58 protein-coding genes (1 of these 58 cut by a window edge) are annotated in these 55,927 nt (G+C 73.2%); 45 read left to right on the top strand and 13 right to left on the bottom strand.

What is annotated here, in order from left to right; genetic code table 11:
* Positions 1 to 201 precede the first annotated feature (201 nt).
* Positions 202 to 1,269, bottom strand: coding sequence for a polyprenyl synthetase family protein (locus tag BLT76_RS09790; protein WP_090854584.1), 1,068 nt, complete (start codon positions 1,267 to 1,269; stop codon positions 202 to 204).
* A gap of 77 nt (positions 1,270 to 1,346) precedes the next feature.
* Between BLT76_RS09790 and metF the strand changes: the two genes are divergently transcribed.
* Entirely contained in the window at positions 1,347 to 2,237 is an 891-nt protein-coding gene (metF, locus tag BLT76_RS09795) for a methylenetetrahydrofolate reductase [NAD(P)H] (protein WP_090854589.1), read from the top strand.
* Here the strand turns inward: metF and BLT76_RS09800 are convergent.
* From BLT76_RS09800 to BLT76_RS09810, 3 genes are read right to left on the bottom strand one after another with little or no spacing between them, the layout of a single operon-like run.
* Positions 2,234 to 3,544: a phytoene desaturase family protein gene (locus tag BLT76_RS09800; RefSeq protein ID WP_090854592.1), complete on the bottom strand. Its 1,311-nt coding sequence runs from the start codon at positions 3,542 to 3,544 to the stop codon at positions 2,234 to 2,236. The two genes, metF and BLT76_RS09800, sit on opposite strands and share 4 nt — an antisense overlap.
* 10 nt (positions 3,545 to 3,554) lie before the next feature.
* A complete protein-coding gene (locus tag BLT76_RS09805) occupies positions 3,555 to 4,817 on the bottom strand; it encodes a hypothetical protein (protein WP_090854595.1) in 1,263 nt (420 codons plus the stop codon).
* 3 nt (positions 4,818 to 4,820) lie between these two features.
* The gene (locus BLT76_RS09810; RefSeq protein WP_090854598.1) at positions 4,821 to 5,294 is read right to left on the bottom strand and encodes a YbaK/EbsC family protein; all 474 of its coding nucleotides are present in this window, start codon (positions 5,292 to 5,294) and stop codon (positions 4,821 to 4,823) included.
* 46 nt (positions 5,295 to 5,340) lie between these two features.
* On the opposite strand from BLT76_RS09810, the gene BLT76_RS09815 reads away from it, so the two are divergent.
* From BLT76_RS09815 to BLT76_RS09840, 6 genes are all read left to right on the top strand, one after another.
* Positions 5,341 to 5,835, top strand: coding sequence for a hypothetical protein (locus BLT76_RS09815; RefSeq protein ID WP_090854603.1), 495 nt, complete (start codon positions 5,341 to 5,343; stop codon positions 5,833 to 5,835).
* A gap of 155 nt (positions 5,836 to 5,990) precedes the next feature.
* On the top strand, positions 5,991 to 6,449 hold the full coding sequence (locus BLT76_RS09820) for an SAV_6107 family HEPN domain-containing protein (RefSeq protein ID WP_170866999.1): 459 nt from the start codon (positions 5,991 to 5,993) through the stop codon (positions 6,447 to 6,449).
* Positions 6,450 to 6,559: 110 nt separating this feature from the next.
* A complete protein-coding gene (locus tag BLT76_RS09825) occupies positions 6,560 to 7,750 on the top strand; it encodes an endonuclease (RefSeq protein WP_090854606.1) in 1,191 nt (396 codons plus the stop codon).
* Between the two features lie 135 nt (positions 7,751 to 7,885).
* Entirely contained in the window at positions 7,886 to 8,614 is a 729-nt protein-coding gene (locus BLT76_RS09830) for a methyltransferase (protein WP_090855576.1), read from the top strand.
* A gap of 24 nt (positions 8,615 to 8,638) precedes the next feature.
* Positions 8,639 to 9,862, top strand: coding sequence for a DNA polymerase IV (gene dinB / locus BLT76_RS09835; protein WP_244509350.1), 1,224 nt, complete (start codon positions 8,639 to 8,641; stop codon positions 9,860 to 9,862).
* A 129-nt stretch (positions 9,863 to 9,991) separates the two neighbouring features.
* Complete coding sequence (locus tag BLT76_RS09840) at positions 9,992 to 10,435, top strand: DUF3040 domain-containing protein (RefSeq protein WP_090854609.1); 444 nt, start codon at positions 9,992 to 9,994, stop codon at positions 10,433 to 10,435.
* A 301-nt stretch (positions 10,436 to 10,736) separates the two neighbouring features.
* Here the strand turns inward: BLT76_RS09840 and BLT76_RS09845 are convergent, their stop codons facing one another.
* From BLT76_RS09845 to BLT76_RS09855, 3 genes are read right to left on the bottom strand one after another with little or no spacing between them, the layout of a single operon-like run.
* Positions 10,737 to 13,136, bottom strand: coding sequence for a transglutaminase TgpA family protein (locus BLT76_RS09845; protein WP_090854612.1), 2,400 nt, complete (start codon positions 13,134 to 13,136; stop codon positions 10,737 to 10,739).
* Positions 13,133 to 14,392, bottom strand: coding sequence for a DUF58 domain-containing protein (locus tag BLT76_RS09850; protein WP_090854614.1), 1,260 nt, complete (start codon positions 14,390 to 14,392; stop codon positions 13,133 to 13,135). The genes BLT76_RS09845 and BLT76_RS09850 overlap by 4 nt, the downstream gene beginning before the upstream one ends.
* A 3-nt stretch (positions 14,393 to 14,395) precedes the next feature.
* The gene (locus tag BLT76_RS09855) at positions 14,396 to 15,379 is read right to left on the bottom strand and encodes an AAA family ATPase (RefSeq protein WP_090854618.1); all 984 of its coding nucleotides are present in this window, start codon (positions 15,377 to 15,379) and stop codon (positions 14,396 to 14,398) included.
* A gap of 381 nt (positions 15,380 to 15,760) precedes the next feature.
* On the opposite strand from BLT76_RS09855, the gene mraZ reads away from it, so the two are divergent.
* From mraZ to BLT76_RS25365, 21 genes are all read left to right on the top strand, one after another.
* Positions 15,761 to 16,186 carry a division/cell wall cluster transcriptional repressor MraZ gene (gene mraZ, locus BLT76_RS09860; RefSeq protein ID WP_090854621.1) on the top strand — a complete coding sequence of 142 codons (426 nt, stop codon included), beginning with the start codon at positions 15,761 to 15,763 and terminating at the stop codon, positions 16,184 to 16,186.
* Positions 16,187 to 16,368: 182 nt separating this feature from the next.
* On the top strand, positions 16,369 to 16,506 hold the full coding sequence (locus tag BLT76_RS25665; protein WP_170867000.1) for a hypothetical protein: 138 nt from the start codon (positions 16,369 to 16,371) through the stop codon (positions 16,504 to 16,506).
* A gap of 7 nt (positions 16,507 to 16,513) precedes the next feature.
* On the top strand, positions 16,514 to 17,479 hold the full coding sequence (rsmH, locus tag BLT76_RS09865) for a 16S rRNA (cytosine(1402)-N(4))-methyltransferase RsmH (RefSeq protein WP_090854623.1): 966 nt from the start codon (positions 16,514 to 16,516) through the stop codon (positions 17,477 to 17,479).
* A 10-nt stretch (positions 17,480 to 17,489) separates the two neighbouring features.
* Complete coding sequence (ftsL, locus tag BLT76_RS09870) at positions 17,490 to 18,044, top strand: cell division protein FtsL (RefSeq protein WP_090854626.1); 555 nt, start codon at positions 17,490 to 17,492, stop codon at positions 18,042 to 18,044.
* Between the two features lie 17 nt (positions 18,045 to 18,061).
* Positions 18,062 to 19,858: a peptidoglycan D,D-transpeptidase FtsI family protein gene (locus BLT76_RS09875; protein WP_244509351.1), complete on the top strand. Its 1,797-nt coding sequence runs from the start codon at positions 18,062 to 18,064 to the stop codon at positions 19,856 to 19,858.
* Positions 19,859 to 19,895: 37 nt separating this feature from the next.
* Positions 19,896 to 21,458 (top strand): UDP-N-acetylmuramoyl-L-alanyl-D-glutamate--2,6-diaminopimelate ligase, encoded by a 1,563-nt coding sequence (locus BLT76_RS09880; RefSeq protein ID WP_090854634.1) that lies wholly within the window; start codon positions 19,896 to 19,898, stop codon positions 21,456 to 21,458.
* Positions 21,455 to 22,546, top strand: a complete 1,092-nt coding sequence (mraY, locus tag BLT76_RS09885; RefSeq protein ID WP_090854638.1) for a phospho-N-acetylmuramoyl-pentapeptide-transferase — start codon at positions 21,455 to 21,457, stop codon at positions 22,544 to 22,546. The genes BLT76_RS09880 and mraY overlap by 4 nt, the downstream gene beginning before the upstream one ends.
* Positions 22,543 to 23,499: a Mur ligase family protein gene (locus BLT76_RS09890; protein WP_090854641.1), complete on the top strand. Its 957-nt coding sequence runs from the start codon at positions 22,543 to 22,545 to the stop codon at positions 23,497 to 23,499. The genes mraY and BLT76_RS09890 overlap by 4 nt, the downstream gene beginning before the upstream one ends.
* Positions 23,500 to 23,539: 40 nt before the next feature.
* Entirely contained in the window at positions 23,540 to 24,772 is a 1,233-nt protein-coding gene (gene ftsW, locus BLT76_RS09895) for a putative lipid II flippase FtsW (RefSeq protein WP_090854644.1), read from the top strand.
* Between the two features lie 13 nt (positions 24,773 to 24,785).
* Complete coding sequence (locus BLT76_RS09900; protein WP_090854646.1) at positions 24,786 to 25,871, top strand: UDP-N-acetylglucosamine--N-acetylmuramyl-(pentapeptide) pyrophosphoryl-undecaprenol N-acetylglucosamine transferase; 1,086 nt, start codon at positions 24,786 to 24,788, stop codon at positions 25,869 to 25,871.
* Positions 25,868 to 27,217 carry a UDP-N-acetylmuramate--L-alanine ligase gene (gene murC / locus BLT76_RS09905; RefSeq protein WP_090854649.1) on the top strand — a complete coding sequence of 450 codons (1,350 nt, stop codon included), beginning with the start codon at positions 25,868 to 25,870 and terminating at the stop codon, positions 27,215 to 27,217. The genes BLT76_RS09900 and murC overlap by 4 nt, the downstream gene beginning before the upstream one ends.
* On the top strand, positions 27,210 to 27,971 hold the full coding sequence (locus tag BLT76_RS09910; protein WP_090854652.1) for a cell division protein FtsQ/DivIB: 762 nt from the start codon (positions 27,210 to 27,212) through the stop codon (positions 27,969 to 27,971). The genes murC and BLT76_RS09910 overlap by 8 nt, the downstream gene beginning before the upstream one ends.
* A gap of 129 nt (positions 27,972 to 28,100) precedes the next feature.
* Complete coding sequence (gene ftsZ, locus BLT76_RS09915) at positions 28,101 to 29,282, top strand: cell division protein FtsZ (RefSeq protein ID WP_090854655.1); 1,182 nt, start codon at positions 28,101 to 28,103, stop codon at positions 29,280 to 29,282.
* Entirely contained in the window at positions 29,279 to 29,977 is a 699-nt protein-coding gene (locus tag BLT76_RS09920; RefSeq protein WP_090854659.1) for a YggS family pyridoxal phosphate-dependent enzyme, read from the top strand. Before ftsZ ends, BLT76_RS09920 begins: the two co-directional genes overlap by 4 nt.
* A gap of 61 nt (positions 29,978 to 30,038) precedes the next feature.
* Entirely contained in the window at positions 30,039 to 30,569 is a 531-nt protein-coding gene (locus BLT76_RS09925) for a cell division protein SepF (protein ID WP_090854662.1), read from the top strand.
* A 42-nt stretch (positions 30,570 to 30,611) separates the two neighbouring features.
* Positions 30,612 to 30,905 (top strand): YggT family protein, encoded by a 294-nt coding sequence (locus BLT76_RS09930; protein ID WP_090854665.1) that lies wholly within the window; start codon positions 30,612 to 30,614, stop codon positions 30,903 to 30,905.
* A 116-nt stretch (positions 30,906 to 31,021) separates the two neighbouring features.
* Positions 31,022 to 31,780: a DivIVA domain-containing protein gene (locus BLT76_RS09935; RefSeq protein WP_090855581.1), complete on the top strand. Its 759-nt coding sequence runs from the start codon at positions 31,022 to 31,024 to the stop codon at positions 31,778 to 31,780.
* Positions 31,781 to 31,946: 166 nt separating this feature from the next.
* Positions 31,947 to 32,744, top strand: a complete 798-nt coding sequence (locus BLT76_RS25670; RefSeq protein WP_170867002.1) for a TraR/DksA family transcriptional regulator — start codon at positions 31,947 to 31,949, stop codon at positions 32,742 to 32,744.
* The gene (gene lspA / locus BLT76_RS09950) at positions 32,717 to 33,277 is read left to right on the top strand and encodes a signal peptidase II (protein ID WP_090854667.1); all 561 of its coding nucleotides are present in this window, start codon (positions 32,717 to 32,719) and stop codon (positions 33,275 to 33,277) included. The genes BLT76_RS25670 and lspA overlap by 28 nt, the downstream gene beginning before the upstream one ends.
* Entirely contained in the window at positions 33,274 to 34,209 is a 936-nt protein-coding gene (locus tag BLT76_RS09955) for an RluA family pseudouridine synthase (RefSeq protein ID WP_280139634.1), read from the top strand. Before lspA ends, BLT76_RS09955 begins: the two co-directional genes overlap by 4 nt.
* Entirely contained in the window at positions 34,199 to 34,906 is a 708-nt protein-coding gene (locus tag BLT76_RS25365) for a GNAT family N-acetyltransferase (RefSeq protein ID WP_139175468.1), read from the top strand. Before BLT76_RS09955 ends, BLT76_RS25365 begins: the two co-directional genes overlap by 11 nt.
* Before the next feature lie 13 nt (positions 34,907 to 34,919).
* On the opposite strand, the gene BLT76_RS09965 is transcribed toward BLT76_RS25365, so the two are convergent.
* Complete coding sequence (locus tag BLT76_RS09965) at positions 34,920 to 35,483, bottom strand: DUF6891 domain-containing protein (protein WP_090854670.1); 564 nt, start codon at positions 35,481 to 35,483, stop codon at positions 34,920 to 34,922.
* Positions 35,480 to 35,623, bottom strand: a complete 144-nt coding sequence (locus BLT76_RS25675; RefSeq protein ID WP_170867003.1) for a hypothetical protein — start codon at positions 35,621 to 35,623, stop codon at positions 35,480 to 35,482. The genes BLT76_RS09965 and BLT76_RS25675 overlap by 4 nt, the downstream gene beginning before the upstream one ends.
* Positions 35,624 to 35,782: 159 nt before the next feature.
* Between BLT76_RS25675 and dnaE the strand changes: the two genes are divergently transcribed.
* The 3 genes from dnaE to BLT76_RS09985 are packed head-to-tail and all read left to right on the top strand — an operon-like array spanning position 35,783 to position 41,847.
* A complete protein-coding gene (dnaE, locus tag BLT76_RS09975; protein WP_090854676.1) occupies positions 35,783 to 39,337 on the top strand; it encodes a DNA polymerase III subunit alpha in 3,555 nt (1,184 codons plus the stop codon).
* A gap of 41 nt (positions 39,338 to 39,378) precedes the next feature.
* On the top strand, positions 39,379 to 39,894 hold the full coding sequence (locus tag BLT76_RS09980) for a hypothetical protein (RefSeq protein ID WP_139175469.1): 516 nt from the start codon (positions 39,379 to 39,381) through the stop codon (positions 39,892 to 39,894).
* A gap of 9 nt (positions 39,895 to 39,903) precedes the next feature.
* On the top strand, positions 39,904 to 41,847 hold the full coding sequence (locus BLT76_RS09985; protein ID WP_090854682.1) for a DUF3352 domain-containing protein: 1,944 nt from the start codon (positions 39,904 to 39,906) through the stop codon (positions 41,845 to 41,847).
* A 7-nt stretch (positions 41,848 to 41,854) separates the two neighbouring features.
* On the opposite strand, the gene ybaK is transcribed toward BLT76_RS09985, so the two are convergent.
* Together ybaK and BLT76_RS09995 are read right to left on the bottom strand one after the other, a co-directional pair.
* Complete coding sequence (gene ybaK, locus BLT76_RS09990; protein WP_090854687.1) at positions 41,855 to 42,349, bottom strand: Cys-tRNA(Pro) deacylase; 495 nt, start codon at positions 42,347 to 42,349, stop codon at positions 41,855 to 41,857.
* Positions 42,349 to 43,014: an LON peptidase substrate-binding domain-containing protein gene (locus BLT76_RS09995; RefSeq protein WP_090854690.1), complete on the bottom strand. Its 666-nt coding sequence runs from the start codon at positions 43,012 to 43,014 to the stop codon at positions 42,349 to 42,351. Before BLT76_RS09995 ends, ybaK begins: the two co-directional genes overlap by 1 nt.
* Positions 43,015 to 43,083: 69 nt before the next feature.
* On the opposite strand from BLT76_RS09995, the gene hisD reads away from it, so the two are divergent.
* The 9 genes from hisD (at position 43,084) to BLT76_RS10040 (ending at position 49,546) form a co-directional block, all read left to right on the top strand.
* Positions 43,084 to 44,388 carry a histidinol dehydrogenase gene (hisD, locus tag BLT76_RS10000; RefSeq protein ID WP_090854693.1) on the top strand — a complete coding sequence of 435 codons (1,305 nt, stop codon included), beginning with the start codon at positions 43,084 to 43,086 and terminating at the stop codon, positions 44,386 to 44,388.
* A complete protein-coding gene (locus BLT76_RS10005; RefSeq protein WP_373366997.1) occupies positions 44,379 to 45,476 on the top strand; it encodes a histidinol-phosphate transaminase in 1,098 nt (365 codons plus the stop codon). Before hisD ends, BLT76_RS10005 begins: the two co-directional genes overlap by 10 nt.
* On the top strand, positions 45,473 to 46,081 hold the full coding sequence (hisB, locus tag BLT76_RS10010) for an imidazoleglycerol-phosphate dehydratase HisB (RefSeq protein WP_090854699.1): 609 nt from the start codon (positions 45,473 to 45,475) through the stop codon (positions 46,079 to 46,081). Before BLT76_RS10005 ends, hisB begins: the two co-directional genes overlap by 4 nt.
* Positions 46,082 to 46,163: 82 nt before the next feature.
* A complete protein-coding gene (hisH, locus tag BLT76_RS10015) occupies positions 46,164 to 46,799 on the top strand; it encodes an imidazole glycerol phosphate synthase subunit HisH (RefSeq protein ID WP_090854702.1) in 636 nt (211 codons plus the stop codon).
* 7 nt (positions 46,800 to 46,806) lie between these two features.
* Positions 46,807 to 47,139, top strand: a complete 333-nt coding sequence (locus BLT76_RS10020) for a hypothetical protein (RefSeq protein WP_090854706.1) — start codon at positions 46,807 to 46,809, stop codon at positions 47,137 to 47,139.
* A 13-nt stretch (positions 47,140 to 47,152) separates the two neighbouring features.
* Complete coding sequence (gene priA, locus BLT76_RS10025; protein ID WP_090854709.1) at positions 47,153 to 47,887, top strand: bifunctional 1-(5-phosphoribosyl)-5-((5-phosphoribosylamino)methylideneamino)imidazole-4-carboxamide isomerase/phosphoribosylanthranilate isomerase PriA; 735 nt, start codon at positions 47,153 to 47,155, stop codon at positions 47,885 to 47,887.
* A complete protein-coding gene (hisF, locus tag BLT76_RS10030) occupies positions 47,884 to 48,645 on the top strand; it encodes an imidazole glycerol phosphate synthase subunit HisF (RefSeq protein ID WP_090854713.1) in 762 nt (253 codons plus the stop codon). The genes priA and hisF overlap by 4 nt, the downstream gene beginning before the upstream one ends.
* The gene (locus BLT76_RS10035) at positions 48,642 to 49,181 is read left to right on the top strand and encodes an MOSC domain-containing protein (protein WP_179714431.1); all 540 of its coding nucleotides are present in this window, start codon (positions 48,642 to 48,644) and stop codon (positions 49,179 to 49,181) included. The genes hisF and BLT76_RS10035 overlap by 4 nt, the downstream gene beginning before the upstream one ends.
* A complete protein-coding gene (locus tag BLT76_RS10040; protein ID WP_090854716.1) occupies positions 49,178 to 49,546 on the top strand; it encodes a hypothetical protein in 369 nt (122 codons plus the stop codon). Before BLT76_RS10035 ends, BLT76_RS10040 begins: the two co-directional genes overlap by 4 nt.
* Before the next feature lie 7 nt (positions 49,547 to 49,553).
* Here BLT76_RS10040 and BLT76_RS10045 read toward each other — a convergent pair whose 3' ends face one another.
* Positions 49,554 to 50,000 carry an SRPBCC family protein gene (locus BLT76_RS10045; protein WP_090854719.1) on the bottom strand — a complete coding sequence of 149 codons (447 nt, stop codon included), beginning with the start codon at positions 49,998 to 50,000 and terminating at the stop codon, positions 49,554 to 49,556.
* A gap of 241 nt (positions 50,001 to 50,241) precedes the next feature.
* Here BLT76_RS10045 and BLT76_RS10050 point away from each other — a divergent pair, with 241 nt between their 5' ends.
* Positions 50,242 to 51,129: a hypothetical protein gene (locus BLT76_RS10050; RefSeq protein WP_090854722.1), complete on the top strand. Its 888-nt coding sequence runs from the start codon at positions 50,242 to 50,244 to the stop codon at positions 51,127 to 51,129.
* Positions 51,130 to 51,140: 11 nt separating this feature from the next.
* Here the strand turns inward: BLT76_RS10050 and BLT76_RS10055 are convergent, their stop codons facing one another.
* Positions 51,141 to 51,767: a TIGR03085 family metal-binding protein gene (locus BLT76_RS10055; RefSeq protein WP_170867004.1), complete on the bottom strand. Its 627-nt coding sequence runs from the start codon at positions 51,765 to 51,767 to the stop codon at positions 51,141 to 51,143.
* A 110-nt stretch (positions 51,768 to 51,877) separates the two neighbouring features.
* Between BLT76_RS10055 and BLT76_RS10060 the strand changes: the two genes are divergently transcribed.
* The 4 genes in view from BLT76_RS10060 to BLT76_RS10075 are tightly spaced (at most 4 nt apart) and all read left to right on the top strand, a layout consistent with a single transcriptional unit that may run on beyond the window.
* Complete coding sequence (locus tag BLT76_RS10060; protein WP_090855590.1) at positions 51,878 to 53,674, top strand: ABC transporter ATP-binding protein; 1,797 nt, start codon at positions 51,878 to 51,880, stop codon at positions 53,672 to 53,674.
* Positions 53,671 to 55,470, top strand: coding sequence for an ABC transporter ATP-binding protein (locus BLT76_RS10065; RefSeq protein WP_090854727.1), 1,800 nt, complete (start codon positions 53,671 to 53,673; stop codon positions 55,468 to 55,470). Before BLT76_RS10060 ends, BLT76_RS10065 begins: the two co-directional genes overlap by 4 nt.
* Positions 55,471 to 55,474: 4 nt before the next feature.
* Positions 55,475 to 55,810 carry a phosphoribosyl-AMP cyclohydrolase gene (hisI, locus tag BLT76_RS10070; RefSeq protein ID WP_090854730.1) on the top strand — a complete coding sequence of 112 codons (336 nt, stop codon included), beginning with the start codon at positions 55,475 to 55,477 and terminating at the stop codon, positions 55,808 to 55,810.
* Positions 55,807 to 55,927: the start of a Trp biosynthesis-associated membrane protein gene (locus BLT76_RS10075; RefSeq protein ID WP_170867005.1), read on the top strand. Its footprint extends 503 nt past the window's final position; 121 of the gene's 624 nt are visible here — the first part of the coding sequence; the start codon lies at positions 55,807 to 55,809; its stop codon lies off the right edge, out of view. The genes hisI and BLT76_RS10075 overlap by 4 nt, the downstream gene beginning before the upstream one ends.

The raw sequence follows: 55,927 nt of genomic DNA on the forward strand, positions 1-55,927 counted from the left end.
ACGGCGCCCGCGAGAGCTGATCGAGCCCTCGACACGCCGGCGTACGACGCTGCGGACGGCGCCCGCGAGAGCTGATCGAGCCCTCGACACGCCGGTCACGACCTCGCAAGCTCGGTCGTGCGGCTCGCTCGACCACCATCAGCGGATCCGCTGGCGCGGCTCCGCTCGACCACCATCAGCGGACCCACTGGCGCGGCTCCGCTAGACGACCCGCTGCGTGGCGGCGGAGGCCAGCTCCTCCAGCACCTGGGTGGCCGCGGGGTCGAACGAGCCGCTGCGCAGCGAGCCGACGGCGAGCTCGGCGAGCTGTGCGATGACCGCCTCGACCTGCTCCTGGGCGCCGGAGTCGACGATGATCCGGCGCAGCACCGCGACCTCGTCCTCGTCGAGCGGGGTGCCGAGGGACCCGTCCAGGAGCGCGGCGTCAGCCTCGGACGCACCGTCGAGGGCCAGGGCGACCAGCACGGTCCGCTTGCCCTCGACGAGGTCGTCGCCGGCGGGCTTGCCCGTCGTCGCCGGGTCGCCGAACACGCCGAGCAGGTCGTCGCGCAGCTGGAACGCCTCGCCCAGCGGCAGCCCGAAGGCCGAGAGCCGCGCCAGCGCCTGCGGTCCGGCGCCGGCGAGCGCGGCCCCGACGTGGATCGGGCGCTCGATGGAGTACTTGGCGGACTTGTAGCGCAGCACGGTCATCGCGGTCTCGACGTCGGCGTGGCCGCGGGCCTGCACCGACACGTCCAGGAACTGCCCGGCGATCACCTCGGTCCGGCACTGGTCGAACACGGCGAGGGCCGGCGCCACCTGCTCCAGCGGCAGCCCGCAGCGGCGCAGCAGCTCCTCCGACCAGGACAGCAGCAGGTCGCCGAGCAGGATCGCGGCGGCGGCGCCGTACTGCTCGGGGTCGCCGCGCCAGCGCGAGCGCTGGTGGGCGGTGGCGAATCCGCGGTGCGTCGCCGGGCGGCCGCGCCGAGTGTCGGAGGCGTCCATCAGGTCGTCGTGGACCAGCGCGCTCGCGTGCAGCAGCTCCAGGGCGGCGCACGCCCGCACCAGCGCCTTCTCGTCGCTCGGTGCCGCGATCGCGTGGTGGCCCCACCAGCAGAACGCCGCGCGGAACCGCTTGCCCCCGCTGATCACGCCGCGGGCCTCGGCCAACAGCCGTCCGGCGTCGTCGCCCAATGGTGCGAGGCGGGCGGTCTGCTCGTCGAGGAAGTCGTCGAGCGCCGCCTGGACCTGGTCGCGGAAGCCGGCGCCGTCCCATCCACTGCCCGTCACGCCGACGAGCGTAGGTCAGGCGCCCGGAGGTCGGACGATGCGGTCCCTCGGCCGGGTCCGAACCTAGACTTCGTGCCATGAGCATCGAGCACGGACGCAGCCTGGCCGACCTGATCGCCGAGGGTGGCCGCTCCTTCTCGTTCGAGTTCTTCCCGCCCAAGGACGAGGCCGGCGAGGAGCAGCTCTGGCGCGCGATCAGCGACCTGGAGCCCTACCGCCCCACCTTCGTCTCCGTCACGTACGGCGCCGGCGGCGCCACCCGGGGCACCACGGTGCGGATCACCGGCCGGATCGCCCGCGAGACCTCGATGCTGCCGGTCGCCCACCTGACCTGCGTCGGCCACACCGAGGCCGAGATCGAGCACATCCTCGACACCTACTCCGCGGCCGGCGTCACCCACGTGATGGCGCTGCGTGGCGACCCGAGCGAGGGTCCCCGAGCGCCGTGGACGCCCACCGAGGGCGGGCTGACCTACGCCAGCGAGCTGGTCGAGCTGGTCCGGCGTCGCGGCGACTTCCGGGTCGCGGTGGCCGCCTTCCCCGAGGGTCACCCGACCGCCGAGTCGCTCGACCACGACGCCGACGTGCTGGTCGCCAAGGCCCGGGCGGGTGCGGAGTTCGCGGTCACCCAGATGTTCTTCCGGGCCAGTGACTACTTCGCCCTCGTCGAGCGGGTCCGCGCCCGCGGGGTCGACCTGCCGATCCTGCCCGGCATCATGCCGATCCTGAACCTCAACGCCATCCGCCGCCAGGGCGAGCTGATCGGCGCCGACGTCCCCGCCGAGGTCGTCGAGCGGATCTCCGCGTACGACGGCGACCCGGTCGCCCTGCGGGCCGAGGGCATCAAGGTCGCGGCGGAGCTGTGCGAGGACCTGCTGGCCGGCGGCGCGCCGGGCCTGCACTTCTACACGCTGAACCGGTCCAAGGCGACGCTCGAGATCTTCGAGGCGCTCAACGTCGGGGTCTAGGCCTCGCCCACGGCCTGCGCCACCAGCGCGGCCGACAACCCCACGAACGGCAGCCCCGAGCCCGGGGTGGCCGACGCGCCGGCGGCGTAGACGCCCGGGATCGGCGTGTGCGGTCCCAGCCGCTGCCGCACGGTGCCGCGGCCCTGCCAGAGCACCCCGAGCGGGGATCCACCCCACTGCTCGACCAGGTCACGGGGCGAGCGGTCCACGCGGGTGACCAGGCCGGGGCGCAGGTCGATGCCGTGCCGGGCGAGCGCACGCAGCAGGTCCTCGGCGATCTGGCCGCGCCCGTGCACGGTGACCGCGCGGGCGCCGTCGGGTGCCGTACCGCCGGTCCGGACGACGAGCAGCGGGTCGCCGTGCAGCACCAGCTCGGCCGGTGCGTCGTCGAGCGCGGGCAGGTCGCCCTCGACGCCGACGTGGCAGACCACCGGTGGGATGGCCGGCATGGTGCGGTCGACGTACGACGCCAGCGCCGGCAGGCGGCGCGGGTCGACGGCGCAGACGACGACGTCGGCGTCGATCTCGCCGGAGGCGGTCGCGACCCCCGCGGCCCGGCCGGACCGCACGAGCACGTCGAACGCGGTCGTCGAGGTCAGCACCTCCACCTTCCGGGTCGCGAGCCGGGACTCCAGCACCCCCGCGAGCGCGCCCATCCCGCCCGGGACGGTCCAGGCGCCGAAGCGCTGCTCGACGTACGCCTGGAGGCCGGCCCAGGCCGGCACGTTGCGCAGGTCGTGGCCGTCCGCGACGAAGGGGTGGGCGGCGACCATCCGCAGACGCTCGTCCTTGAAGACCTTCCGCAGGCGCTTGTGGAGCGTCTCGCGACCGTCCAGGCGAGCCGCCACATCGCGGGGCAGCGACCCCGGCGTCCAGGGGACCTCCAGGTAGCCGCGTCGCAGCACCTCCCAGTCCTCCGTGTACGACGCCACATGGTCCACCCAGCGCTGGCCCAGCCCCGGGTCGAGCTCGTCGAAGGCCGTCAGCTGAGCGCCGCGCGGCCCGGCCGGCACCCGGACCCGGGTGTCGTCCTCGAACCGGTGCTCGCGTGCCACCTCGAGCTGCTCCAGCTCCAGCTCGCGCTCGAGGGGCCGCCCGGACTTGCGGAACAGGTCGCGCAGCACCGCCGGGAGCAGCGTGTACGTCGGCCCTGCGTCCCAGGCGAACCCGTCCGCCTCGACCCGGCCCAGCGCGCCGCCGAGGGTCGGCGCCGCCTCCACCAGGGTGACCTGGTGACCGAGCTTGGCGAGCCGGGCCGCCGAGGCCAGTCCGCCGTACCCGCCGCCCACGACCACGACCCGCGCCATGGCCGTGACCCTAGGGCACCGCCCCGCGTCGTACGTCGGGAGCCGCCGCGAGGTCGGGCCGAAGCGCGGCGAGGACGTCGGCCAGCCGCCCGCCGGGGCCGGGTGCGGGGACGTCGACCGGGACGAACGAGCCGGGGTCGAGGTCGACGGCGTGGGAGTGGCGCTGCGCGTCGAGCAGGGGCAGCAGGGTCTCCACGTCGGCGACGCCCAGCCCGGTGGCGACGCCGTCGACCAGCGCGGGCTGCAGCAGGGCGAACAGGTCGGGGTCGGCGCGCGCGAGGAGGGTCAGGCCGGCCGACATCCGCGAGTTCAGCTCGGTGGGCCGGAAGCCGTCGGCGGTCAGCACGCCGTCGACGCCGAAGGCGCCCCGGTAGCCGTGCGCAGCGGCCAGGTGGGCGCCGACCCGGCGCACGAGGTCGCGCATCCGCTCCCGGTCGTTCGCGGGCGGGTCCCAGTGGGTGGCGAGCCCGCCGTACACGAAGGCCTGCGCGGCGGGGTCGCGCAGCACGGCGATCTCGACCGGGCGGAACGCGGCCGTGCCGTCGGGCAGCACCAGGCCGTGGATCGAGCACGGGACCCCGTCGAGGAACGGCAGGACCCGCACCCGCGTGCAGTGCTGGGCGAAGAACGCCCGGGCCGTGCGCTGGTCGTCGGCGTCGCGCACCCAGCGCACGTAGTCGCCGCCGCCGCTGAACCCGTCACCCGACCAGACCGTGCCGAGCGGGCCGGCGAGCTCCGCGGTCGCGTCGGCCAGACCCGCCTCGTCGTCGACGGGGAGCAGACGGGACGGGGAGTGGGGGACGCCGGCAGCGAACCAGACCGCGTCGGCTCGGGACTTGTCCTCCAGGGCGAGGTACGACGCGGGCCGCCCGCCGGTCACCGGACGGCCGTCGATGGGCTCGTCGGTCGTGACGAACGGCGAGGTGACCCAGCAGCCCCGCCGGTCCGGGTCGACGGCGTCGATCGCGGCCCGGGCCGAGGCCGGCAGGGTCCGGACCAGCCGGTCGTGGAGCCGGAGCCCGTCGGTGGTCCACCGGGTCGGCGGCGCCTCCACCTCGACCACCGTGCACGACCCCGCGGGAGGGGGGTCGCCGACGCCGGGGCCGGTCGAGACGACCACCACCCGGCAGCCGAGCCGCCGCAGCCGGGCGACCCAGGGGGTCCAACCGGCCAGGGTCCCCGGACCGAGCACGACCGGGCGTCCGGCGTACCGCTCGCCGAGCCGGGCCGCCAGGGCGGCGCGCACCGCCGGGTCGGCCAGGTCGGTGCGCACCTCCTAGGCCACGTCGATCTCGGTGGCCTCGGTCAGCGCGAGGAGCTCGTCCACGGTGGTCGAGAAGACCGCCGCGGGATGACCCGCGGCCGCCCAGACCACCTCGTGGCGTCGCAGCCACGGGTCGAGGTACGTCGGGACGGGCGCCGGGTGGCCGATGGGGGAGACCCCGCCGATGACCTGGCCGGTGTGCTCGCGCACGAACTCGGGTGTGGCCCGCTTCAGCCGCTCCACCCCGATGTCCGCGGCGACCTTCGCGGTGTCGACCCGGTGGGCGCCGGAGGTGAGGATCAGCACCGGCCGACCGCCGGCGTCGAAGAGCAGGCTGTTGGCGATCGCGCCCACCTCGCAGCCGAGCGCCTCGGCGGCGAGTGCCGCGGTGTGGACCGAGTCCGGCAGAATGACGACCTCGCCGGTGCCCCCGCGTCGTGCATGCTCGTCGCGAAAGCGCGTGATCGTGGGGTGCTCCGTGGTCATACTGCGGACTCTAGGTCCTCGCCGGACCTCCTTCGAAAGGAAATACATGGCCGGGAACCATCCGACCACCGTCACCCGCACGACCCAGGTGCTGGGCGTGCTGCTGGCCCTGGGGGCCGTCGCCGCGGTGCTGTCGGTGTTCCTGGAGGACTCGCTCATCCGGTCCTGGGCCGAGCACAACCCGTCGGTGCGCGAGACCTTCGAGCAGGGGGGTCTCGACGCCGTCAAGGACAGCCCCGTGCAGATCCCGGCGTTCGCGCCGGTCGCCGTGGTGCTGTTCGTCGTGATCGCCGGCCTGGCCCTCGTCCTGCTGGCGTTCGTCCGGATCGGTCACCTCTGGGCGCGCACCTGCCTGGCCGTCCTGGTCGCCTTCACCGCGCTCGGCACCATCGCCGGCCTGCGCACCGACCCGCCGGGCCTGTACGTCGCCTTCGCGGCGGTCTCGCTGGTCATCGAGGTGGTCCTCGTCTACTTCCTGTTCCACCGCGACACCACCGCCTTCCTGCGCGAGGCCGACCGGTCGGGGACCCCGGTCGACTGAGGCTCCTCCCGACTCCCGGCACTGCCCTTGACGCACTGTCGGTGGCGCGGTGTACCGTTCAGGTGTTCGAACAAATGTTCGAACGGTCCGACGGGAGCGACCTCGACCCCCGCTCCCGTCGGACCTCACGGGGTCGGCGGCACGAGGAGACGCACATGAGCGACGCACGCAGCATGCCCGGAGTCACCCCCAACCCCTACGCCCTGCCGGCGACCACCCACGCCTATCTCGCCCGGTCGGCCGAGTCGCTGAGCGAGGCCGTCGGCGCGGTCGACGTCCCGACCCGCTACGCCTGTGCGCACGTCGCGGCGCTGCGGGCGGCTGCTGCCCTGCTGGCGGCCCGGGCTCGGCCGACCCCGGCTCGGCGCCGACCGCAGAAGAACGCGTGGGTGCTGCTGACCGAGGTCGCGCCCGAGCTCACCGAGTGGGCGAGCTTCTTCGCCGCCGGGGCCCCCAAGCGGGCCGCCGCCGAGGCCGGCTCGACCCGCGCGGTCAGTGCCCGCGAGGCCGACGATCTGGTGCGCGACGCCGACCGCTTCCTCGGGGTGGTCGAGCGGGCCCTCGGCCTGGTGCCTCACGTCGGCTCCGCGGCGCCGGTCAGCCGCGCCGGCTGACGGCATCGTCTGACGGCTCCGCCTGACGACAAGGGTTTCCCCGTCTGGACGGCGGGGGAGCGACGCCCTGGACTGGGTGCGCCCTCCCGCCCGTCCGATCGGAGTTCGCTGTGTCCCGTGCCGCCCGTGTGCCGGCCCTGCTGCTCGTCCCTCTCCTGGCCGCTGTCCTGGCCCTGGTCAATCCGCTCGCCGACGGCGCGCACGCCGCCGGCGAGATCGGCGTCGCCTCGGCACGCGCCGGCCAGGACGGCTCGGTCGCCACGGTCCGCGGCTACGTCGTGGGCCAGCCGACGTCCGCGACCTCCGTGGTCACCAGCGGCTACCCCTCCGACTACGCGCTGGCGCTCGCCGACGCGCCCGGGGTGACCGACACCTCACAGATGGTCTACGTGCAGGTCCCGAGCGCGTTCCGCGCCACCTGGGGGCTGAAGTCCCACCCCGAGCTGCTGGGGCGGCGCGTCGACGTGACGGGCGCGCTGGTGTCGTACTTCTCCCGACCGGGGGTGACCGGGGCCAGTGCCTTCGCCCTGGCCGACGGGGCCGTCGATCCCGAGCCGGACCCGGATCCCGACCCGGACCCGCAGCCCGGCACCGGTGAGTACGACGAGACCTACTACGCCGATGCGGTCGGCAAGACCGGGCCCGAGCTCGAGGCTGCGCTGCACACCATCATCTCGACCGGTGTCACCAAGCTGTCGTACGCCCAGGTCTGGGACGCGTTGAAGGAGACCGACGAGGATCCCGCCAATCCGAGCAACGTCATCGAGCTCTACACCGGCGACAGCATCGCCAAGAGCGCCAACGGCGGCGGGGTCGACCAGTGGAACCGCGAGCACGTGTGGGCCAAGAGTCACGGCGACTTCGGCACGGCCACCGGCCCGGGCACCGACGTCCATCACCTGCGGCCCGAGGACGTGTCGGTGAACTCGGACCGCGGCAACCTCGACTTCGACAATGGCGGCACGGAGAACGACGAGGCGCCCGGCAACTTCGCCGACGGTGACTCCTGGGAGCCCCGCGACGCCGTCAAGGGCGACGTCGCCCGGATGATCCTCTACATGTCGGTCCGCTACGAGGGAGGTGACGGGTTCGCCGACCTCGAGGTCAATGAGGTCACCGGCAACGGCTCGGCGCCCCACATCGGCAAGCTCTCGACGCTGCTCGCCTGGAGCGCCGCGGACCCTGTCGACGCCTTCGAGATGCGCCGCAACGACGTGATCTTCGAGAGCTACCAGTTCAATCGGAACCCGTTCATCGACCACCCTGAGTGGGCGACCGAGATCTGGGGGAGCGCGGCTTGACCGCGGCGGCCCGGGCTGCGCTATCGTGGTCGCATCGAACAGCTGTTCGATGACGTGAGCCCCGGGGTCGACCAGCCGGAAGGCGGACCGACCCGTGCCCGACGTAGCGCCCCCGCACCCCCTAGGGTGGTCGTCATGCCAGCGACCGAGCGTCCGAGCGAGCGGCGCGGCGCCGCTCGCACCGCCGTGGTGTGGGAGGCCCTGCGGCCGGTCCTGGACGCCTCCAACGGCGGGCTCGACGTCCTCGACATCGGCGGTGGGACCGGCGGGTTCGCGGTCCGGGTGGCCGAGCTCGGTCACCGGGTCGTCGTGGTCGACCCCAGTCCCGATGCCCTGGCCGCGCTGGACCGGCGGGCCCGGGAGCGTGGGGTGGAGGTCGCCGGCCAGCAGGGTGACCTGTCGAGCCTGCTCGACGTCACCGGCACCGCCGCGGCCGACGTGGTGCTGTGCCACGGCGTCCTCGAGGTGGTCGACGACCCGGCCGCCGCGCTCGCCACGCTCCGCGACGTCCTGCGTCCCGGCGGCACGCTCAGCCTCGTCGTCGCCCAGCGGCACGCCGCCGTGGTCGCGCGGGCCATGGCGGGCCACTTCCAGCAGGCCCTGGCCCTGCTCGACGACGCCTCGCCGTCCGGCCGGGCCGGGCGACGCTTCACCCACGACGAGCTGGTCGCCCTGCTCGCCGACGCCGGCTTCGCCGCCCCGCAGGTCCACGGCGTCCGGGTCTTCGCGGACCTGGTCCCCGGCTCCCTGCTGGAGCTCGAGCCCGGCGCCACCGCCGCGCTCGTCGAGCTCGAGCAGGCCGTCGCGCAGCGCCCCGAGTACCTCCCGCTCGCCACGCAGCTGCACGTCGTCGCGAACCGCTGACCTCTGCCCTGATCGGGCCCGGCCGTGACGGCCGTGGTGACCCCGATCCTGCACGTCGACATGGACGCGTTCTACGCCTCCGTCGCCACGCGGGACCGACCCGAGCTCCGCGACCAGCCGGTGATCGTCGGGGGCGGTCACCGAGGCGTCGTGCTGTCGGCGAGCTACCAGGCCCGCGCGTTCGGCGTCCGCTCCGGCATGCCCGGCGCCCAGGCGCGGCGGCTGTGCCCGCAGGCGGTGACCCTCGCGCCGGACTTCGACGCCTTCTCGACCGTCTCGCGAGCCGTGATGGAGACCTTCCGGCGGGTCACGCCGCTGGTCGAGGTGGCCTCCCTCGACGAGGCCTTCCTCGACGTCGGCGGTGCGGTCCGCCGGTTGGGCCCGCCCGAGGCGATCGCCGAGCAGCTGCGGGCCCGGATCCACGACGAGCAGGGCATCACCTGCTCCGTCGGTCTCGCCGCGACCCGCTCGGTCGCCAAGCTGGCCAGCCGGAGAGCCAAGCCCGACGGCGTGCTGACCATCGCTCCCGACCAGGTGGTCGAGCAGCTGCACCCGCTCGACGTGGGCGAGTTGTACGGCGTCGGCGAGAGCACCCGCAGCGCGCTGCGCGCCCTGGGCCTGCACACGGTCGGCGACGTCGCCCGGATGCCCCTGGAGGTGCTCCAGCACCACCTCGGCCGCGCTTCCGGCGCCCACCTGATGGACCTCGCGCTGGGCACCGACCGCAGTGAGGTCGTGGCGCGCAACGCCGCGGGGTTCGGCCTCGGCGAGCCGGACCGGTCGATGGGCGCTCAGGAGACCTTCGGACGCGACTCGGCCGACCGGGGCTTCGTGCTCCGCCAGCTGCTGCGGCTGGCCGCCCGCGTGTGTCGGCGGATGCGCGGCGCCGGCAAGGTCGGCCGCACGGTCGCCATCACCGTCCGCTACGCCGACTTCCGCACCCTCAACCGCTCGCGCACCTTGCCCGAGCCCACCGACGTCACCCAGGAGGTCTACCGCACCGCCGTCGCCCTGTACGACGCCCTCGGCGCCCACCGCGACCGCCTGCGGCTGGTGGGCGTGCGGGTCGAAGGACTGGTCTCGCGGGCGGGCGTCCACCACCAGCTGGAGCTGGGTGAGCCCGACCACGGCTGGGCCGATGCGGACCGGGCCGTGGACCGCGCGGTGGCGCGTTTCGGGTCCGCGGTCGTGGGCCCGGCGAGCCTGCTGCGGCACGACCGGGGGACCCGTCGATCGGTCGCCGGATGACCGGAGCGGGAACCGCTCGGGAGCAAAATGTCGATGACGGCTACCGTGTTCGTGAGGGCCTGCCTAGAATTGGTCCCACGCCAGGATCGGGGAGCCTGGCTGACGCGTTCGACCCCGTTGGAGGAACCGGTGCCACTCTCGGAAGAGGAGCTGCGACTGCTCGAGCAGATGGAGCGCGCCCTCGTCGAGGAGGATCCCAAGTTCGCCTCCACGCTGCGGGGCACCTCGCTGCGTCGGACGGCCCGTCGCCGGGCGATCGCCGCGGGGGTCGTCTTCGTGCTCGGCATGGCCGTCCTGCTCGCCGGCGCGATGACCAACTGGATCGTCGGCATCGTCGGCTTCGTGATCATGCTCGGCTCGGCGATCATCGGCCTGAACGCCGTCCGCGGCCAGCAGGCCGCTGCCGCCGCCGACGCCGCCCGCACCTCCGGGCACCCCTCCCACGGCTTCACCGTCATCGAGGGCGGCCGCCGTCCCCGTGGCCGCTCCCTGCGGGCCCCCCGTTCCTCCGGCTCCTTCATGGAGCGCATGGAGGAGCGCTGGCGCCGTCGCCGCGAGTCCGGCGGGTTCTAGCCGAGACGCGTCAGCGGATCGGCTGTCGGTGGTCGAGCGAGCCGTCCGGCTGAGGGACGAAGCCGGATCCGGCGTGTCGGTCAGGGACGCGCCAGCGGCCCTGGCGTTGGTGGTCGAGCGAGCCGTCCGGCTGAGGAACGAAGCCGGATCCGGCGTGTCGAGACCCATCCTGTTCTCGCGAGCCGACGACCCGGCGACGGCGACCAGCCGAGCGGCTGACTAACCGGAGCGCCGCCGAGTCGGCGCGAGTTCGCGCCGACTCGGCCCTCGACTCGCGCCGACTCGGCGCAAGCGGGGACGATCAGCCTGCGTGGTCGACGACACCGCCGTGCACCGACTCGGCCGGTCGGGAGGTTCCGGGCCGCCGCGAGTCGGCGGCAGGGGAGCCGAGGAGCGACCGCGGCCACCAGTCGGCGCGTCGTACCGCCCGCGGGGTGGCGCCGGCCCGCAGGCCGGCGATGCTCGCCACGAGGTCCTCGCGCAGGAGGCCGGCCTCGCCCGCCCCACTGCGGGCGTAGCGCGACCGCTCGAGCGCGATCACGATCCGGTCCAGGGAGCTGGCCGGGCCGGGGGCCACGTGCCGGCCGTGCGCCGGGCGCTCCGCGGCGGGTCCCTCGTCGGCGGGGTCACCGAGGAAGCCGACCAGGTGCTCGCGGGTCTCGCGCGGCGATCGCTGGGCCGGCCACGGCACGCCGAGGTCGACGGCGCTGTCGCGCAGCTCGGCCCACACGGTCTCCGGGTCCCCGTCGAGGCGCCGGGTGCGCCGGGCGCGACGGAGGGTCCGGGGCAGGGTGAGGAGTCCGGCGAGGAGCAGGGCGCCCACGACGCCGCCGCCCACGGGCAGCCACGGGAACCCGCCGCCGGCGTCGTCACCGCTCGAGGCGCGGGGGTCCGCTGAGGCGGTGGGGCTGGCGCTCTCCGACTGGCCACGGCTGGGCCGGTCGTCGGGGTTCGAGGCAGTGGCGCTGGGCGTGGGGATCGGCGCCGCGTTGCCGACCTCGATGTCGGTGTACGACGGGACGCCGCTGGCCCGGCCGGCCGGGGTGGGCTCGAAGGCCACCCACCCGGAGCCGGGGATGAAGATCTCGGGCCAGGCGTGCAGGTCGAACGAGCTGTACTGGTAGGTCGAGCGGCTCACCCGCTCGGGGCTGAGGAACCCGACCGCCACCCGGGCGGGGATGCCGATCTCACGGGCCATGACGGCCATCGCGGAGGCGAACTGCTCGCAGTAGCCGACCCGGTCGGTGAGGAACGCCTCGAGGTCGTCGGCGCCGTTGCCGAGGTCGACGTCGAGGGAGTACCTGAAGCCGCCGCCGTCGCGGAACCACTGCTGCAGGGCGACGGCCCGCTCGAAGGGGGAGGTGGCGTTCTCGGTGACGGCCAGCGCCAGGTCGCGGGCCATCGGGGTGAGGTCGTCCGGCACGCTGGTGAACTCGGATCCGACCAGACCCGCGGAGGGCGGGGCGGCGGCCATGTCCGCGGCGTCGAGCTCGAGGTCGACCGAGGTCAGGTCGTAGCTCAGCCCCGCGGTGTCGAGGTCCTCGTCGCCGGCGATGAAGTCCATCGTCGCGTCGTCGTAGCGCCAGTCGCCCTCGGCCGTGATCGCACTGATCGGGGCCTGGGTGGGCAGCCAGCTGGACCGGAACGCGGATCCGACGGAGATGGAGTAGTCGTGCTCGACGCGCGGCACGGTGTCGTCGACCCCGAGCAGCGGGGGCATCGCGCCGTCGGGCAGCTGGTCGGTCGGGATGGACCGGTCGCCCGACGTCCACTCCTCGTCGCTGAACCGGTTGAGCACCGAGATCCGCAGGTACGACGGAGTCGGGTCGTCGGTCGTCACCCGGAGCAGGTCGAGGTCGACGTCGCGCTTGAGATCGCGGCGCAGGTCGGTCATCGGGTTCTCGAGGGTGATCTCGTCGTCGCCCCCGGAGCCGGGACCGAAGTCGAACAGGTGCAGGTCGAGGGTGGGGATGGCGAGCGGCACCACGATGGCCAGGGCGGTCGCGACCCCGCCGATGGCGCCGGCGCTCGCGCGAGCGGCCCCGGTGCGCACGGTGAACGTGCTCGGGTCGGTGATGGTCGGGTCGGTGCCGAGCGGGCGGCCCCAGCGAGCGATCTGCTCGTTCTCGTGCAGAAAGAGCAGGGCGAGGAACCCAGCGGCGCACAGGGCGAAGATCCACCACGACAGGCCGTCGTCGAGCATGCTCACCGGCACGGTGAAGACCGCGAGCAGCGGCAGCCCGGCCAGCGGCACCCGGCGCAGGGTGCCCGCGATCAGGTCGACCAGGAGCAGGCAGGCCAGCCCACCCGCGATCAGCAGCGGGTCGATCGGCGAGACGCGCTGCGGGACCGGCGGGGCGTACTGGTTGGCGCTCGCCCCGGCGTCGGAGAAGACGTCGATCAGCTCGGCGTACGACGCGCCGAGCGGCACGGGCGACCCGACGAGGATCCAGCAGGCCGCCGCTGCGGAGAGCAGGACCTGGAGGGGGAACAGGAGGGCGCCGGGCACCCGGTACCAGCGGCCCAGGGCACCGCTGGCGGCGACCACGGCGGCGAGCAGGAGCAACGGCCGGAGGTAGCCGGCCGAGTCCTCGGCGAAGCCGCGCCACGAGAGCATCGCGACCCACGTGGTCGCGGCCGCCACCGCGGCGGTGAGCAGCGACGCGGTCAGGGCGGAGGCGGTGCGGGGAGCGCGGCTCATCGGCTGCCCGCCCGGTCGGGGGCCCGCGTGCTGCGCCGGGCGAGCTCCTGCCAGGCCGTCTCCAGCCGGTCGCGCGGGCCGAGCGGCACCGCCCGCCAGCCCTGCTGGGCCAGGACCGGGGTGGCGCCGCCGGTGCTCGCGGCCGGCGAGGTCCATGCCTCCACGTCGAGGGCGACGGCGAGCGCGGAGCCGGTGTGGTGCTGCATCCGACGCAGCACCGGCATGTCGAAGCCCTCGACCGCGCCCAGGACGGCGACGGTCAGACCGCCGTGGGACTGCTCGGTGAGCCAGCCGGTGTCGAGCTGGGGTGCCTGCACCGCCTCGACGACGGCGAGCGCCTCCAGCAGGGCCGCGCCGTTGAGGTCGGCGTCGCGCAGGTGCCAGGCCGAGCCGCGCTCCTCGCCGGCCGCGGTGACCAGGCGGACCGTGAAGCCGCGCTGGCTGAGGTGCAGAGCGATCGATGCAGCCGCGGAGACCGCGGCCTCCAGCGAGGAGGCGATGCCCTGGCCACGGTGGGCGCGCAGCCGGTTGTCGAGGAAGAGGGTCGCTCGCGACTGCCAGGGCTGCTCCTCGCGGCGCACCATGAGCTCGCCCATCCGCGCCGAGCTGCGCCAGTGCACGCGGCGCAGGTCGTCGCCGCGGCGGTACTCCCGCACGGTGACGTCCTCGGCGGACCCGGTCGCGAACGCGCGGGGCCGGTTGTCGCCGGACCCGGTCCAGGCGCCGCCCAGGGGGATCGTCGGCAGCGGGACCGTGCGCGGCGTGACGGTCAGCGGCACGGTGGTGCGGAACGCGCGGCCCAGCTCGACGAAGCCGAACGGGTCGCCGACCCGCACCGTCATCGGGCCGATCTCGAAGCGGCCCCGGACGTCGGAGCGGACCTGGTAGGTGACGTGCCGCCGCCAGCCGTGGCCGATGCCCTCCAGTACGAACCGGGGCCGGGTGCCGAGCACGTACGGCACGTGGTCCTCGAGCAGCAGCACCCCGCTGGGGGTGCGCCCCTCGTTGGTGAGGGTCAGGTTGACCCGGGCCGGCTGGCCGGCCGCGACCAGCTGCGGGCTCACGGTCCGCACGAGGGCCAGCCGGTAGCGGCTGCGTCCGAGGACGACGGCGGTGACGAGGGGGAGGGCGAGCACCAGCACCCCGACCCGGGTGAGCGCCGGCTGCCCGAGGACGACGGCGCAGACGACCGCGGTGGTGCCGGCGGCCAGGAAGGCCCGGCCGCGGACGGTGAGCCCGGCGAGTGCCTCGCGCACCGGCTAGACCTGGCTCGGCCGCGCGTCCGGGACCGGTACGCCGGCGACCAGCCCGTCGAGGATCGTGCCCGTGGACCGCCCGCTCATCGCGGCCTCGACGCTGGGCAGCAGCCGGTGCGCGAGCACCGGGCGGGCCAGGCCGCGCACGTCGTCGGGGAGCACGAAGTCGCGTCCGTGTATGGCGGCGTACGCCTTCGCCGCGCGCACGAGGTGCAGCGTCGCCCGCGGCGACGCGCCCAGGGTCAGCTCGTCGGTACGACGGGTCGCTGCGGCCAGCGCGACGACGTACCGCTGCACGGCCTCGGACACGTGCACCTGGCCGACGATGGCGGTGAGCTTGCGGATCTCGGCGGCGTCGGTCACCGGCTCCAGGTCGTCGAGCGGGTTCGCGGAGGTGTGGCTCGCGATCATCGCGATCTCGGCCGCCTCGACCGGGTAGCCGACCGAGACCCGGCACATGAACCGGTCGCGCTGGGCCTCGGGCAGCGCGTACGTGCCCTCCATCTCGACCGGGTTCTGGGTCGCGATGACCATGAACGGCGTCTCGAGCGTGTACGTCGCGTTGTCGACCGTGACCTGACGCTCCTCCATGCACTCCAGGAGCGCGGACTGCGTCTTGGGCGAGGCCCGGTTGATCTCGTCGCCGACCACGATGTTGGCGAAGACGCCGCCGGGGCGGAACTCGAACTGCCGGGTGTCCTGGTTGAACACCGAGACGCCGGTGACGTCGGAGGGCAGCAGGTCCGGGGTGAACTGGATCCGACGGACCGTCGAGTCGATGCTCCGGGCCAGTGCCTTGCTGAGCATCGTCTTGCCGACACCCGGCACGTCCTCGATGAGGAGGTGCCCCTCGGCGAGCAGCACCACGAGTGCTGAGCTCACCACGTCGGGCTTGCCCTCGATGACGGACTCGATGTTGCCCCGGATCCGCCCGACCACGTGGGCCAGCGTCTCCAGGTCGGCTCCTGCTGCAGTCGGCGTACTCACGCTCGATCGATCCTTCCCCGTCCGTCCCCACCTCGGTCCCTCAACCGTAGGGCGTGCGCGCAACTTACGCGGTGCGGTCCGTCCACACGTGACCTTCCTACGACTCGCGAGGGGTCGGTTCGGTTGCCCCACCCGTCCTCCACCCACGCCCCACCTGAGCCTTGGTTTCCCCCACCACGCCCCACCACCGGCCCGCGGAGGGCCGTCGTACCGCTCTGACCTGGGCAGACGAGCGGGAGCGGGGGAGTGGGGCGATCGGGTGGATCGGGGCGAACGGCCCGGAAACGGGCGCGCGGACACGCTCGATGTGGTTGACGGTGGAGCAATGTGGGGTAATGTGGAGCGAAGTGGGGGAAGAGGGAATCGACATGGAGGTGCCGGGTGTTCCTGGGCACGTTCACGCCGAAGCTCGATGACAAGGGCCGCCTCTTCCTTCCCGCGAAGTTCAGGGACCGACTCGGAGAGGGGCTCGTGGTGACGCAGGGTCAGGAGAACTGCCTGGTCGTGTGGCCCACGGACGTCTTCATGGAGGAGGCCACCCGGGCTCGGGCCACGCCGATGACCGTGCGGAGCGCGCGTGAGTACGCGCGGGTCCTCTTCGCGGGCGCCGACGAGGGCGCGCTCGACAAGCAGGGCCGGATCGGCATCCCCGCGAACCTGCGGGAGTACGCCGGCCTCGACAAGGACGTGGTCGTGATCGGCGTCATGGACCGGATCGAGATCTGGGACCCCGCCCGCTGGCGGGAGTTCTCCACCGGAGCCCAGCAGAAGTTCGCCGAGCTCGACGAGGAGCCCAGCACCACCTAGCTCCACCGCACACAGCAGCACAACGGACGCGCAGGGCCAGGTCTCGTGCCCGCTCTCTCACCGCCAGCTGGGATCACTTCCCCGGTTCCAGACGGCGACTTCCCCGGGAGAGCGGGCAGGGACCTGGCCCTGCGGATCCGTTTCGGGACAGCTTCACCAGTAGTTCACCGGACGGGGTCGAGATGAGCAGCACACCAGTGGAAGACGGACGGCGGGTGCGCCACCAGGCGCGCGACGCCGTCGTCCTCATGACCTTCTCCGCCGTCGTGTCCGTGGGCGCCGCCCTCACCGTCGTCCTGCTGACCCACCTCGGGCGCTGACCCGGACATGGCCTCCCCCCTCCACGTCCCCGTCCTCCTGGACCGGGTCGTCGCCCTGCTGGAGCCCGCGCTGGGCCGCGACGGCGCCGTGCTGGTCGACTGCACGCTCGGCCTCGGCGGCCACAGCGAGGCGGTCCTCGAGCGGGTGCCGACCGCCCGCGTCATCGGGGTCGACCGCGACCCCGCGGCGCTCGAGCTGGCCGGCGCCCGGCTGGCGCCGTACGGCGACCGGTTCACCGGCGTCCTCGCCGTGTACGACGAGATCGCCGACGTCGTGGCCGACCAGGGCCTGACCACCGTGGACGCCGTCCTCTTCGACCTCGGCGTCTCCTCCATGCAGCTCGACGTCCGCGAGCGCGGCTTCGCGTACGCCGAGGACGCGCCGCTCGACATGCGCATGGGCCGCACCGGCCCGACCGCCGCCGACGTCCTCAACACCTACTCGGCCGCCGAGCTGACCCGGGTGCTGCGCGACTACGGCGAGGAGAAGTTCGCCCGCAAGATCGCCGGCGCGGTCGTCCGCGAGCGCGAACGGACGCCGTTCACGACATCGGGCCGCCTGGTCGAGCTGCTCTACGACGAGATCCCGGCCCCGGCCCGTCGTACCGGGGGACACCCGGCGAAGCGGACCTTCCAGGCGCTGCGGATGGAGGTCAACGACGAGCTGGCCGTGCTCCGCCGTGCGATGCCCGCCGCGATCGCCGCGATCGGCGTCGGCGGCCGGGTGGTCGTGGAGTCCTACCACTCGCTCGAGGACCGGCTGGTCAAGCAGGCGTTCACCGCCGTGACCCGCTCCGAGGTCCCGCCCGACCTGCCGTTCGTGCCCGAGGGCAGCGAGCCGGCGCTCCGGCTGGTCACCCGCGGCGCCGAGAAGGCCGACGCCACCGAGACAGCGCAGAACCCCCGAGCCGCGTCCGTGCGGCTGCGGGCCGTCGAACGAGTCCGTCCCTCTTCCCCGGGAGCCACCAGATGAGCAGTGCAGCATGAGCCAGCCCGCCGCCTCGCTGCGGTCCCGCGTCCCCCGCATCGCCGGCGCCGCCGTCGAGCGGGCCCGCCTGACCGTCGTCCCCCGCACCCGCGCCGTCCGTGCGCCGCGCGTGCCGTTCGTGCTGTTCGTCAGCGCCATCCTGCTGATGGGCGTGGTCGGGCTGCTGATGTTCAACACCTCGATGCAGCAGGCGTCGTTCACGATCAGCACCTACCAGGAGCGGGCCACCAGCCTGGCCGCCCGGGAGGAGCAGCTGACCGCCGAGCTGGAGAAGGAGCGCGACCCGCAGACCCTGGGCGAGCGCGCCCAGCGCGAGGGCATGGTGCTGCCCGACTGCACCGGCTTCCTCGACACCGTCACCGGTGAGGTCACCGGCAAGCCGTGCCGGACCACCGGCGACAACAAGCTCCCGGTGAAGGAGGACGGCCCGCCGGTCCCGAAGCTGCTGGACCCGCCGCCGAACGTCGTGACCGTCCGCGGCGAGCCCTCCGCCAACGAGAACGCCGCCGGGGATAAGAAGAACCAGCCGAAGAACGACGACGCCCGCTGATGGCGCGAGGGAGCACCGTGAGCCGAGACCGCCAGCCGGCGACCAGGCGTGGGAACCTGCGCGGGTCCCCGCAGTTGCGCCTGCGGATCGGGTTCGTCCTGATCGCCATGGTGCTCTCCGCCTTCGGCGCCCGCCTGGTCCAGCTGCAGGGTCTCGACCCGAACGGGTACGCCGCGATGGCGGCCGCCGAGGGCCTGAAGACCGTCGACCTGCCGGCCGAGCGCGGCGAGATCCTCGACCGCAACGGCGAGCCGCTGGCCGACTCGGTCGACGGCGCGATGGTGGTCGCCGACCCGACGCTGACGGCCAAGGACGCGCCCGCGCTGGCCAAGTTCCTGGCCAACCGCCTTGACGTCGACTACTTCACGATCCTCCCGCGGCTGCGCGGCCAGCGGGAGAAGGGCAGTCGCTTCGAGTACATCGCCCGGCAGGTCCCGGCCGCCCAGGCCACCGCGGTCGTCGAGGCCGCCGAGGAGGAGGGGTACGACGGGCTCCGCACCGAGCGCGACCCCGTCCGGACCTACCCGAACGACGACGTCGCCGCCAACCTGATCGGTTTCGTCGGCACCCCCGACGCGGCCGGACGCGACCGGCCGCTGGCCGGCATGGAGCTGGCCTTCAACCAGCTCCTCTCCGGCAAGGACGGCGAGGCGTCGTACCAGCGGGGCGCGGGAAGCAAGATCCCCCTCGGAGAGAGCACCAACGTCCCGGCCGTCGACGGCCAGGACATCACCACGACCATCGACCGCGACCTGCAGTGGTACACCCAGCGGGTCCTGCGCCAGACCGTGAAGTCCTCCGGCGGCTCGTCGGGCTACGCGATCGTCATGGACTCCCGCACGGGCGAGCTGCTGACGGTCGCGGACTACCCGACCTTCAACGCCAACAAGCCGGCCGAGTCCCCGAAGTCGAACCGGATCTCGCGGGCGCTGAGCGACCCCTACGAGCCCGGCTCGGTGCAGAAGGTGCTCTCGCTGAGCGCCCTGCTCGACACCGGTCGGGTCACCCCGCGACTGCGGCTGACCGTGCCCGGCAGCCTGGACCGCCAGGACCGGCCGATCGGCGACTGGTTCGACCACGGCACCATCCGGCTGACCCTGGCCGGGGTGCTCGCGAAGTCCTCCAACATCGGCACCGTGCTGGCCACCGACCAGTTCCAGGACGGCGAGCTGCGGGCCTACCTGGAGCGGTTCGGCCTGGGCGCGAAGACCGGGATCGGCGTGCTCGGCGAGACGCCGGGCATCCTCCCGAGCCCCGGCGCCTGGACCAGCCAGGCCGAGGACCGGATCAGCTTCGGCCAGTCGATCTCCGTGAACGCGGTGCAGATGGCCGCCGCGGTCAACACGATCGCCAACGGCGGCGTCCGCGTGGACCCCAACATCATCAAGGGCTCGGCGACCATGGCCGACGGCACCGTCGTCGGCACCGACACCGCGAAGAAGGAGCGGGTCGTCAGCGAGCGGGCGGCCGAGCAGACGGCGCGGATGATGGAGCGGGTCCTCGACCCCGAGGACGGCGTCGCGCCCGGGGCGGCGGTGCCCGGCTACCGGGTGGCCGGCAAGACCGGAACCGCGCAGCGGGTGGCCGAGGAGTGCGGCTGCTACGACGGCAGCACCACCGTCTCCTTCGGCGGCTTCGCCCCGGCCGACGACCCCCGGTTCACCGTCTACGTCGTGGTCCAGGACCCGGCCAAGGGCAGCGGCGGTGGCTCGGTCGGCGGCCCGGCGTTCTCCAAGATCATGGGCTACGCCCTGCGGCGGTACGGCGTGGCGCCGACCGGCACCGAGCCGTCGAAGCTGCCGGTCGAGTGGTGAGCGGTCGTCCGTCGTGGCCGGATACCCTCGCCCGGTCATGACCGACCCCCTCCTCCCGCGCCCCCAGCACCCGCCCCGCACCTCGACGACCGACCTCGCCGCCTTCCTCGGCGTACCCGCCCCGGAGGTCGGGGCGGTCGTGACGGGGGTGACTCTGAGCTCTCAGCGGGTCCGCCCCGGGGACCTGTACGCCGCGCTGCCGGGGGCCCGGGCCCACGGGATCGACTTCGCCGACCAGGCGATCGCGTCCGGCGCGGTCGCGCTGCTGACCGACCCGGCCGGCGCGGAGCGCGCCCCGAGCGGCGTGCCGGTCCTGGTCGTCGACGAGCCGCGCCGGGTCCTGGGCCGGCTCAGCGCCGAGGTCTACGGCAACCCCACGGAGCGGCTGCGGATGATCGGGGTGACCGGCACCCAGGGCAAGACCACCACCACCCGGCTCGCCGAGGGCGGACTGGCCGCCGCCGGGGTCACCGTCGGCGTCATCGGCACGCTCGGCACCCGGGTCGCGGGCGAGGACGTCAAGACGGCGTTGACCACTCCCGAGGCGCCCGATCTGCACGCGCTGTTCGCGCTGATGGTCGAGCGCGGGGTCGAGGTCTGCCTGATGGAGGTCTCCAGCCACGCGCTGGTGCTGGGCCGGGTCGACGGCGTGGTCTTCGACGTCGCGGTGTTCCTCAACCTGGGCCGCGACCACCTCGACTTCCACGAGACGGTCGAGGACTACTACGCCGCCAAGGCGTCGCTGTTCACTCCTGAGCGTGCCCGGCGGGCGGTGGTCAACGCCGACGACGAGCACGGCCGCCGGCTCGCGGGGGAGACCGCGCTGCCCGTGGTGACCTTCTCGGCGCAGGGCGCGGCCGCCGGCTGGCGCGCCGCCGAGGTGAGCGCCCACCCCAGCGGCTCGGACTTCGTCGTGCTCGATCCCGGTGGCCGACGGATCGCCGCCGGGGTGCCGCTCGCCGGCGGGTTCAACGTCGCCAACGCGCTCGCGGCGATCGCCGGGGCGGGAGAGGCCGGGCTCGCGGCCAGCGCCGTCGCGGCCGGCATCGCCGGTCTGTCCGGCGTCCCCGGCCGGCTCGAGCGGGTCGACGCGGGCCAGGACTTCGAGGTCGTCGTCGACTACGCCCACAAGCCGGACGCCGTCGAGGCGGCGATCCGCACCCTGCGCCCGCTGACGGCCGGGCAGGTGATCGTGGTGCTCGGCGCGGGCGGCGACCGTGACCCGGGCAAGCGCCCGATCATGGCCGAGATCGCCGGCCGGCTGGCCGACGTCCTGGTCGTCACTGACGACAACCCGCGCACCGAGGACCCGGCCGCGATCCGGGCCGCGATGCTGGCCGGCACCCACGACGCCACCGCCGAGGTCGTCGAGGTCGGCGACCGTCGTACCGCCGTGGCGGAGGCGCTGCGCCGGGCCCGTCCGGGCGACATCGTGCTGGTGGCCGGCAAGGGCCACGAGACCGGTCAGGAGGTCGCGGGTGTCGTGCATCCCTTCGACGACCGCGTGGTGGTGCGCGAGGAGCTGGCCCGGATGAGCAAGAATGGCGGGTCGCGCTCGACAGCGCCCGCGACCCCCGAGACGAAAGTGAGTGACCGATGAGAGCGATCCTGGTCGGTGGGGGACTGGCCCTGCTGATCTCGCTGCTCGGCACCCGTCTGGCCATCCGGCAGTTCACCCGGTGGGGCTACGGCCAGGAGATCCGCGACGACGGGCCCACGACCCACCACACCAAGCGCGGCACGCCGACCATGGGCGGCGTCGTCATCATCCTCGCCACGCTGCTCGGGTACGTCGCCGCGAAGCTCGTCTCCGGCACGATGCCGACTGCGTCGGCGATGCTGCTGCTGTTCCTCTTCGTCGGCATGGGCCTGGTCGGCTTCCTCGACGACTTCATCAAGATCTACAAGCAGCGCAGCCTGGGCCTGCGGAGCAAGGCCAAGATGGTCGGCCAGACGCTCATCGCCCTGGTCTTCGGCTACCTCGCCCTCTCCGACCACCTCGAGGACGACCGCGGCCAGACCCCCGCCTCGAACCACATCTCGTTCATCCGCGACTTCGAGAGCTGGGCCCTGCCGACCGTGGTGGTGCTGGCCCTGATCTGGCTGGTGGTCACCGCGACCAGCAACGCGGTCAACCTGACCGACGGTCTCGACGGGCTGGCCACGGGCGCGAGCGTGATGGTCTTCGGCGCCTACACCCTGGTCAACATCTGGCAGAACAACCAGTGGTGCGGCCAGCAGGACATCACCTACGGCAAGTGCTACGAGGTGCGCGACCCGCTCGACCTGGCGATCATCGCGGCCGCGATCACCGGCGCCTGCTTCGGCTTCCTGTGGTGGAACGCCGCGCCGGCCCAGATCTTCATGGGAGACACCGGCTCGCTGGCCCTCGGCGGCGCCCTCGCCGGCCTGGCGATCCTCACCCGCACCGAGCTGCTGCTGGTGATCGTCGGCGGCCTGTTCGTCGTCGAGACGGTCTCCGTGATGCTCCAGGTGACCACCTTCAAGGTCACCCGACGGCTGACCGGCACCGGGCGGCGGGTCTTCCGGATGACGCCGATCCACCACCACTTCGAGATGCTCGGCTGGGAGCAGATCACCGTCGTGATCCGCTTCTGGATCATCACCGGCCTCTGCGTCGCCGCCGGCCTCGGCATCTTCTACGCCGAGTGGGTCGCAGGCACGTGAGCGGCCCGGACGCCCTCGGTCGGCACGACTCCTGGGAGGGCGTCCGTGCGGTCGTCGCGGGCTTCGGCTCCGCCGGCTTCGCGTCCGCCGACAACCTGACCCACCTGGGTGCGGGCGTGACCGCCCTCGACGAGTCCGCGGCTGGCCGCGAGGAGGAGGCCGAGCTCCTGGAGGTGCTCGGCGCCACCATTCGGCTCGGCGCCGGCGCCACGGCCACCCTGCCCGACGACGTCGACCTGGTCGTCGCCTCCCCGGGGTGGGAGGACTCGCCGTTGCTGGCCGCCGCCCGCGAGCGCGGCCTGCCCGTCTGGGGCGAGGTCGAGCTGGCCTGGCGGCTGCGCGACCCCGGCACCCCCTGGCTCTGCGTGACGGGGGCCCGCGACCCGGGCCGCGCCGTTCTGATGCTCGCGGCGGTGCTGCGGGCCGCGGGCCGTCGTACCGTCCCGGCCGGCGCCGCTGGCCTGCCCCTGGTCGAGGCGGTCATGGACCCCGAGCCGTACGACGCCCTCGCCATCGGACTCACCGCCGCCCAGCTGCGGGGCAGCGGGGCGATGGCCGCTGCCTCCGCCGCGGTGCTCGACGTGGGCGCCGAGCCGGGCCTGGGCCGGGTCTACGAGCAGGTCGAGCAGGCCTGCGTCTACCAGCTCGCCGACCCGGCGACCGAGGACCTGGTCCGCGAGGCCGACGTGGTCGAGGGGGCCCGGGCGATCGGGATCACCCTCGGCGTCCCCGGCGTGGGGATGCTCGGCGTGGTGGAGGACCTGCTGGTCGACCGGGCGTTCATCGCCGACCGTGGGTCGAGCGCCGCCGAGCTGTGCTCGGTGGAGGACCTGCCGGACCTGACCCCGGAGGTGGTCCAGGACGCGCTGGTGGCCGCGGCGCTGGCCCGTGCGCACGGTGTCGACCAGGTCGCGGTCCGGGACGGGCTGCGGGCTTTCACGACACGCGCCTGAGGTCCGGGGCTTCCGGGCGGACGCCGGTGAAGATGGTCCGGTGACCGTGATCGAGGGCCCCGGCCAGAGCTTCCGGCGACCCCGGCTGCGCTCGCTCGCGACGGTCCGGGAGGCGCTCGACCGCCCGCTGACGACGTACTACCTGCTGCTCGGGGCCTCGGCGCTGCTGCTCACCATCGGCCTGATCATGGTGCTGAGCTCCTCGAGCGTCTACTCCTTCGGCCGGACCGGCGACTCCTACGCCATCGTCAAGCGGCAGCTGGTGTGGGTGGTGATCGGCGTGCCCTGTGCGTGGATCGCCAGCCGGCTGCCGCACCGATGGGTGCGGCAGCTGACCTACCCCGCCTTCTCGGTGTCGCTGGTGCTGCTGATCCTGACCGCCGCCTTCGGCGTGGAGCGCAACGGCAACCAGAACTGGCTCGCCGTCGGCCCCGTGGAGATCCAGCCCTCCGAGATCGCCAAGCTCTCGCTGGTGATCTGGGCGGCCCACATCTACGCCAACAAGGAGCGTCGCCTCGACAGCCTCCACCAGGTCATCGTCCCGGTGGTGCCGGGCATGCTGATGGCGACCGGCCTGGTCGTGGTCGGCCGCGACCTCGGCACGGCGCTCGTCCTGGTCGCGATCCTGGTCGGGATGCTGTTCGTGGTCGGGGCTCCGCGACGCTTCTTCACCATCTGCCTGATGGCCATGGCCACGGTGGTCCTCGCGCTGGCGACGACCGACGCCGAGCGGCTGGGCCGGATCACCGGCTTCCTCGACCCGTTCCGCGACTTCAACGACACCGGCTGGCAGCCGGCCCACGGGCTCTACGCGCTGTCGTCGGGTGGCGTCTTCGGCGAAGGCATCGGCGCCAGCCGCCAGAAGTGGGGCACCCTGCCCGAGGCGCACACCGACTACATCTTCGCGGTGCTCGGCGAGGAGCTCGGCCTGGTCGGCACCCTGCTGGTGGTGCTGCTCTTCCTCACCATCGCCTACGCCGCGCTGCGGGTCGCCCGCGAGACCGCCGACCCGTTCGTCCGCTACGCCACGTTCGGCATCGTCATCTGGCTGCTCGGCCAGATGATCATCAACGTCGGCATGGTCCTCGCGCTGCTGCCGGTCATCGGCATCCCGCTGCCCCTCATCTCGTACGGCGGCTCCGCGCTGCTGCCCTCGCTCGTCGCGCTGGGGCTGGTCATCGGCTTCGCCCGCCGCGAGCCCGAGGCCGCGCGCGCCCTGGCCCAGCGCCGGAAGGCCCGCTCCGCCGGGCTGTCCGCGGGCCGGCTTCCGTAGGGTCGGGGTCGATATGCGCGTCCTACTCGCCGGCGGCGGCTCCGCCGGCCACACCTCGCCCCTGCTCGCCACCGCCGACGCCCTGCGCCGGCTCGACCCCGCCGTCGAGATCACCTGCCTCGGCACCCGCGAGGGCCTGGAGGCCCACGTCGTGCCCGCGGCCGGCCACCCCCTCGAGTTCGTGCCCCGGGTGCCGCTGCCGCGCCGCCCGGGCGCCGACCTGCTCCGGGTGCCGGGCCGGCTCCGGGCCGCCCGCGCGGCCGCCCTGGAGGTCGTCGACCGGGTCCGGCCCGACGTGGTCGTCGGGTTCGGCGGCTTCGTCTCGGTGCCCGCCTACCTCGCGGCGCGCAAGCGCGGGCTGCCGCTGGTGGTCCACGAGGGCAACACCGTCCCCGGCATCGCCAACAAGCTGGGCGCCCGGTTCACCACCCACGTCGCGACCAGCTTCCCGGGCACCGAGCTGCGCCACGGCCGGTACGTCGGCCTGCCGGTCCGCCGGATGATCTCCACCCTCGACCGGGCCGCCCTGCGGGCCGAGGGCCGCGCCCACTTCGGGCTCGACGCCGACGGTCCGGTGCTGCTGGTCACCGGCGGCTCCCAGGGTGCGCGCAGCCTCAACCGGTCGGTCTCCGGGGCGGCCGCCGACCTGGCCGCCGCTGGCATCCAGGTGCTGCACGTCCAGGGCAAGCACGGCGGGGCCGAGCCCGCGACCACGCCCGGCGTGGCGGGCCCGCCGTACGTCGTCGTCGACTTCGTCGACCGGATGGACCTCGCCTACGCGGCCGCCGACGCGGTGGTCTGCCGGGCCGGCTCCAACACCGTCTTCGAGGTCTCCGGGCTCGGACTGCCGGCGGTCTACGTGCCGCTGCCCATCGGCAACGGCGAGCAGGCCCTCAACGCCCGACCCGTCGTCGACGCCGGCGGCGGCCTCCTGGTGGCCGACGCCGACCTCACGCCCGACTGGGTCCGCGCCCACGTCCCCGGCCTACTCGGCGACGCCGACCGGTTGGGCGCCATGGGCGCCGCGGCCGCCGGCCTGATCCCGCTCGACGCCGACGAGAAGCTGGCCCGCATGGTGCTCGAGGCGGGCGTCGCATGAGGGTCCCCGTCCCCGCGGAGGTGCTGCCCGCCGACCGGCTGGGCCGGGTGCACTTCGTCGGCATCGGCGGCGCCGGCCTGTCGGGCATCGCCCGGATCATGCTCGCCCGCGGTCTCACGGTCAGCGGCAGCGACGGCGCCGACTCGCCTACCCTCGACGCCCTGCGCGCGGCCGGGGCCCGCGTGCACGTCGGCCACGACGCCGCGCAGGTCGGCGACGCCGACACGCTCGTGGTCTCCACGGCGGTGCGCGAGGACAACCCCGAGTACGTCGAGGCGCTCCGCCGCGGGCTGCGGGTTCTGCCGCGCTCGACCGCGCTCGCAGCCGTGATGGCCGGGCGCCGGGTGCTCGCGGTCGCCGGCACCCACGGCAAGACCACCACCACCTCGCTGCTGACGGTCGCCCTGCAGACGGCCGGGGCGGACCCGACGTACGCCATCGGCGGCGAGCTGTCGGCCACCGGCGTCAACGCCGCCGAGGGCAGCGGCGAGCTTTTCGTGGCCGAGGCCGACGAGAGCGACGGGGCCTTCCTCCACTACACGCCGTACGCCGCGATCGTCACCAACGTCGACGCCGACCACCTCGACCAGTGGGGCACCCCGGAGGCGTACGCCGCCGCCTTCGACGAGTTCGCCGACACCCTCGACCCCGAGGGGTTCCTCGTGTGCGTGGTCGACGACCCGGGCGCGGCCCGGCTCGCCGACCGTCACGAGGCCGCCGGCCGCCGGGTGGTCCGGGTCTCCGCGCGCGAGCCCGGCGCCCTGGCCGGTGTCCCGCTGTGGTCGCCGGGGGAGCACTACCTCGCCGACGCGCTCGCCGCCCTCGCCGTCGGGCGCACGCTCGGGCTCGACGAGGACGACCTGGTCCGCGGGCTGGCGTCGTACACCGGCACCAAGCGGCGGATGGAGCGCAAGGGCGAGGTCGGCGGCGTGCGCGTCTACGACAGCTACGCCCATCACCCGGTCGAGATCGCGGGCGACCTGCAGGCCGCCCGGGTGCTGGCCGGCGACGGGCGCCTGGTCGTCGCCTTCCAGCCCCACCTGGTCTCGCGCACGCGCATCTTCGGCACCGCCATGGGCGAGGCGCTCGGCGCGGCCGACGAGGTCGTCGTGCTCGACGTCTACCTGGCCCGCGAGGACCCCGACCCGGACGTGACCGGCGCGCTGGTCGCGGACGCCGTACCCCTCCCGCGGGAGCGGGTCGTGCACGTGGCCGGCATCGACGAGGCGGCCCGTGAGCTGGTGGCCCGGGCCCGGCCCGGCGACCTGGTGCTCACCCTCGGTGCCGGCGACGTGACGCACACCGGTCCGCAGGTCCTCGCGCTGCTCGAGGAAGCCGGTGGCTGAGCCGGCCGACGACCGGGACGACACCGCGGAGCGCACCCGGCGACGGTTCGTCCGCCGGCAGTGGCGGCGCCGCTGGCTGGCCTGGCGCTACGTCGCGGCGATCGTGCTGCTGCTCGGTCTGGTCGGCGGCACCGTGTACGCCGTCTACTTCTCCGCCTGGCTCTCCGTGCAGGGGGTCGAGGTGTCCGGGACCCGCACGGTCTCGGCCGGGGTGGTGCGTGACGCCGCGCGCGTCCCCGAGGGCGATCCGCTCGCGACCGTCGACCTGAACGCGATCCGGGCCCGGGTCGAGGCGCTCGCGCCGATCCGCTCGGCCGACGTCACCCGGCAGTGGCCGGACCAGGTCCGGGTCGAGGTGGTCGAGCGGGTGCCGGTGGCGGTCGTCGAGCTCGGCGGCCAGGTCCGGGGCATGGACGAGGACGGCGTGCTGTTCCGTCGCTACCGCTCGGTGCCGGACTCCCTCCCGCTGGTGAAGGCCGGGTCGGGCGCCGACAGCGAGACGCTCCGCGAGGCGGCGACGGTGGTCGGGTCGCTCCCGGCCGGGCTGGCCGCCGACGTCCTGCGCCTCGACGTCGACTCCGTCGACGGGATCCGTCTGGTGCTCCGCGACGACCGGCAGGTCGTGTGGGGGAGCGCCGACGAGTCGGACCTGAAGGCCGAGGTGCTGGCGAAGCTGCTCGCGCAGGACGCCGCGACGTACGACGTCAGCGTGCCCTCGCGACCCACCACCTCGGAGAAGCCGCCCGCCTCCTGACGGCGTGTCGGCGCCATCACGGGCCCGGCGCTGCCTACTGTCGTGATCACGGCGAGGTTGACATAACTATAACCCTCAGGCTGAGGGTCAGAGTTGACCCGACACACCCCGATCCGAAAGGCAGCCACCGTGGCAGCAGCACAGAACTACCTGGCCATCATCAAGGTCGTGGGCATCGGTGGCGGTGGCGTGAACGCCGTCAACCGGATGATCGAGGTCGGCCTCAAGGGTGTCGAGTTCATCGCGATCAACACCGACGCGCAGGCGCTGCTGATGAGCGACGCCGACGTCAAGCTCGACATCGGTCGCGAGCTCACCCGCGGCCTCGGCGCCGGCGCGAACCCCGACGTGGGTGCCCGCGCGGCTGAGGACCACGCCGACGAGATCGAGGAGGTCATCAAGGGCGCCGACATGGTGTTCGTGACCGCCGGCGAGGGCGGTGGCACCGGCACCGGTGGCGCCCCCGTGGTCGCCCGGATCGCCCGCTCGCTCGGCGCGCTGACCATCGGCGTCGTCACCCGCCCGTTCGCCTTCGAGGGTCGGCGTCGCGCCAACTCCGCCGAGGAGGGCATCGCGCAGCTGCGCGAGGAGGTCGACACCCTCATCGTCATCCCCAACGACCGGCTGCTGTCGATCAGCGACCGCAACGTCTCGGTGCTCGACGCCTTCAAGCAGGCCGACCAGGTGCTGCTCCAGGGTGTCTCCGGCATCACCGACCTAATCACCACCCCGGGCCTGATCAACCTCGACTTCGCCGACGTGAAGTCCGTCATGGCGAACGCCGGCTCCGCGCTGATGGGCATCGGCTCCGCCCGGGGCGAGGACCGCTCGGTCGCTGCCGCCGAGATGGCGGTGTCCAGCCCGCTGCTGGAGGCCAGCATCGACGGCGCCCACGGCGTCCTGCTCTCGATCGCGGGCGGCTCCGACCTCGGTCTGTTCGAGATCAACGAGGCGGCTGCCCTGGTGGCTCAGGCCGTCCACCCCGAGGCCAACATCATCTTCGGCGCGACCATCGACGACGCGCTCGGCGACGAGGTCCGGGTGACCGTGATCGCCGCGGGCTTCGACGGCGGCACGCCGAAGAAGCGCGACGAGGGCACCGTGCTGCGCCGCGAGCCGAAGCCGCAGCAGACCCAGGAGGAGACCCGCGAGCGGGCGACCGTCGCGGCGGCCGCTCCGGCGGCCCCGCAGTCCCGTCCTGCGGAGGCGAGCCGTCCCGCCCCGTCCACTCCGCCGGCCGCGCCGCGTCCGGCCCCGCGCCAGGTCCAGTTCGACGACGACGACCTGGACGTGCCCGACTTCCTCAAGTGAGCCGTCACGACGAGGTCGCCGCGGGGCTCGCATCGGTCCGGGGAAGGATCGAGGCGGCGTGCGCCGCGGCCGGGCGCGACCGGGACGAGGTGACGCTGGTGGTGGTCACCAAGTACTTCCCGGCCTCCGACGTGCGGATCCTCGCCGACCTGGGCGTGACCCACGTCGGTGAGAACCGGCACCAGGAGGCGGCGGCCAAGGCCGAGGAGACGGCCGACCTCCCGCTGGTGCGTCACTTCATCGGCGGGCTGCAGAGCAACAAGGCCGCCGCGGTGGCGTCGTACTCCCAGGTCGTGGAGTCGGTCGATCGGCCCAAGCTCCTCGGGCCGCTCGGCACCGGTGCCGCCCGTGCCGGTCGGCCGCTCGACGTGCTGCTCCAGGTCAGTCTGGACCCGCCGGACCGCGAGGGCCGGGCGGGCGCGGACCCGGCGGACCTGCCGGGGCTGGCCCGGTCGGTCGAGGCGGCCGGGGGGCTCCGGTTGCGCGGTCTGATGGCCGTCGCGCCGCTGGGGGAGGACCCCGCAGCGGCGTTCGGGCGGCTCGCCGAGGTCCGACGCGACCTGCTCGACGACCACCCCTCCGCGGACTGGCTCTCCGCGGGCATGAGCGGGGATCTCGAGCAGGCGATCCAGGCCGGCGCGACACACGTGCGCGTCGGCTCCGCGGTCCTCGGTTCGAGGCCGCAGGTCCAGTAGTGTCCGAAGCACCAGCAGTGCGTCCCGCCCACGGGACGCGGAGTACCGGAGGGCGACAGTCATGAGCGGCGCGATGCGCAGGATCGGGGAGTACCTCGGCCTGGTCGAGGACACCGGCCGGTACGACGACGAGTACGACGCCTACGACGGCGACGAGGACTACACCCAGGAGACGCAGGCCGTCGCGGCCCGTCCCGCCCGTGCCCCCAAGACCCGCGAGGTCCGCGAGGTCCGTGAGGGTCGCCCCGCGCCCGTCGCCGACCTGGCCGAGCGCCGGCGCCCCACCGTGGCGCCCGTCGGCTCGGTCGCCGAGCTCTCCCGGATCGTCACGCTGCACCCGAGCACCTACAACGAGGCGCGCACCGTCGGTGAGCACTTCCGCGACGGCGTCCCGGTCATCATGAATCTCACCGAGATGGACGACTCGGACGCGAAGCGGCTGGTCGATTTCGCCGCAGGCCTCGTTTTCGCCACGCGCGGGACGATTGAGAGGGTGACCAACAAGGTCTTCCTCCTCTCCCCGCCCAACGTGTCCGTCACCGCCGAGGACAAGCGGCGGATCGTCGAGGGCGACTTCTTCAACCAGAGCTGACCCTCGGGTCGGTCTCCCTCAACGCAGGAGCGCAGTTCTCAGGTGACAGCCGTCGGCAACGTTCTTCTGATCATCCTCTACGTGTTCTTCGGGATGCTCTGGATCCGGTTCATCGTCGACTGGGTGCAGGTCTTCGCGCGCTCGTGGAGCCCGCGCGGCCCGCTCCTGGTCGTGCTGGAGGCGGTCTACTCCGTGACCGATCCGCCGATCAAGGCCCTGCGCCGGGTCATCCCGCCGCTGCGCCTCGGCAGCGTCTCGCTGGATCTCAGCTTCCTGATCGTGATGATCTGCACCTACGTGCTGATCGCCCTGGTGCACTCGATCTTCGGCGTCTGAGTCCGCGCGGGTGCTGGTGCTGGTCCGGGTTCGGGCCGCTGAGTCACACCAGTCCCACAGCAGGCGCTATTGTTCGACGGACAGTTCTACTTCTCGACGAATGAATGGGTGAGGTCATGCCACTGACGCCTGAGGACGTGAGTAACAAGCGGTTTACTCCCGTCCGGCTTCGTGAGGGCTACGACATGGGCGAGGTGGACCAGTTCCTCGACGAGGTCGAGGCCGAGCTTGCGCGGTTGACCAAGGAGAACGACGACCTGCGCGCCAAGCTCGCCTCCGCGCAGTCGGGTGCTCCCGTGCCCCCCGCTCCGGAGCCGACCCCGCCGCCTGCGCCGGTCGTCGAGCGGACCCCCGAGCCGGAGCCCGAGCCCGTCCCGACCCCCGCGCCGACCCCCGTGGTCGCCGCCAGCCCGGTCGAGACGATCCGGGTGGAGACGGTCCCGCAGGCGTCCAACGCTGCGGCCCGCCTCTTGGAGATCGCCACGCGCAACGCGGACGAGCTCGTTGAGGAGGCCAAGAACGAGGCCGACGAGATCGTGGGCTCCGCCCGGACCCGCGCCGAGCGGCTCGAGACCGAGGCCAAGACCAAGGCCGACCGCCTCGAGGCCGACGCCCGCACCCGCGCCCAGATGCTGGACTCCGAGACGGCCGAGCGTCGTCAGCAGATGTTCGGCGAGCTGGAGCGCGAGCGCGACCGGCTCAGCGGCGAGGTCGAGACCCTGCGCTCCTTCGAGCGCGAGTACCGCTCGCGGCTGAAGAGCTACTTCGCGCAGCAGCTGGAGTCGCTCAACGGCTCCGGCGAGACGGCGGCGCCGAACGACGAGCCCCCGGCTCCGAAGCGGCTCCGCTCGATCCTGGGCGACGACGAGGCCTGAGCCTCACCCTGCTCCACCGGACGGCCGGCCCCCTCGGGGGCCGGCCGTTCCGCATGTCGGGACCCCTCACCTCCGGTGTGGCTCATTGAGGGGGTGGTCCGGACCGGCTACTGTCCCTGGACACCTGTGGCCCCGGCCACGTGCCCGCCCCGGATGGAGGCCGTCGATGGCTCGCACCCCCAGGAAGTCGCTGGCCGGGCAGGCGGCCACGGCCGCCCGCAAGGTCATCTCGCGCCGCTCCACCAAGGCGGCCCCCGACGCCGAGGCACCGGCGAAGAAGGCCGCACCGGCGAAGAAGGCCGCACCGGCGAAGAAGGCCGCACCGGCGAAGAAGGCCGCACCGGCCAAGAAGGCCGCACCGGCCAAGAAGGCCGCACCGGCCAAGAAGGCCGCACCGGCCAAGAAGGCCGCACCGGCCAAGAAGGCCGCACCGGCCAAGAAGGCCGCACCGGCCAAGAAGGCCGCACCGGCCAAGAAGGCCGCACCCGCCAAGAAGGCCGCACCCGCCAAGAAGGCCGCACCCGCCAAGAAGGCCGCACCCGCCAAGAAGGCCGCACGGCGTGCTCCGGTCAGCGCCCTGGTGGTCAAGGACGGTGAGGCGCCGTGGACCAAGTCCGAGCTGGCCGAGGTCCTGGCCGAGCTGCACGACCAGCGGGCCCACAGCGCGGAGATCGTCAGCTCGCAGGAGGCCGAGATCACCGGCCTGATGCGCGACTCCGGCGACGGGGCGGGCCAGGATCAGGCCGACGTCGGGGCGTCCAGCTTCGAGCGGGACCACGAGATGACCGTGCTGGCCATGGAGCGCGAGAAGCTGGCCCAAATCGACCATGCCCTGTCCCGTATCGACGACGGCACGTACGGCGTCTGCGAGTCCTGCGGCGAGGCCGTCGGCAAGATGCGGCTCATGGCCTTCCCGCGTGCGACACTCTGCATGACATGCAAGCAGCGCGAGGAACGTCGCTGAGCGACATCGAGAACCCGTCCGGCACCCGCCGGTCCCCGCGTCGGTGGACCCTGTTCGCGGTGATCGCGGCAGTTCTGTATGCCATCGACCAGCTGTCCAAGTGGCAGGCCGAGAAGCACCTCGACGGTCGCGCCGACGTCTCCGTGGTGGGTGACCTGCTGCAGCTGCGGCTGGTCTACAACCCGGGCGCGGCGTTCAGCCTCGGCACGTCGTACACCGTCGTCCTGAGCTGTGTCGCCATCGCCGCGGCCGTCGCCGTGGTGTGGTTCAGCCGCAGGCTCGGGAGCACCGTCTGGGCCGTCGCCCTCGGCTTCCTGATGGCCGGCGTGTGCGGCAACCTCACCGACCGGCTGCTGCGCGACCCCGGGCCGCTGCGCGGACACGTCGTCGACTTCTTGATGCTGCCGAACTGGCCCATCTTCAACGTCGCCGACATCTGCATCAACGTGGCCGCCGGGCTGATCCTCGTGCAGGCCTTCCGCGGGGTCCGGCTCGACGGGACCCGCACGAGCGACGAGGACACCGAGGCGTGACCCAAGCCGACCACCGGACGCTGTCCGTGCCCGACGGGCTGGCGGGCGAGCGCGTCGACGCCGCGATGGCCCAGATGTTCGGCCTCTCGCGGACCCGCGCCGCCGACCTGATCGCCCAGGGTCAGGTCCAGGTGGACGGCCAGTCGGTCGGCAAGAGCGACCGGGTCCTGCCCGGCGCACTGCTCGACGTGACGATCCCGGCGTCCGTCGACCCGCTCGAGGTGGTTCCCGAGGTGGTCGAGGGGATCGGGATCGTCCACGACGACGACTCCATCGTGGTCATCGACAAGCCGGTCGGCGTCGCCGTCCACCCGTCACCGGGCTGGAGCGGCCCGACGGTCGTCGGTCACCTCGCCGGCGCGGGCTTCCGGATCGCGACCAGCGGTGCCTCCGAGCGGCAGGGCATCGTCCAGCGCCTCGACGTCGGCACCTCCGGCGTGATGGTGATCGCGAAGTCGGAGCACGCCTACTCGCTGCTCAAGAACGCCTTCCGCGAGCGGACCGTCGACAAGACCTACCACGCGCTGGTCCAGGGTCACCCCGACCCGCTGGAAGGCACGGTCGACGCCCCGATCGGGCGGCACCCGAAGGCCGACTACAAGTTCGCCGTGATGGCCGACGGTCGCCCGAGCGTCACCCACTACGAGACGCTCGAGGCCCACCGGTTCGCCAGCCTGCTCGAGGTCCACCTCGAGACCGGCCGCACCCACCAGATCCGCGTGCACATGGCCGCGCTGAAGCACCCGTGCGTCGGCGACCTCACCTACGGCGCCGACCCGACGCTGGCCAAGCGGGTCGGGCTGGAGCGCCAGTGGCTGCACGCCGTACGCCTCGGGTTCGAGCACCCCGACACCGGCGAGCACGTCACCTACGAGACGACGTACCCCGAGGACCTGACCCACGCGCTCGCCGTGATCCGAGATGCCCACTGAGGTGCTGCTGCGCCCGGCCATCGAGGCCGACGCCGACGCGCTCGCGGACGTCCACCTCGCGGCTCGGCGGGCCGCCGAGCGCGCCGGCGCGATGCCGCCCGGGGCGCACCCGGAGCACGAGACGCGGGCCTGGCTCGCGGGGCGGCTGGCGATCGACGAGGTCTGGGTGGCCGAGGCCGACGGCGCGGTCGTCGGCTACGCCCGGCTGACCCCGACGTGGCTCGACGACCTGTACGTCGTGCCCGCCCAGGCAGGTCGGGGGATCGGCACCGCCCTGCTCGACTTGGTCAAGGCGCGCCGACCCAGCGGCTTCTCCCTCTGGGTGTTCGAGATGAACGCGCCGGCCCGTGCGTTCTACGCCCGGCACGGCCTCGTGGAGCTCGAGCGCACCGACGGCTCCGCCAACGAGGAGCGCTCGCCGGACGTCCGCGTGGCCTGGCCGGGGGAGGACCCGCTCGGGTTCCTCCGCAGCCAGATCGACGACGTGGACGCCCACCTGGGTGACCTGCTCGCCCGGCGGGCGGCGCTCACCTCGGCGGTGCAGGACATCAAGCACGACACGACGCGCGACCCCGACCGCGAGCGGGAGATCGCCGAGTCGATCGCCCGGCGGGTGCCCGCGCTCGGGGCCGACCGGACCGCCCGGATCGTCGACGTCATCATCGCCGAGAGCCTGGACGCCGCCTCGCGCGGCTGACCCGACCAGCCCCTCAGACGGGCAGTCGCTTGCGCCAGTCGAGCCCGGTGACGCAGATCCGGGTCCGGGCCGTGCCGTCCCAGTCGACGCGCAGTCCGTGACGGCGCAGGGTGTCGGCGATGAGGGTCGCGACGCGCACGTCGCTGAGCTCGGCCACCTCCTGACGCGCGTCCTGATCGCCGTCGCGGGCCCGGCCCACCAGATCGGGATCCAGCCCGTCGACCGGTCGGAAGGTGCCGAACGCGAGGAACAGGTCCGACCCGCCGGGCTCCAGGCCCTCGGAGTCCTGCTGGTGGAAGAAGGCGTAGCCCCAGGTGGCCTCGTCGGGCCGCTCGTCCGCGATCTCCGCGTGCCCGCAGGTCTGGCAGCAGGTAAAGTCCATCCGGGCCACGATCCCGGCCTCGGCCAGGTCGGCGAAGGCTGCGGACAGCGGGGTGTAGTCGCCTTCGTCGGACCACGACTCCTGCCGGGTGAGGGCCGCGGACCACACCTCGTCGGCGACCCGACGGGCCTCGGCCGCGGTGAGACCGGGGTAGCCCTCGGGGTCGCCCTCCACGGCGTCGATCGCCGCCGTCACGACGTCGTCGTGACCGAGGAGCCGGGTCCGGCCAGCCCCTGGAGCCAGTCGGTGAGCTCATGCCGGGCCGCGCCGGCCGCCGGCGGCGGGTCGGCAGGAGGAGTCCGGTCCCCGCGGCGGAAGCGATCGAAGAGCCCCATGTCCCGCAGCCTACGGCGCTCCTCGGACTGTCGGTGCCGGGTGCCACCATCGAGGTCAGCGGTCGCGTAGGCTGACGTCCTTCCCCCAGGATCGATTGCCGACGCCTCCGGCTGCTGATGCTGCCTGCCCACGCACCACCTGAGGAGCGCACTGCGACGATGTCGGCCGGATCCAAGGACTCGTTCGTCCACCTCCACGTGCACACCGAGTACTCGATGCTCGACGGTGCGGCCCGGCTGGGCCCGATGGCCGAGCGTGCGGCCGAGCTGGGGATGCCTGCCATCGCCATGACCGACCACGGCAACGTGTTCGGCGCCTACGAGTTCTACTCCAAGGCCAAGAAGGCCGGGGTCAAGCCGATCATCGGCATCGAGGCCTACTTCGCGCCCAACATCTCGCGCTTCGAGAAGAAGGGCGTCAACTTCTACGACGGCGGCTCCGACGACGTCTCGGCGCGCGGCGCCTACACCCACATGACGCTGCTCTCGGAGACGACCGAGGGCATGCACAATCTCTTCCGGCTCTCGACCGGGGCCTGGCGAGACGGCTTCTTCAAGCACCCGCGGATGGACCGCGAGCTGCTGTCCCAGCACGGCAAGGGCATCATCGGCACCACCGGCTGCCCTTCCGGTGAGGTCCAGGTCCACCTCCGCTACGGCCAGTACGACGCGGCGCGCAAGGCGGCCGGCGACTTCCAGGACATCCTCGGCAAGGAGAACTACTTCCTGGAGCTGATGGATCACGGCCTCGACATCGAGAACCGGGTCCGCGACGGGCTGCTCCGCCTCGCCAAGGACCTGCAGATCCCGCTGCTGGCCACCAACGACTCCCACTACGTCAACCGCGAGGACGCGAAGTCGCAGGAGCACCTGCTCTGCATCAACTCCGGCTCGACGATGGACATCCCGGCCGGCGACGGCCCGGGTCAGCGCTTCGCCTTCTCCGGCGACGGCTACTACATCAAGAGCGCCGAGGAGATGCGGGCGCTGTGGGTCGACAAGTACGACCTGCGCGAGGCCTGCGACAACACGCTCCTGATCGCCGAGCGGTGCAACGTCGAGTTCACCGAGGGCAACGGCACCTACATGCCGCGCTTCCCCTGCCCGCCGGGGGAGAACGAGGACTCCTGGCTGGTCAAGGAGGTCGAGAAGGGCCTGCGCTTCCGCTACCCGACGGGGATCCCCGACAAGGTGCGCAAGCAGGCCGACTTCGAGATCGGCGTCATCACCCAGATGGGCTTCCCGGGCTACTTCCTGGTCGTCGCCGACTTCATCAACTGGGCCAAGGACAACGGCATCCGCGTCGGCCCGGGCCGTGGTTCCGGCGCGGGCTCGATGGTCGCCTACGCCATGCGGATCACCGACCTCGACCCGCTCGAGCACGGCCTGATCTTCGAGCGGTTCCTCAACCCCGATCGCGTCTCGATGCCCGACTTCGACATCGACTTCGACGAGCGTCGGCGCGGCGAGGTCATCAAGTACGTCACCGAGAAGTACGGCGACGACCGGGTCTCCTACATCGTCACCTACGGCACCATCAAGGCCAAGCAGGCCGTCAAGGACTCCAGCCGGATCCTCGGCTACCCGTTCGCGATGGGCGACCGGATCACCAAGGCGATGCCCGCCGCGGTGATGGGCAAGGACGTCCCGCTCAACGACATCTTCGACGCCGGCCACAAGCGCTACGGCGAGGGCGGCGAGTTCCGCCAGCTCTACGACAGCGACGCCGACGTCCGCAAGGTCGTCGACACCGCGATCGGCATCGAGGGCCTGAAGCGTCAGTGGGGTGTGCACGCCGCCGGCGTGATCATGTCCAGCGAGCCGCTGGTCGACGTGATCCCGCTGCTGAAGCGGCCCGCCGACGGCGCGATGATCACCCAGTTCGACTACCCCACCTGTGAGGGCCTCGGCCTGATCAAGATGGACTTCCTCGGGCTGCGCAACCTCACCGTGCTCGACGACGCGGTCAAGAACATCAAGATGAACCGCGACATCGACGTCGTGCTGGAGGACCTGCCGCTCACCGACGAGGCGACCTACGGCCTGCTCCAGCGCGGCGACACCCTGGGCGTGTTCCAGCTCGACGGCGGCCCGATGCGGGCGCTGCTGCGCAGCATGCGTCCCGACGAGTTCGAGGACATCTCGGCCGTCGGCGCGCTCTACCGACCCGGTCCGATGGGCGCCGACTCCCACAACAAGTACGCCCGCCGCAAGACCGGCCGCGAGCCGGTCGAGGCGATCCACCCCGAGCTGGCCGAGCCGCTCGAGGACATCCTGGGTGAGACCTACGGTCTGATCGTCTACCAGGAGCAGGTCATGGCCATCGCCCAGAAGCTCGCGGGCTACAGCCTGGGTCAGGCCGACATCCTGCGGCGCGCGATGGGCAAGAAGAAGAAGGAGGAGCTGGACAAGCAGTTCGCCGGCTTCTCCGCCGGCATGCAGGAGCGCGGCTACTCGGCGGCGGCAGTCAAGACGCTGTGGGACATCCTGCTGCCGTTCTCCGACTACGCCTTCAACAAGGCGCACTCCGCGGCGTACGGTCTGGTCTCCTACTGGACCGCCTATCTGAAGGCCAACTACCCGGCCGAGTACATGGCCGCCCTGCTGACCTCGGTCAAGGACGACAAGGACAAGTCGGCCATCTACCTCAACGAGTGCCGCCGGATGAAGATCCAGGTGCTCCCGCCCGACGTCAACGAGTCGTCCTCGAACTTCACCCCGGTCGGCACCGACATCCGCTTCGGCCTGACCGCCGTGCGCAACGTCGGCGCGAACGTCGTCGACGGCATCGTGGCCGGTCGCGAGGAGAAGGGGCGCTACGCCGACTTCAACGACTTTATGGAGAAGGTCCCGGCGCTGGTCTGCAACAAGCGGGTCATCGAGTCGCTGATCAAGGCCGGGGCGTTCGACGAGATGAAGCACGTGCGGCGCGCGCTGGTGGCGATCCACGAGACCGCGGTCGACCAGTACGTCGACATCAAGCGCAACGAGGCCATCGGCCAGGACTCGCTGTTCGGCGGCCTCGACGAGTCCGCCGGCGGCGGCTTCGGTATCTCGGTGACCATCCCCGACATCGACGAGTGGGACAAGATGACCCTGCTCGGCCACGAGCGGGACATGCTCGGTCTCTACGTCTCCGACCACCCGCTCCTCGGCCTCGAGCACGTCCTCGCCAACACCTCCGACTGCTCCATCGGCCAGTTGATGCTCGACGAGGACCGCCAGGACGGCTCACCGATCACCATCAGCGGCCTGGTCACCTCGGTGCAGCGCAAGATCACCAAGCGCGGCGACGCCTGGGCGATGATCACCCTGGAGGACCTCGACGGCGCGATCGACGTGCTGCTGTTCCCCAGCTCCTACCAGCTGGCCAGCACCTACCTGGTCGAGGACGCGATCCTCACGGTCAAGGGCCGGCTGTCCAAGAGCAAGGACCAGCCGGAGATCCACGGCCAGGAGGTCAGCGCCCCCGACATCACCGACGGGCCGAGCGGTCCGGTGGTCATCAGCCTGCCCCAGACCCGGTGCACGCCTCCGGTGGTGGCCCAGCTCAAGGACGTCCTCGGGACGCACCGCGGGACCACCGAGGTGCGGCTGCGTTTGCTCAACCGAGATAAGACTCTGGTCATGTCCCTAGAGAACCGCGTCACCCCGAGCTCGGCGCTCTTCGCCGATCTCAAGCAGCTGCTGGGGCCCGGTTGTCTGACCAGCTGAGCGCGACCCACCAGGTCCGACCGACGCGCTCGGGTCGCTGGGTGCCGGCGGGACAGGCGGTGGCCGTGGTGGCCCTGTTCGCGGCGTTGGGCCTGGGCGCGGGATGGCTCTGGTTCCGGATCTGGGACGCACCACCGGGGGTGGTCTCGGACCACACCTGGTACCCCGATCCCTACATGCCGGGCCAGGCGGCCGAGTTCGACGCGGTCGCGATCTACGTGCTGGTCGCGCTGGCCGCGGGCGTCCTCGGTGGCGTCGTGTGCGCGTTCCTCCTGGCCCGGGCTGAGGTGGTGACCGTGGCCGCGGTCGCGGTGGGCTCCGCGTTGGCGGCCTGGCTGATGGCGCTCGTCGGCTCGGCGCTGGGGCCGGCCGACCCGGACGTCCTGGCCAAGACCGCCGAGGACGGCACCAAGCTCTCGGGCGACCTGGTCCTCACCGGCGTCAGTCCCTACGTCGCGCTGCCTCTCGGTGCCCTGGGCGCCGTCCTCGTGGTCTTCCTCGCGACTCCCGGTCACCGACCCGCCGAACCACGATTGGCCCCGCCCCCACCGGGATAGGCTCCGGCCGTGTCCAGCCTTCCTCCCGGCCCGCCGCCCTCCAGCCCCCCGCCGCCCCCGCCGCCCGCCGGCCCGCCGCCCGGCGGTCCTCCGGCCGGCGGCCCGCCGCCCAGCGGCCCGCCCAGTGGTCCGCCCACGGGCCCACCGCCCGGCGCCGAGACCCTCGAGTACGGCGGTGGCGGGCCGATCCCGCCCGAGCGTCGGCCGCGCTCCTCCGGCGGCGGTCGCAAGAAGTTCTTCCTGCTCGCCGGGGCCGTGGTGGGCCTGGGAGCGGTCGGTGGTGCCGCCTTCGGTGCCTGGTGGTACCTCTCGACCGGATCCCAGCCGGCCGAGGCCCTGCCCGCCGACACCATCGGCTACGTCAGCGTCGACCTGGACCCGAGCGGGGAGCAGAAGCTCGACGCGCTGCGCACCCTGAAGAAGTTCCCGGCGATCGACGACGAGCTGGACCTCAGCGGCGACCTGGGAGACATCGACGTCAAGAAGGTGCTGGTCGACCTGGTCCTGGCCGACGCCCCCTGCGACCTGAAGTACGGCGACCTGGAGCCCTGGCTCGGGGACCGCGGTGCGGTCGCGGCGGTGGAGGCGGGCGAGGAGCAGCCATCGCCGGTCTTCGTCCTCCAGGTGACCGACGCCGACGCTGCGCAGGACGGGCTGGACGAGCTCTTCGCCTGCGGCGGCGGGGAGTCGGAGAAGCCGGGGATCGAGGTGGTCGACGACTCCTGGGTCGTGGTCGCCGAGACCCCGAAGATCGCCGAGACGGTCGTCGACGCGACCGCGGACGGCTCGCTCGCCGACGACGAGACCTACCAGAAGTGGACCGAGGCCGCGGGCGACCCGGGCATCGTGACGATGTACGCCGCCCCGGCGGCCGGTGCCTTCATCGCCGAGAACCTCGAGGGCCTGCTCGGCCTCGCCGCCCTGCCGGGCAGCGCGGCGTTCGCCGACGTACCCGGGATGGACGAGACGCCCGGACCGGCCGAGACCCCGGAGGTCCCCGACCCCTCGGAGATCCCCGACTTCTCCACGATGACCCCGGAGGAGATCGACGAGTACTTCGCAGGTCTCGAGGACCCGACGTCCGACCCGTCGACGGGCTCCGAGGACCTCGAGGGCATGACCGAGGAGCTGCCCAGCCAGGTCCCCGACGAGGTCACCGACGAGCTGACCACGGTGCTGAAGGACTTCCAGGGCGCCGCCGCGACGATCCGCTTCGACGGAGGTGCCCTGGCGCTGGAGGTGGCCGCGGACCCCGGTCCCGACGCCGAGAAGCTCTACGGGGACGGCGGTGGCGAGGCGGTCGGCTCCCTGCCGGCCGACACCCTGGCCGCCGTCGGGTTCGGGCTGCAGCAGGGCTGGTTCACCGAGATCCTCACCACCGTGGCGCCCTCGCTCGGCGAGGACGTCGAGGAGCTGCTCCAGCAGGCTGAGGAGGCGACCGGGCTCACCCTGCCCGAGGACGCCGAGACCCTGCTGGGCGACTCCACCGCCCTGGCGGTGGGCCGCGACGTCGACCTCGAGGCGCTCTTCGAGTCCGGTGACCCCTCCGACCTCCCGGTCGCGGTCAAGGTGCTCGGCGACCCCGACGAGATCGAGAAGGTGCTCGACAAGGTGCGCCCCCAGCTGGGCGAGGCCGCGCAGGTCATCGAGTCCTCGAGCGGCGACGGCGTGATCGTCGTCGGCCCGAGCTCGTCGTACCGGGAGAAGGTGGCCGGGGATGGCGACCTGGGCGATTCGGAGCGCTTCGAGTCGGTCATCGGCGAGGACGACGCGGCGGCGGTCCTCTACCTCGACCTCGGCGCGCTCACCGACCTGCTGAACGAGCAGCTCGGCGACGAGATGGGGGCCGACGAGGAGGTCCTCGCCAACCTGGACCCGCTGGCCGCCCTCGGGATCAGCTCGTGGGAGGACGACGGGGTCTCCCACGTCGAGCTGCGGCTCAGCACGGACTGAGCAGAGATCAGCTCCGGCCGACCTCGGCCGTGGTCGCCCCGGTGACCGCGACCAGGTCGGCCGGGGCGATCTCCAGGTCGAGGCCGCGCCGGCCCGCCGAGACGTAGATCGTCGGATGGCCCAGAGCGGTCGCGTCGACCACGGTCGGGTGCGGTCGCTTCTGGCCGACGGGGGAGATCCCACCGACGACGTACCCGGTCGCGCGCTCGGCGGCGGCCTTGTCGGCCATCGCCGCCCGGCTGGCGCCCAGGGCCTTGGCCAGCGCCTTCAGGTCGAGCTGACCGGAGACCGGGACGACGGCGACCGCGAGCCGGCCGTCGACGCTGGCCATCAGGGTCTTGAAGACCCGGGCCGGGTCGAGTCCCAGCACCTCGGCCGCCTCCAGGCCGTAGGACTCCGCCCGCGGGTCGTGCTCATAGGGGTGGAGCGTGTACTCGATCCCGGCCGCGGTCAGGGCGACGGTCGCGGGCGTGCCGCCGGCCGGCTTCTGCTTCCTGGACACTAGTTCGGACTCCAGCGGGTCCGGGCGACCTCGGTCGCGGGGAGGGACGGGATGACGTTCATCGCCCGCAGCTCCGACCGGAGCAGGTCGGTGACCAGGATCAGCCGTTCGCCGGCGTCCTCGGCCTCCAGCAGCGACTGCCGCTCGGGCATCGGCAGCGGAGCGACCGCCGCCAGCGTCCAGGAGAGGTACGACGGGTCGCGGGGGAGCGAGCCCGAGTAGGGGTCGGCCCGGATGCCGGCCAGCGCGGCCCGGTACGCGGAGAACGTGGCCCGCGCGGCCTCGAGCACCGGCTCGCCCACCGGGCTGGGCACCTCGGGTCGGTCGACGACGTGGCCGACCGGGAAGGGACCGCTGGTGTCGAGCCGCTCCAGCTCGATCCGGTCCAGGCCGACCGCGACCACGTCGAACGAGCCGTCGGCCTGCGCCTCGACCTCGGTGAGCAGCACCTTGCAGCCGACGCGGTAGAGCGACTGCGCCCCGTGGTCCCCGACCTCGTAGCCCTCGCGGATGCCCACGGAGCCGAAGACCCGCTCGGTGGGGTCGTCGACCCGCAGCAGGTGGTGCACCAACGCGCGGTAGCGGTCCTCGAAGACGTGCAGCGGCACGCTGACACCGGGGAACAGCACCGCGTTCAGCGGGAACATCGGCAGCGTCTCCGTCACCCCTGCAACGTAGTCCAGCCCTCGTCGTCGTTTCGGGAGGGTGGGCGCGGCGCTCGTAGAATCGACCCCATGATGCGCCGTATCGACCTCAGGGCCGCCGCCACCGGTGGCGCGCCCGTCGACTACCGCGCGGCTGTGCCGCGTGCGGAGCTCGACGTCGAGGCCGCGACGCATGCGGTCGGCCCGATCATCGAGGCGGTCCGCACCCGCGGGCTCGACGCGATCCGCGAGTACGGCGAGCAGTTCGACGGTGTCGCGCTCGACGACGTCCGGGTCGCGCCGGAGGCGCTGCGCCGCGCTCTCGACGAGCTCGACCCCGCCATCCGGGCCGGCCTGGAGGAGTCGGTGCGCCGGCTGCGGATCACCAGCGCCGCCGAGCTGGAGCACGACGTCACCACCGACCTCGGTCCCGGCGCGCGGGTGACCCACCGCAAGGTGCCGATCGGCCGCGTGGGTCTCTACGTGCCGGGCGGGCTGGCCCCGTTGGTCTCCAGCGTGCTGATGAACGCCGTTCCCGCCCAGGTCGCCGGGGTCGGCTCGATCGCGCTCGCCAGCCCGCCGCAGAAGGACTTCGGCGGCTCCGTCCACCCCACGATCATGGCCGCGTGCGCGCTGCTCGGCGTCGACGAGGTGTACGCCGTCGGCGGTGCCCAGGCGATCGCCATGTTCGCCCACGGCGCCGGCTCGTGCGCCCCGGTCGACCTGGTGACCGGCCCCGGCAACGTCTACGTCGCCGCCGCCAAGCGGCTGGTCCGCGGCGTCGTCGGTATCGACTCGGAGGCCGGCCCGACCGAGATCGCGATCCTGGCCGACGAGACCGCGGAGGCCTCGTTCGTCGCGGCCGACCTGGTCAGCCAGGCCGAGCACGACCCGATGGCCGCCAGCGTGCTGGTCACGCCCAGCGAGCAGCTGGCCGACGAGGTGCTGGTCGAGCTCGACAAGCAGGTCTTCGCGACCCGCCACACCGAGCGGATCCGCACCGCGCTGACCGGTCCGCAGTCCGCGGTCGTCCTGGTCGACGACCTGGAGCAGGGCCTGGCCGTGGTCGACGCCTACGCCGCCGAGCACCTCGAGATCCAGACCGCCGACGCTGCCGCCTGGGCGGCCCGGGTCCGCAACGCCGGCGCGATCTTCGTCGGCCCGCACGCCCCGGTGAGCCTCGGCGACTACTGCGCCGGCTCCAATCACGTGCTCCCCACTGCCGGCTGCGCCTGCCACAGCAGCGGGCTGTCGGTGCGGGCCTTCACCCGGTCGATGCACGTCGTCGACTACTCGTCGCAGGCCCTGGCGGAGGTTGCCGACCACGTCGTGACCCTCGCCGAGGCCGAGGACCTGCCCGGCCACGGCCAGGCCGTGAGGGTGAGATTCGAGTGACTTTCCCCCCTCTGCGGGAGGAGCTGCGCGGCCTCGAGCCGTACGGCGCCCCCCAGCTGGACGTGCCCGTCCAGCTCAACGTCAACGAGAACCCCTACGGCCCGTCGCCGGCCTGCGTGGCCGACATCGCGACCGCGGTCGCGCACGCGGCGACGACGCTGAACCGCTACCCCGACCGCGAGTTCGTGGAGCTCCGCGGCGCGCTGGCGTCGTATCTCTCGCGGGACACGCCGCACGGCATCGCCCCGGAGCAGGTGTGGGCGGCCAACGGCTCCAACGAGGTGATGCTGCAGCTGCTGCAGGCCTTCGGCGGGCCGGGTCGCAGCGCCATGAGCTTCGCGCCGACGTACTCGATGTATCCCGAGTACGCCCGCGACTCGGTCACCGAGTGGGTCCAGGGGCGGCGCGAGGACGACTTCTCGATCGACCTCGACGCGGCCGCCGCGCTGGTCCGGGAGAAGAGGCCGGCGGTGGTGCTGCTGCCGAGCCCGAACAACCCGACCGGCACCGCGCTCCCGCCGGAGGCGGTCGGCGCGCTGTGCGAGGCCGCCGGGGAGGGCCTCGTCGTCGTCGACGAGGCGTACGGCGAGTTCCGCCGCACCGGCGTGCCGAGCGCGCTGGAGCTGCTGCCGACCTATCGGAACCTGGTCGTCACCCGGACCATGAGCAAGGCGTTCGCGGCCGCCGGCCTGCGGCTCGGCTACCTGGCCGCGGACCCGGCGATCTGCGACGCGATCCGCGTCGTCCGGCTGCCCTACCACCTGAGCGCCGTCACCCAGGCGACCGCGCTGGCGGCGCTGCGGCACGCGCCGGAGCTGCTCGGCAAGGTCGACGAGCTGCGGGCCGAGCGGGACGACACCGTCGCCTGGCTGCGCGCCCAGGGCCACCAGGTCGCCGACAGCGACGCCAATTTCGCGTTGTTCGGGACGTTCCCCGACCGCCATGCTGTGTGGCAGGGCCTGCTCGACCGGGGGGTGCTGATCCGCGAGGTCGGCCCCGAGGGCTGGCTGCGGGTGTCGATCGGCACGGCCGACGAGATGAAGACGTTCAAGCAGGCCTTGACCGAGGTCACGGAGGAGAAGTCATGAGCAGGACCGCACGCATCGAGCGGCAGACCAGCGAGTCGAAGGTGCTCGTCGAGGTCGACCTCGACGGCTCCGGCCGGCACGACATCTCCACCGGCATCGGCTTCTACGACCACATGCTCACCGCGTTCGCGCGGCACAGCCTGGTCGACCTGACGGTGCAGTCCGAGGGCGACCACTGGATCGACGCCCACCACACGACCGAGGACACCGCGATCGCCCTCGGCCAGGCCCTGCGCCAGGCGCTGGGGGACAAGAAGGGCATCCGCCGCTTCGGCGACGCCACCGTCCCGCTCGACGAGGCGCTCGTGCAGGCGGTCGTCGACGTCTCCGGTCGGCCCTACTGCGTGCACACCGGCGAGCCGGAGGGACAGCAGTACGTCCAGCTCGGCGGGTCGACGCCGGCGTACCTGGGGTCGCTGACGCAGCACGTCTTCGAGTCGATCGCCTTCCACGCCCACTTCGCGCTGCACGTGCGGGTGCTGGCCGGCCGCGAGCCGCACCACATCGTGGAGACCCAGTTCAAGGCGTTCGCCCGGGCCTTCCGCGACGCGGTCGCCTTCGACCCGCGCGAGACCGGCATCCCCTCGACCAAGGGTGCGCTCTGATCACCCCACGGCGTTCTCCGGTTCCCCCGCTTCGCTCCTCCACCGGACAACGCCGCGGGGGCCCCGATCCTGCGGAGGCGATGTGACCGCGCCACGGATCGCCGTCCTCGACTACGGCTCCGGCAACCTCCGGTCCGCGGTCCGGGCGGTCGAGCGGGCCGGGGCTCAGGTCGAGCTGACGTCGGACTTCGACACCTGCCTGGAGGCCGACGGCCTGCTGGTGCCGGGCGTCGGGGCGTACGCCGCCTGCATGGCCGGCCTGCGCGAGGTCAGGGGCGACCGGCTGATCGGCCGCCGGCTGGCCGGCGGGCGCCCGGTGCTGGGGATCTGCGTGGGCATGCAGGTGCTCTTCGCCCGCGGCGTCGAGCACGGCGTCGAGACCGAGGGGTGCGACGAGTGGCCCGGGGTCGTCGAGCGGCTGCAGGCGCCGGTCGTCCCGCACATGGGCTGGAACACCGTCGAGACCCAGCCCGACACCACGCTGTTCGCCGGGGTCGAGGACGAGCGCTTCTACTTCGTGCACTCGTACGGCGTCCGCGACTGGACGCTGGTCACCAACGACCGGACCAAGGCCCCGCTGGTCACCTGGGCCGAGCACGGCGGCGACCGGTTCGTGGCGGCCGTCGAGAACGGGCCGCTCTCGGCGACCCAGTTCCACCCGGAGAAGTCCGGCGACGCCGGCGCCGCGCTGCTGCGCAACTGGGTCCAGTCGCTGTGAGCCGGCCGTGAGCAAGGAGCGCCAGCTCCGCCGCGCCGAGCGCGAGCGCGAGGCGGCCGTCGTCGCGGCCGCCCGGGCCGCCGAGGCCGAGCGACGCGAGCGGCGGGAGGCCCGGTTGCGGGTGGTGACCTCGCGGCTGCCGCGCCGTCGTCCCCGGGCCGGCGGGGTGCTCGCCGAGCGCCGCCGCAAGCAGGTCTGGGCGACCGGGCTGCTGCTCCTCCTCGCCAACGTGCTGGTCGTCGCGTTCTCCACCGGCTGGGCCGAGCGCGCGCTGGCCCTGGCGATCACCCCGCTGGCCGCCCCCGTCCTGTACACGATGCTGTTCCGCCGCCGTACCTAGAAGGAATCCCTCCATGTCCTACCTCCAGCTCCTCCCCGCCGTCGACATCACCGAGGGCCGGGCCGTCCAGCTCGCCCAGGGCGTCGCCGGCTCCGAGCGCGTGTACGGCGATCCCGTGGCCGCCGCCCGCCGCTGGCAGGACGCGGGCGCGGAGTGGCTGCACCTGGTCGACCTGGACGCGGCGTTCGGTCGTGGCACCAACCGCGAGCTGCAGGCCGAGATCGTCGGCGCCCTCGACATCCAGGTCGAGATGAGCGGCGGCATCCGAGACGACGAGTCGCTGGAGGCCGCGCTGGCCACCGGCTGCCGGCGGGTCAACATCGGCACCGCCGCGCTGGAGCAGCCCGAGTGGTGCGCGCGGATCATCGCCGAGCACGGGGACCGGATCGCCATCGGCCTCGACGTCCGCGGCACCACCCTGGCGGCCCGCGGCTGGACGAAGGAGGGCGGCGACCTCTACGAGACGCTGGCCCGCCTCGACGCCGAGGGCTGCGCCCGCTACGTCGTCACCGACGTCAACAAGGACGGGATGCTCGCCGGCCCGAACCTGCAGCTGCTGCAGGACGTGTGTGCGGTCACCGATGCCCCGGTCATCGCGTCCGGCGGGGTGACCACGCTGGCCGACATCGAGGCGCTGATGGGGCTGGTGCCGGCCGGCGTCGAGGGCGCGATCGCCGGCACCGCGCTCTACGAGGGTCGATTCACCCTCGAGGACGCGCTGGCGCTCACGAAGGGCACCCGGGCGTGAGCCTCGCCGTACGCGTCATCCCGTGCCTGGACGTCGACGGCGGCCGGGTGGTCAAGGGCATCAACTTCGAGCAGCTGCGCGACGCCGGCGACCCCGTCGAGCTGGCCAAGGTGTACGACGCGGAGGGCGCCGACGAGCTGACCTTCCTCGACATCTCCGCCTCGCACGAGGGCCGGGCCACGACGATGGAGATCGTCTCGGCGACGGCGGAGCAGGTGTTCATCCCGCTGACCGTGGGCGGGGGCGTGTCCTCGGTCGAGGACGTCGACCGGCTGCTGCGCGCCGGGGCCGACAAGGTGGCGATGAACACCGCCGCCATCCGCCGTCCCGAGCTGATCGCCGAGGTGGCCGACCGGTTCGGCAACCAGGTCCTGGTGCTCTCGGTCGACGCGCGCCGGGCCGCCGGCACCGACTCGGGCTTCGAGGTCACCACCCACGGCGGCCGGCAGTCGGCCGGCCTGGACGCGATCGCCTGGGCCGTCCGGGCGGCCGAGCTGGGGGCGGGGGAGATCCTGCTCAACGCGATGGACGCCGACGGCACCCAGGACGGCTTCGACCTCGACCTGCTGCGCGCCGTACGACGGGAGGTCACGATCCCGGTCATCGCCTCCGGCGGCGCCGGGGCCACCGAGCACTTCGCGCCGGCCGTCGAGGCCGGGGCCGACGCGGTGCTGGCCGCCACGGTCTTCCACTTCGGCACCCTGCGGATCGGCGACGTGAAGGCCGCGCTGGCCGGGGCGGGCCACCCGGTCCGGTGAGGGTGCTCGCCCTCGCGGTCGCGCCCGAGCGGCACGCGCCGATGCACGAGGTCGACGCGATCCAGGTCGTGGCCGGCGCCGGCATCGTCGGCGACCGCTGGCACGGCACCCGGCACCGGCACGTCACCGTGCAGTCGCTGGAGGATCTGGTCGCCGCGCAGCGCGAGCTCGGTCGCGGCTTCCTGGTGACCGCCACCCGTCGCAACGTCACGGTCGACGGGCCGGTGCCGACCGCGCCGGGCGCCCGGGTCCGACTGGGCGACGTGCTGCTCGAGGTGGTCCGGGTGGCGGCGCCGTGCCGGATCATGGACGACTCCCTCGGCCCGGGCGGCGCCGCGGCGCTGCGCCGGCGAGGTGGCTCGGTCCTCCGTGCTCTTTCGGGTGGGGTCGTGCGGGTCGGTGACGGGTACCGGGTGCTCATGACTGAGCAGCAGCCCGAGAGCGAGCAGATGGACGAGGCCGAGGAGCACGGCACCCCGCACTACTCCGACCCCAGTGTCACCGAGCTGGACTCCGAGCCGAAGGACGACCTGTGAGCGGCCAGGTGCTGAGCCGCGGCGTCTCGGCGTTGACGCTGGGCTACGCGGTGTTCTCGCTGGTCAGGCCCGAGCACCTCGGCCGGGCGATGGAGTCCGACGCCTTCGAGCAGCCGACGTACGACAAGATCGCCAAGGCGTACGGGGTCCGTGACGTCGTCATCGGCGGTCTCGGCCTGCTGGGGCCGTCGCCGAAGGCGGTCCAGGTAGCGATGGGACTGCGGATCGTCGGCGATCTCGCCGACGCCGTGGTGCTCGGCTCGCGTGCGCCCGACAACAAGGTGCGCGCGAAGGTGCTGGCCGTGACCCTCGGCTACGCCGCGCTCAACACGGCCGCGTTGGTGCGCGACCGCCGGCGCGGCTGAGTCGTGCTCAGGCCGGTCCGACCGCCTGCGCCTCGCGCGCCACGGCGTCCAGCCATGGGGTGAGCTGCTGCGCGACGGACTGCTCCGCGATCCGTGCCGTCACCGGACCCACCGACACGACCACGGTCCAGCGCAGCAGCGTGCCGTCCGGCCCGCTGGTGAGCTCGGCGTGCTGCTCGCCGTACCGGACTCCCTTGCGGGTCACGTGGGCGACCAGGCGGGACTCGGGGTCGGCCTCGACGACGTCGTACGTCAGCCGCATCTTGACCAGCGGTGCGACCCGGATCGCCAGCACGTACCCCGACCCGACCTCCCCGTCCGCGCCGGAACTCGACTCCAGACGGACGCGGCCGTCGAGCCGCTCCTGCATCGCGGGGTCGGCGACGACGCTCCACACCGCTGCCGGACGGGTCGGGATCAGGCGCTCCTGGGTCACGGCCACGTCGGTGCGCATGGCGGGAGCCTAGGCAATCGTCCTCGCGCTCCGGCGGGGTGGGTCCGGGCGAGGAGTCGTCGGAGGTGGTGGTCAGTACGTCGGGGCCGGACAGGAGGTAGTGAGTGGGGGCCAGGTGGCTCCTACTCCCGACCGCCCGCGTGGTCCCTCCGACCGGGCCGCAGGGAGCAGCCCGCAGCCCGCGACCGACCGGCCGGACTGAGGCACCTGCCTCAGGAGCGGCGCCGTACCCTCCTCTCCTGTGCCGCTCTTCTCCCGCCGACCCGACACCCCCGTCCAGGTCGACCCGCACCTCGCCGCCGACCTGCCCCTGATCAGCGCCGCGCACGAGGGCGACGCCCACGGCCTCGCCGAGCGGCTGAGCGTGCTGCGCCAGGAGGGCCGCTGGCACCACCGGCACCAGCTGGTCGCCCGGGCCGCCCGGGCCGACCGGGGGACGGGCTGGATCGAGACCTGGGCCGGCTGGGCGCCGGGCGACCCGGACGCCCTGGTCGCCCGCGCGGTCACGGCGCTGCGGATCGCCCGGGCCGCCGAGGGTGCGGAGGAGCGGCTCCAGGACGCGTCCCTCGTGGTCGAGGCCGCGATCAGCCGCGCGCCCGAGGACCCCACCACGTGGTCGACCGCGCTGGAGCTCGCGCACGCCAGCGAGGCCGGCCCGCTGCGGATCCACGACGTCATCACGCAGGCGGCAACGGCCGCGCCCGCCGGCTTCGCCTGGCGCTCCACCGCGGTCGAGCTGCTGTCGTCGCGCTGGTTCGGCAGCCTGGAGGAGTCCTGGGACTTCGCCGTGACGTCGGCCGAGATCGCGCCGCAGAGCCGCCTGGTGCTGCTGCCGGCGTACGCCGCCCTCAGCCAGCTGCGCCGCGAGCGGACCGACGTGGCCGAGGAGATGCTGACCGAGGCGCTGCCACCGGCGTTGGGCTACCTGGAGGCCTCGCGGGCCGACGAGGCCGACCACGTGGAGGCGGCCAGCAGCATCGCCGCCCGCCTGGTCGCGGCCAGCCGGAGACGGGAGGCTCCGGCGGTCCTCGACCTGCTCGGCGACCGGGTCGACACCGTGGTCTGGGGCACCGTGGTCGGACCGGATCCGGTGGGGGCCTTCACCGGAGCCCGACGGGCCTACCGCTAGATCCGCGGGCGCTAGATCCCGAGGCTGGCCGACCGCAGCGCGTCGACCCGGTCGTCCGGGCCGTCGAGGACGACGTCGCGTACGGCGGCGCGGCCGAAGAGGAACAGCGTCACCTCGACCACCGGCCCGGTCACCACGACCGGGTCGGCGCCCCGCCGCAGCGTGGTGCTCGCGCCGGTGTCGGAGCGGACCACCCGCACCGGCACGTCCGCGGGTCGCACCAGCATCCGGCCGGACACGCCCACCAACCGCCAGACCAGGTCCAGGTCGGCCGCCGCGAGCGAGCGCGGTGCCCAGTCCGGCTGCCCGCGGAGCAGGTCCTCGTGGTGGACGAGGTACTCCAGCGTGTTGGCGAGCACCTCCACCGGAGGCAGGGCGTACGGCGTGAGCCCGGGGGAGCGGAGCCGCTCGACCAGCACGTCGTACGGCTGCTCCTGCAGGCGGGCCATCGCCCGGTCGGCGAGCCCGGAGAGCGGGCCGACGGCGATGCCGAGCGCGCCGAGCGGGCTGCGCTCGCGCACCAGCAGGTGGGCCACCAGGTCGCCCGCGTCCCAGTCGCCGCACCGCGTGCCGGCGGAGCGCCCGACCTCCTGTGCGAGGTCGCAGAGCGCGAGTCGTTCGCGGCGTGCGAGGTTCATGCCTCCGAGCCTAGGGAGCAGGTCCTGGGATTGGGTCGCTGTCGGCGGCCGGGAATACATTGGCGGGCCCGCGGGGTTGCGGCGGGGCGAAGGACGGGGTGCAGGCGCAGGTGACGGACGAACGGACGAGTGGGCGCGGGTCGACGGGCGCCGGGTTCGCCGTACTCCTCGTCGCCATCAAGCGGGAGCCGTGGATCTTCACGGTCTCCACGATCGGCAGCCTGCTCTTCGGCGCGCTGACCGTCGCCGACGCCTGGGTGCTCGGCTGGTCGACCGACCACGTCGTGCTGCCGGCGTTCGAGACCGGCGAGATCGGCGGCGACATGCTGCTGGCCGTGCTCGCGCTGTTCGTCGGCGTCGCGATCCTGCGCGCCGTCGGCATCGTCGCGCGACGCCTGGGCGCGGGGATCATGCAGTACCGCATGCAGGCCCACACCCGCCGCGCGGTCACGCGGCAGTACCTCGCCCTCCCGATGGAGTGGCACCAGCGCCACCCCACCGGCCAGCTGCTGTCGAACGCCAACTCCGACGTCGAGGCCGCCTGGGGGCCGATCGCACCGCTGCCGATGGCCGTCGGCACGGTCGCCATGATGGTGATCGCCGTCGTCCAGATGCTCGTCGCCGACCTGGTGCTGGCCCTGGTCGGGCTGCTGGTCTTCCCGGCCGTGATGGCGGCCAACGTCGCCTACCAGCGCCTCGCGCAGGGCTGGATGACCCGCGCCCAGCAGCTGCGCGCCGAGGTCAGCGAGATCGCCCACGAGTCGTTCGACGGGGCCCTGGTCGTGAAGACGCTCGGCCGCGAGGGCGAGGAGACCGACCGCTTCGCCGCCAAGGCCCGCGAGCTCCGCGACGTCAACATCCGCGCCGGCCGGATCCGGGCCGCGTTCGACCCGGCCCTGGCCGCGCTGCCCAACATCGGCGTGCTGATCGTCCTGGCCGTCGGCGTCTCGCGGGTCCTGAACGGCCAGACCGACGCGGGCGCCGTGGTCACCGTCGCCTACCTCCTGACCATCGTCTCGTTCCCGATCCGCTCGATCGGCTGGCTGCTCGGCGAGCTGCCGCGCAGCGTGGTCGGCTACCGCCGGGTGCGCTCGGTGCTCGACGAGACCGGCGAGATGCCGTACGGCGACCGCACCGTCGGCGTGGCCGCCGGCGGCGCCCGACTCGACGTCGACGGCCTCGCCTACGCCTACGAGGCCGACCGCGAGCTGCTGACCGACGTGACCTTCTCCGCCGAGCCCGGCCGCACCGTCGCCGTCGTGGGCGCCACCGCCTCCGGCAAGAGCACGCTGACCACCCTGCTGACCCGTCTGGTCGACCCCGACCGGGGCCGGGTCCTGCTCGACGGGACCGACGTGCGCGACCTGGCCGCCGGAGAGCTGGCCCGGGTGGTCAGCGTGGTGCCGCAGGCGGCCTTCCTCTTCGACGACACCGTCCGCGGCAACGTCGCGCTCGGGGCCGACGTGGGCGACGAGGCGGTGTGGGCGGCGCTGCGCGCGGCGCAGGCCGACGGCTTCGTCGCCGCCCTCGACGGCGGACTGGACGCGCGGCTCGGCGAGCGCGGCACCTCCCTGTCCGGTGGTCAGCGCCAGCGCATCTCCCTGGCCCGGGCCCTGGTGCGACGGCCCCGGCTCCTGGTCCTCGACGACGCCACGTCGGCGGTCGACCCGGAGGTCGAGGCCCGCATCCTCGCGGCGCTCCGCGAGGGTGACTCCGACGCGACGCTGGTCGTCGTCGCCTACCGCAAGGCCACCATCGGGCTGGCCGACGAGGTCGTCCACCTCGAGGACGGCCGGGTCGCCGACCGAGGCACGCACGCCGAGCTGCTGGAGCGCAGCCCGTCGTACGCCCGGCTGGTCAACGCCTACGAGCAGCACGACGAGCTGGCCGGGGAGGTGCAGGCATGAGCACGGTCATGGACACCGGCGAGAGCATCTCCGCGCTGCGCACGCTGCGCCGCGGGGTGCACTACTCGCCCGAGCTCGTCGAGGGCATCAGGGTCACCCTGCTGCTCGCGGTGCTGGCCTCCGTGGGGCAGGTGGTCGTCCCGGTCGCCGTCCAGCAGGTCCTCGACAAGGGGCTCGGCGCCGACGGCGGGCCCGACGTGTCGTTCACCGTCTGGACCGGCGTGCTCGCGGCGCTGGCGATCGTCGGCACCAGCTGGGCGTCGTACGCCATGACGAGCCGGCTGTTCACCACCTCCGAGCGCGGGCTGGCCACGCTGCGCATCAAGGCCTTCCGCCACGTCCACGACCTCCCGCTGCTCACCCAGAACACCGAGCGCCGCGGCGCGCTGGTCTCGCGGGTGACCAGCGACGTCGACCAGGTCAGCCAGTTCCTCGTCTTCGGCGGCCTGCTGCTCATCGTCAGCGTCGGCCAGGTGCTGGTCGCGACCGTCGTGATGCTGATCTACAGCTGGCAGCTGACGATCGTCGTCTGGGTCTGCTTCCTGCCGCTGTTCGCCTCGCTGCGGTTCTTCCAGCGCAAGCTCTCCGCGGCGTACGGCGTGGTCCGCCGCCAGGTCGGGCTGATGCTCTCGGCGATCTCCGAGCCCGTGGTGGGCGCCGCCGTCGTCAAGTCGTACGCCGTCGAGGCCCGCACCCAGGGGCGGATCGACGAGGCGATCGGCATCCATCAGGCGGCCAGCACCCGTGCCCAGGGGTTCACCGCGGTCTCGTTCTCGCTGGGCGGCCTCTCGGCCGGCCTGGCCAACGCGGGCGTGCTGATCGTCGGCATCTGGCTGGGCCAGGGGGTCGTGCCGGGTGCCGACGACATCACGGCCGGCCAGGTCCTGGCCTTCGCCTTCCTGGTGACCCTGTTCGTCGGCCCGGTCCAGATGGGCACCCAGATCCTCACTGACGCCCAGAACGCGATCGCCGGCTGGCGGCGGGTGATCGGCATCCTCGACACCCCCGCCGACCTGGTCGACCCCGGCCCGGAGGGCCGCGAGCTGCCACGCGGCCCGGTCGACGTCCGGTTCGAGGGCGTGACCTTCGCCTACCCCGGCGGCCCGCCCGTGCTGCGCGAGGTCACCCTCGACCTCGCCGCCGGCACCCGGGTGGCGATCGTCGGCGAGACCGGCTCCGGCAAGTCGACCTTCGCGAAGCTGCTGACCCGCCTGATGGACCCGACCGAGGGTGCGGTGCTGCTCGACGGCATCGACGTCCGCGAGGTCGGCCAGGCCTCCCTGCGTCGCAGCGTCGTGCTGGTGCCGCAGGAAGGCTTCCTGTTCGACGACACCCTGACCGCGAACGTCCGGTACGGCCGGCTCGGGGCGAGCGAGGCCGAGATCCTGGCCAGCGCCGAGGAGCTCGGGCTGAGCGACTGGCTCGCCGGCCTGCCGCGCGGCCTCGAGACCCGAGTGGGCCAGCGCGGCGAGTCGCTCTCGGCGGGCGAGCGGCAGCTGGTCGCGCTGCTGCGCGCCCACCTCGCCGACCCCGACCTGCTGGTCCTCGACGAGGCGACCAGCTCGGTCGACCCGGCGCTCGAGATGCGCATCGGCCGGGCTCTCGAGCGGCTGATGTCCGGGCGCACCTCGGTCACCATCGCCCACCGGCTCTCCACGGCCGAGAGCGCCGACGAGGTCGTGGTCGTCGACCGGGGCCGGGTCGTCCAGCGCGGGCACCACTCGGTGCTCGCGGCCGAGGCGGACTCCGTGTACGCCGGGCTGCACGCCTCGTGGACCGCTCAGATGGGACACTGAGGGCATGTCTCTCGATGCCGCCCTCGCGGCCCGGCTCAAGCGCACCGCCGACGGGCTGGTGCCCGCCGTGGTGCAGCAGCACGACACCGGCGAGGTGCTGATGCTCGGCTGGATGGACGACGAGGCCCTGCAGCGCACGCTCACCACCGGACGCGCGACGTACTGGTCCCGCTCGCGCAGCGAGTACTGGGTCAAGGGCGACACCTCCGGCCACGTCCAGTGGGTCAAGGAGGTCCGGCTCGACTGCGACGGCGACACCCTGCTGGTCAAGGTCGACCAGGAGGGCGCCGCCTGCCACACCGGCGACCGCACCTGCTTCGACGCCGACCGCCTGCTGTGAGCACCCGCTCGCGCGCCCGGCGCAGCTTCGGTCCGGTGGTCCTGCTCGGCCTGGGCGCCGGCGCGCTCGCCGCCGTCGCCGGCAGCAAGGCCTGGGTCGACTGGGACAGCGACGGCG

This window comes from Nocardioides lianchengensis (assembly GCF_900101465.1).
Taxonomy (GTDB): domain Bacteria; phylum Actinomycetota; class Actinomycetes; order Propionibacteriales; family Nocardioidaceae; genus Nocardioides; species Nocardioides lianchengensis.

Excerpts from the sequence above, each read along its gene's own strand:
- BLT76_RS09880 (WP_090854634.1), top strand. The coding sequence starts at position 19,896 with ATGACCGACCCCCTCCTCCCGCGCCCCCAGCACCCGCCCCGCACCTCG.
- BLT76_RS25675 (WP_170867003.1), bottom strand. The coding sequence starts at position 35,623 with ATGGGGCTCTTCGATCGCTTCCGCCGCGGGGACCGGACTCCTCCTGCC.
- BLT76_RS09820 (WP_170866999.1), top strand. The coding sequence starts at position 5,991 with ATGAGCGACGCACGCAGCATGCCCGGAGTCACCCCCAACCCCTACGCC.
- BLT76_RS25365 (WP_139175468.1), top strand. The coding sequence starts at position 34,199 with ATGCCCACTGAGGTGCTGCTGCGCCCGGCCATCGAGGCCGACGCCGAC.
- metF (WP_090854589.1), top strand. The coding sequence starts at position 1,347 with ATGAGCATCGAGCACGGACGCAGCCTGGCCGACCTGATCGCCGAGGGT.
- BLT76_RS09800 (WP_090854592.1), bottom strand. The coding sequence starts at position 3,544 with ATGGCGCGGGTCGTGGTCGTGGGCGGCGGGTACGGCGGACTGGCCTCG.
- lspA (WP_090854667.1), top strand. The coding sequence starts at position 32,717 with ATGCAAGCAGCGCGAGGAACGTCGCTGAGCGACATCGAGAACCCGTCC.
- dnaE (WP_090854676.1), top strand. The coding sequence starts at position 35,783 with ATGTCGGCCGGATCCAAGGACTCGTTCGTCCACCTCCACGTGCACACC.
- BLT76_RS09845 (WP_090854612.1), bottom strand. The coding sequence starts at position 13,136 with ATGAGCCGCGCTCCCCGCACCGCCTCCGCCCTGACCGCGTCGCTGCTC.
- BLT76_RS09925 (WP_090854662.1), top strand. The coding sequence starts at position 30,039 with ATGAGCGGCGCGATGCGCAGGATCGGGGAGTACCTCGGCCTGGTCGAG.
- BLT76_RS25665 (WP_170867000.1), top strand. The coding sequence starts at position 16,369 with ATGAGCAGCACACCAGTGGAAGACGGACGGCGGGTGCGCCACCAGGCG.
- BLT76_RS09815 (WP_090854603.1), top strand. The coding sequence starts at position 5,341 with ATGGCCGGGAACCATCCGACCACCGTCACCCGCACGACCCAGGTGCTG.
- priA (WP_090854709.1), top strand. The coding sequence starts at position 47,153 with ATGTCCTACCTCCAGCTCCTCCCCGCCGTCGACATCACCGAGGGCCGG.
- BLT76_RS10045 (WP_090854719.1), bottom strand. The coding sequence starts at position 50,000 with ATGCGCACCGACGTGGCCGTGACCCAGGAGCGCCTGATCCCGACCCGT.
- BLT76_RS10055 (WP_170867004.1), bottom strand. The coding sequence starts at position 51,767 with ATGAACCTCGCACGCCGCGAACGACTCGCGCTCTGCGACCTCGCACAG.
- hisB (WP_090854699.1), top strand. The coding sequence starts at position 45,473 with ATGAGCAGGACCGCACGCATCGAGCGGCAGACCAGCGAGTCGAAGGTG.
- hisD (WP_090854693.1), top strand. The coding sequence starts at position 43,084 with ATGATGCGCCGTATCGACCTCAGGGCCGCCGCCACCGGTGGCGCGCCC.
- murC (WP_090854649.1), top strand. The coding sequence starts at position 25,868 with ATGAGGGTCCCCGTCCCCGCGGAGGTGCTGCCCGCCGACCGGCTGGGC.
- hisI (WP_090854730.1), top strand. The coding sequence starts at position 55,475 with ATGTCTCTCGATGCCGCCCTCGCGGCCCGGCTCAAGCGCACCGCCGAC.
- BLT76_RS25670 (WP_170867002.1), top strand. The coding sequence starts at position 31,947 with ATGGCTCGCACCCCCAGGAAGTCGCTGGCCGGGCAGGCGGCCACGGCC.
- BLT76_RS09830 (WP_090855576.1), top strand. The coding sequence starts at position 7,886 with ATGCCAGCGACCGAGCGTCCGAGCGAGCGGCGCGGCGCCGCTCGCACC.
- BLT76_RS09810 (WP_090854598.1), bottom strand. The coding sequence starts at position 5,294 with ATGACCACGGAGCACCCCACGATCACGCGCTTTCGCGACGAGCATGCA.
- BLT76_RS10065 (WP_090854727.1), top strand. The coding sequence starts at position 53,671 with ATGAGCACGGTCATGGACACCGGCGAGAGCATCTCCGCGCTGCGCACG.
- rsmH (WP_090854623.1), top strand. The coding sequence starts at position 16,514 with ATGGCCTCCCCCCTCCACGTCCCCGTCCTCCTGGACCGGGTCGTCGCC.
- ftsL (WP_090854626.1), top strand. The coding sequence starts at position 17,490 with ATGAGCCAGCCCGCCGCCTCGCTGCGGTCCCGCGTCCCCCGCATCGCC.
- BLT76_RS09900 (WP_090854646.1), top strand. The coding sequence starts at position 24,786 with ATGCGCGTCCTACTCGCCGGCGGCGGCTCCGCCGGCCACACCTCGCCC.
- mraY (WP_090854638.1), top strand. The coding sequence starts at position 21,455 with ATGAGAGCGATCCTGGTCGGTGGGGGACTGGCCCTGCTGATCTCGCTG.
- BLT76_RS09935 (WP_090855581.1), top strand. The coding sequence starts at position 31,022 with ATGCCACTGACGCCTGAGGACGTGAGTAACAAGCGGTTTACTCCCGTC.